General features: G+C 66.2%; 54 protein-coding genes and 1 other RNA gene (1 of these 55 cut by a window edge). 31 read left to right on the top strand and 24 right to left on the bottom strand.

Annotated elements, in window-relative coordinates; translation table 11 throughout:
• Positions 1-2,199, bottom strand: partial view of a preprotein translocase subunit SecA gene (secA, locus tag ACT53T_RS14170; RefSeq protein WP_476161693.1) — the 5' portion only. It extends 624 nt beyond the left edge of the window; the window shows 2,199 of its 2,823 coding nt (coding positions 1-2,199); its start codon is at positions 2,197-2,199; the stop codon falls past the left edge of the window.
• A gap of 279 nt (positions 2,200-2,478) precedes the next feature.
• Between secA and ACT53T_RS14165 the strand changes: the two genes are divergently transcribed.
• Complete coding sequence (locus tag ACT53T_RS14165; protein ID WP_036292330.1) at positions 2,479-2,739, top strand: type II toxin-antitoxin system ParD family antitoxin; 261 nt, start codon at positions 2,479-2,481, stop codon at positions 2,737-2,739.
• Between the two features lie 6 nt (positions 2,740-2,745).
• Positions 2,746-3,045 (top strand): type II toxin-antitoxin system RelE/ParE family toxin, encoded by a 300-nt coding sequence (locus tag ACT53T_RS14160; RefSeq protein WP_476161692.1) that lies wholly within the window; start codon positions 2,746-2,748, stop codon positions 3,043-3,045.
• A gap of 16 nt (positions 3,046-3,061) precedes the next feature.
• Here ACT53T_RS14160 and ACT53T_RS14155 read toward each other — a convergent pair whose 3' ends face one another.
• A complete protein-coding gene (locus ACT53T_RS14155; protein WP_476161691.1) occupies positions 3,062-4,039 on the bottom strand; it encodes a polysaccharide deacetylase family protein in 978 nt (325 codons plus the stop codon).
• Positions 4,040-4,109: 70 nt separating this feature from the next.
• On the opposite strand from ACT53T_RS14155, the gene ACT53T_RS14150 reads away from it, so the two are divergent.
• The 3 genes from ACT53T_RS14150 (at position 4,110) to ACT53T_RS14140 (ending at position 5,826) form a co-directional block, all read left to right on the top strand.
• Positions 4,110-4,538: a GNAT family N-acetyltransferase gene (locus ACT53T_RS14150; RefSeq protein ID WP_018266562.1), complete on the top strand. Its 429-nt coding sequence runs from the start codon at positions 4,110-4,112 to the stop codon at positions 4,536-4,538.
• Between the two features lie 5 nt (positions 4,539-4,543).
• Entirely contained in the window at positions 4,544-5,530 is a 987-nt protein-coding gene (locus ACT53T_RS14145) for a zinc-dependent alcohol dehydrogenase family protein (RefSeq protein ID WP_476161782.1), read from the top strand.
• Between the two features lie 65 nt (positions 5,531-5,595).
• Positions 5,596-5,826, top strand: a complete 231-nt coding sequence (locus tag ACT53T_RS14140) for a DUF7336 domain-containing protein (RefSeq protein WP_476161690.1) — start codon at positions 5,596-5,598, stop codon at positions 5,824-5,826.
• Here ACT53T_RS14140 and ACT53T_RS14135 read toward each other — a convergent pair.
• A complete protein-coding gene (locus tag ACT53T_RS14135) occupies positions 5,816-7,345 on the bottom strand; it encodes a bifunctional aminoglycoside phosphotransferase/ATP-binding protein (protein ID WP_476161689.1) in 1,530 nt (509 codons plus the stop codon). The genes ACT53T_RS14140 and ACT53T_RS14135 overlap by 11 nt on opposite strands.
• A gap of 188 nt (positions 7,346-7,533) precedes the next feature.
• Between ACT53T_RS14135 and ACT53T_RS14130 the strand changes: the two genes are divergently transcribed.
• Positions 7,534-7,746: a hypothetical protein gene (locus ACT53T_RS14130; protein WP_476161688.1), complete on the top strand. Its 213-nt coding sequence runs from the start codon at positions 7,534-7,536 to the stop codon at positions 7,744-7,746.
• Between the two features lie 122 nt (positions 7,747-7,868).
• On the opposite strand, the gene ACT53T_RS14125 is transcribed toward ACT53T_RS14130, so the two are convergent.
• The 3 genes from ACT53T_RS14125 to ACT53T_RS14115 all read right to left on the bottom strand — a co-directional run bounded on the left by ACT53T_RS14125 (position 7,869) and on the right by ACT53T_RS14115 (position 10,683).
• Positions 7,869-8,609 (bottom strand): class I SAM-dependent methyltransferase, encoded by a 741-nt coding sequence (locus tag ACT53T_RS14125; protein ID WP_476161687.1) that lies wholly within the window; start codon positions 8,607-8,609, stop codon positions 7,869-7,871.
• A complete protein-coding gene (gene mnmA / locus ACT53T_RS14120; RefSeq protein WP_476161686.1) occupies positions 8,609-9,829 on the bottom strand; it encodes a tRNA 2-thiouridine(34) synthase MnmA in 1,221 nt (406 codons plus the stop codon). Before mnmA ends, ACT53T_RS14125 begins: the two co-directional genes overlap by 1 nt.
• A 140-nt stretch (positions 9,830-9,969) precedes the next feature.
• The gene (locus ACT53T_RS14115; RefSeq protein ID WP_400769612.1) at positions 9,970-10,683 is read right to left on the bottom strand and encodes a GNAT family N-acetyltransferase; all 714 of its coding nucleotides are present in this window, start codon (positions 10,681-10,683) and stop codon (positions 9,970-9,972) included.
• Between the two features lie 180 nt (positions 10,684-10,863).
• Between ACT53T_RS14115 and ACT53T_RS14110 the strand changes: the two genes are divergently transcribed.
• The 3 genes from ACT53T_RS14110 (at position 10,864) to ACT53T_RS14100 (ending at position 13,678) form a co-directional block, all read left to right on the top strand.
• The gene (locus ACT53T_RS14110; protein ID WP_018266569.1) at positions 10,864-11,076 is read left to right on the top strand and encodes a hypothetical protein; all 213 of its coding nucleotides are present in this window, start codon (positions 10,864-10,866) and stop codon (positions 11,074-11,076) included.
• 91 nt (positions 11,077-11,167) lie between these two features.
• Entirely contained in the window at positions 11,168-12,109 is a 942-nt protein-coding gene (locus tag ACT53T_RS14105; RefSeq protein WP_018266570.1) for a ribose-phosphate pyrophosphokinase, read from the top strand.
• 60 nt (positions 12,110-12,169) lie between these two features.
• The gene (locus tag ACT53T_RS14100) at positions 12,170-13,678 is read left to right on the top strand and encodes an acetate--CoA ligase (protein ID WP_476161685.1); all 1,509 of its coding nucleotides are present in this window, start codon (positions 12,170-12,172) and stop codon (positions 13,676-13,678) included.
• A gap of 33 nt (positions 13,679-13,711) precedes the next feature.
• Here ACT53T_RS14100 and ACT53T_RS14095 read toward each other — a convergent pair whose 3' ends face one another.
• From ACT53T_RS14095 to hemN, 3 genes are all read right to left on the bottom strand, one after another.
• Positions 13,712-14,203: a bactofilin family protein gene (locus ACT53T_RS14095; RefSeq protein WP_018266572.1), complete on the bottom strand. Its 492-nt coding sequence runs from the start codon at positions 14,201-14,203 to the stop codon at positions 13,712-13,714.
• Between the two features lie 44 nt (positions 14,204-14,247).
• Positions 14,248-14,988: a P-loop NTPase family protein gene (locus ACT53T_RS14090; RefSeq protein WP_400769617.1), complete on the bottom strand. Its 741-nt coding sequence runs from the start codon at positions 14,986-14,988 to the stop codon at positions 14,248-14,250.
• Positions 14,989-15,257: 269 nt separating this feature from the next.
• A complete protein-coding gene (hemN, locus tag ACT53T_RS14085) occupies positions 15,258-16,604 on the bottom strand; it encodes an oxygen-independent coproporphyrinogen III oxidase (RefSeq protein ID WP_400769619.1) in 1,347 nt (448 codons plus the stop codon).
• A gap of 405 nt (positions 16,605-17,009) precedes the next feature.
• On the opposite strand from hemN, the gene ACT53T_RS14080 reads away from it, so the two are divergent.
• Positions 17,010-17,390: an AprI/Inh family metalloprotease inhibitor gene (locus ACT53T_RS14080; protein WP_400769623.1), complete on the top strand. Its 381-nt coding sequence runs from the start codon at positions 17,010-17,012 to the stop codon at positions 17,388-17,390.
• Between the two features lie 134 nt (positions 17,391-17,524).
• Here ACT53T_RS14080 and ACT53T_RS14075 read toward each other — a convergent pair whose 3' ends face one another.
• The 3 genes from ACT53T_RS14075 to ACT53T_RS14065 all read right to left on the bottom strand — a co-directional run bounded on the left by ACT53T_RS14075 (position 17,525) and on the right by ACT53T_RS14065 (position 19,349).
• On the bottom strand, positions 17,525-17,896 hold the full coding sequence (locus ACT53T_RS14075) for a hypothetical protein (protein WP_476161684.1): 372 nt from the start codon (positions 17,894-17,896) through the stop codon (positions 17,525-17,527).
• A 141-nt stretch (positions 17,897-18,037) separates the two neighbouring features.
• Positions 18,038-18,769: an arginyltransferase gene (locus tag ACT53T_RS14070; protein ID WP_476161683.1), complete on the bottom strand. Its 732-nt coding sequence runs from the start codon at positions 18,767-18,769 to the stop codon at positions 18,038-18,040.
• Between the two features lie 118 nt (positions 18,770-18,887).
• Positions 18,888-19,349: an RDD family protein gene (locus ACT53T_RS14065; RefSeq protein ID WP_476161682.1), complete on the bottom strand. Its 462-nt coding sequence runs from the start codon at positions 19,347-19,349 to the stop codon at positions 18,888-18,890.
• Positions 19,350-19,624: 275 nt separating this feature from the next.
• On the opposite strand from ACT53T_RS14065, the gene ACT53T_RS14060 reads away from it, so the two are divergent.
• Both ACT53T_RS14060 and ACT53T_RS14055 read left to right on the top strand, forming a co-directional pair.
• A complete protein-coding gene (locus ACT53T_RS14060; protein WP_018266579.1) occupies positions 19,625-19,885 on the top strand; it encodes a DUF2312 domain-containing protein in 261 nt (86 codons plus the stop codon).
• A 103-nt stretch (positions 19,886-19,988) separates the two neighbouring features.
• Entirely contained in the window at positions 19,989-21,668 is a 1,680-nt protein-coding gene (locus tag ACT53T_RS14055; RefSeq protein WP_476161681.1) for an outer membrane beta-barrel protein, read from the top strand.
• On the opposite strand, the gene ACT53T_RS14050 is transcribed toward ACT53T_RS14055, so the two are convergent.
• Entirely contained in the window at positions 21,640-22,905 is a 1,266-nt protein-coding gene (locus ACT53T_RS14050) for an O-antigen ligase family protein (RefSeq protein ID WP_476161680.1), read from the bottom strand. The two genes, ACT53T_RS14055 and ACT53T_RS14050, sit on opposite strands and share 29 nt — an antisense overlap.
• Before the next feature lie 203 nt (positions 22,906-23,108).
• Here ACT53T_RS14050 and mgtA point away from each other — a divergent pair, with 203 nt between their 5' ends.
• A complete protein-coding gene (mgtA, locus tag ACT53T_RS14045) occupies positions 23,109-25,718 on the top strand; it encodes a magnesium-translocating P-type ATPase (protein WP_476161679.1) in 2,610 nt (869 codons plus the stop codon).
• Positions 25,719-25,797: 79 nt separating this feature from the next.
• Here the strand turns inward: mgtA and ACT53T_RS14040 are convergent, their stop codons facing one another.
• Both ACT53T_RS14040 and ssrS read right to left on the bottom strand, forming a co-directional pair.
• Complete coding sequence (locus tag ACT53T_RS14040) at positions 25,798-26,388, bottom strand: 5-formyltetrahydrofolate cyclo-ligase (protein WP_476161678.1); 591 nt, start codon at positions 26,386-26,388, stop codon at positions 25,798-25,800.
• A gap of 30 nt (positions 26,389-26,418) precedes the next feature.
• Positions 26,419-26,574: non-coding RNA, 6S RNA (gene ssrS / locus ACT53T_RS14035), on the bottom strand.
• Positions 26,575-26,830: 256 nt separating this feature from the next.
• Between ssrS and ACT53T_RS14030 the strand changes: the two genes are divergently transcribed.
• Positions 26,831-29,791, top strand: coding sequence for a bifunctional [glutamine synthetase] adenylyltransferase/[glutamine synthetase]-adenylyl-L-tyrosine phosphorylase (locus ACT53T_RS14030; protein WP_476161677.1), 2,961 nt, complete (start codon positions 26,831-26,833; stop codon positions 29,789-29,791).
• A gap of 111 nt (positions 29,792-29,902) precedes the next feature.
• On the opposite strand, the gene ACT53T_RS14025 is transcribed toward ACT53T_RS14030, so the two are convergent.
• On the bottom strand, positions 29,903-31,213 hold the full coding sequence (locus ACT53T_RS14025) for an MFS transporter (protein ID WP_476161676.1): 1,311 nt from the start codon (positions 31,211-31,213) through the stop codon (positions 29,903-29,905).
• Between the two features lie 249 nt (positions 31,214-31,462).
• Here ACT53T_RS14025 and ACT53T_RS14020 point away from each other — a divergent pair, with 249 nt between their 5' ends.
• The 6 genes from ACT53T_RS14020 to mutT all read left to right on the top strand — a co-directional run bounded on the left by ACT53T_RS14020 (position 31,463) and on the right by mutT (position 36,022).
• A complete protein-coding gene (locus ACT53T_RS14020; RefSeq protein WP_476161675.1) occupies positions 31,463-32,347 on the top strand; it encodes a peptidylprolyl isomerase in 885 nt (294 codons plus the stop codon).
• A 125-nt stretch (positions 32,348-32,472) separates the two neighbouring features.
• The gene (gene argJ, locus ACT53T_RS14015; protein WP_476161674.1) at positions 32,473-33,720 is read left to right on the top strand and encodes a bifunctional glutamate N-acetyltransferase/amino-acid acetyltransferase ArgJ; all 1,248 of its coding nucleotides are present in this window, start codon (positions 32,473-32,475) and stop codon (positions 33,718-33,720) included.
• 144 nt (positions 33,721-33,864) lie between these two features.
• Complete coding sequence (locus tag ACT53T_RS14010; RefSeq protein ID WP_476161673.1) at positions 33,865-34,563, top strand: HAD family hydrolase; 699 nt, start codon at positions 33,865-33,867, stop codon at positions 34,561-34,563.
• 60 nt (positions 34,564-34,623) lie between these two features.
• A complete protein-coding gene (locus ACT53T_RS14005) occupies positions 34,624-35,025 on the top strand; it encodes a hypothetical protein (protein ID WP_476161672.1) in 402 nt (133 codons plus the stop codon).
• Positions 35,026-35,097: 72 nt separating this feature from the next.
• Positions 35,098-35,610 carry a carboxypeptidase regulatory-like domain-containing protein gene (locus ACT53T_RS14000; RefSeq protein ID WP_476161671.1) on the top strand — a complete coding sequence of 171 codons (513 nt, stop codon included), beginning with the start codon at positions 35,098-35,100 and terminating at the stop codon, positions 35,608-35,610.
• Positions 35,611-35,620: 10 nt separating this feature from the next.
• Positions 35,621-36,022: an 8-oxo-dGTP diphosphatase MutT gene (mutT, locus tag ACT53T_RS13995; RefSeq protein ID WP_400769649.1), complete on the top strand. Its 402-nt coding sequence runs from the start codon at positions 35,621-35,623 to the stop codon at positions 36,020-36,022.
• A 4-nt stretch (positions 36,023-36,026) separates the two neighbouring features.
• On the opposite strand, the gene ACT53T_RS13990 is transcribed toward mutT, so the two are convergent.
• Positions 36,027-37,325 (bottom strand): DUF1835 domain-containing protein, encoded by a 1,299-nt coding sequence (locus ACT53T_RS13990; protein ID WP_476161670.1) that lies wholly within the window; start codon positions 37,323-37,325, stop codon positions 36,027-36,029.
• 192 nt (positions 37,326-37,517) lie between these two features.
• Positions 37,518-38,456, bottom strand: a complete 939-nt coding sequence (locus ACT53T_RS13985) for a DUF1152 domain-containing protein (RefSeq protein WP_476161669.1) — start codon at positions 38,454-38,456, stop codon at positions 37,518-37,520.
• Positions 38,457-38,725: 269 nt separating this feature from the next.
• Here ACT53T_RS13985 and rimP point away from each other — a divergent pair, with 269 nt between their 5' ends.
• The 10 genes from rimP to ACT53T_RS13935 all read left to right on the top strand — a co-directional run bounded on the left by rimP (position 38,726) and on the right by ACT53T_RS13935 (position 49,467).
• Positions 38,726-39,511 (top strand): ribosome maturation factor RimP, encoded by a 786-nt coding sequence (gene rimP, locus ACT53T_RS13980; RefSeq protein WP_400769653.1) that lies wholly within the window; start codon positions 38,726-38,728, stop codon positions 39,509-39,511.
• 24 nt (positions 39,512-39,535) lie between these two features.
• Entirely contained in the window at positions 39,536-41,146 is a 1,611-nt protein-coding gene (gene nusA, locus ACT53T_RS13975; RefSeq protein ID WP_476161668.1) for a transcription termination factor NusA, read from the top strand.
• Positions 41,143-41,883, top strand: a complete 741-nt coding sequence (locus ACT53T_RS13970; protein WP_245258449.1) for an RNA-binding protein — start codon at positions 41,143-41,145, stop codon at positions 41,881-41,883. Before nusA ends, ACT53T_RS13970 begins: the two co-directional genes overlap by 4 nt.
• Positions 41,876-44,584, top strand: a complete 2,709-nt coding sequence (infB, locus tag ACT53T_RS13965) for a translation initiation factor IF-2 (protein WP_400769655.1) — start codon at positions 41,876-41,878, stop codon at positions 44,582-44,584. The genes ACT53T_RS13970 and infB overlap by 8 nt, the downstream gene beginning before the upstream one ends.
• A 117-nt stretch (positions 44,585-44,701) precedes the next feature.
• A complete protein-coding gene (gene rbfA, locus ACT53T_RS13960; RefSeq protein ID WP_476161667.1) occupies positions 44,702-45,118 on the top strand; it encodes a 30S ribosome-binding factor RbfA in 417 nt (138 codons plus the stop codon).
• Entirely contained in the window at positions 45,119-45,592 is a 474-nt protein-coding gene (locus tag ACT53T_RS13955; RefSeq protein WP_476161666.1) for a hypothetical protein, read from the top strand.
• A 2-nt stretch (positions 45,593-45,594) separates the two neighbouring features.
• The gene (gene truB, locus ACT53T_RS13950) at positions 45,595-46,494 is read left to right on the top strand and encodes a tRNA pseudouridine(55) synthase TruB (RefSeq protein WP_476161665.1); all 900 of its coding nucleotides are present in this window, start codon (positions 45,595-45,597) and stop codon (positions 46,492-46,494) included.
• A 128-nt stretch (positions 46,495-46,622) separates the two neighbouring features.
• On the top strand, positions 46,623-47,426 hold the full coding sequence (gene murI / locus ACT53T_RS13945; protein ID WP_476161664.1) for a glutamate racemase: 804 nt from the start codon (positions 46,623-46,625) through the stop codon (positions 47,424-47,426).
• Between the two features lie 126 nt (positions 47,427-47,552).
• Positions 47,553-48,986, top strand: coding sequence for a homospermidine synthase (locus ACT53T_RS13940; protein WP_476161663.1), 1,434 nt, complete (start codon positions 47,553-47,555; stop codon positions 48,984-48,986).
• Positions 48,987-49,230: 244 nt separating this feature from the next.
• Entirely contained in the window at positions 49,231-49,467 is a 237-nt protein-coding gene (locus ACT53T_RS13935; protein WP_476161662.1) for a hypothetical protein, read from the top strand.
• Between the two features lie 3 nt (positions 49,468-49,470).
• Here the strand turns inward: ACT53T_RS13935 and ACT53T_RS13930 are convergent, their stop codons facing one another.
• The 6 genes from ACT53T_RS13930 to ACT53T_RS13905 form a co-directional block, all read right to left on the bottom strand.
• The gene (locus tag ACT53T_RS13930; protein WP_476161661.1) at positions 49,471-50,832 is read right to left on the bottom strand and encodes an O-linked N-acetylglucosamine transferase, SPINDLY family protein; all 1,362 of its coding nucleotides are present in this window, start codon (positions 50,830-50,832) and stop codon (positions 49,471-49,473) included.
• Between the two features lie 137 nt (positions 50,833-50,969).
• Positions 50,970-52,043 carry a sulfate/molybdate ABC transporter ATP-binding protein gene (locus ACT53T_RS13925; protein WP_018266605.1) on the bottom strand — a complete coding sequence of 358 codons (1,074 nt, stop codon included), beginning with the start codon at positions 52,041-52,043 and terminating at the stop codon, positions 50,970-50,972.
• A 22-nt stretch (positions 52,044-52,065) separates the two neighbouring features.
• Positions 52,066-52,959 (bottom strand): sulfate ABC transporter permease subunit CysW, encoded by an 894-nt coding sequence (gene cysW / locus ACT53T_RS13920; protein WP_400769669.1) that lies wholly within the window; start codon positions 52,957-52,959, stop codon positions 52,066-52,068.
• Complete coding sequence (cysT, locus tag ACT53T_RS13915; RefSeq protein WP_161914671.1) at positions 52,952-53,818, bottom strand: sulfate ABC transporter permease subunit CysT; 867 nt, start codon at positions 53,816-53,818, stop codon at positions 52,952-52,954. The genes cysW and cysT overlap by 8 nt, the downstream gene beginning before the upstream one ends.
• Before the next feature lie 16 nt (positions 53,819-53,834).
• The gene (locus tag ACT53T_RS13910) at positions 53,835-54,818 is read right to left on the bottom strand and encodes a sulfate ABC transporter substrate-binding protein (protein ID WP_476161781.1); all 984 of its coding nucleotides are present in this window, start codon (positions 54,816-54,818) and stop codon (positions 53,835-53,837) included.
• 185 nt (positions 54,819-55,003) lie between these two features.
• Entirely contained in the window at positions 55,004-55,594 is a 591-nt protein-coding gene (locus tag ACT53T_RS13905; protein ID WP_476161660.1) for a hypothetical protein, read from the bottom strand.
• On the opposite strand from ACT53T_RS13905, the gene ACT53T_RS13900 reads away from it, so the two are divergent.
• Positions 55,593-55,780 (top strand): hypothetical protein (locus ACT53T_RS13900; protein ID WP_476161659.1); only part of this gene is annotated, 188 nt, incomplete at its 3' end. The two genes, ACT53T_RS13905 and ACT53T_RS13900, sit on opposite strands and share 2 nt — an antisense overlap.

Genomic DNA, 55,780 nt, shown 5'->3' with positions numbered 1-55,780 from the left:
ATTGAGCTGCGCGCGCGCCGCCTCGGAGAGGCCTTCGACGTCCCAGGCCTCGGCGTAGGCGTCATGCGGAATATGCTTGGCGACGAGCTCGACGACCACGTCCTCGCGCATCTCGTTCACCGTCTCCTCGACGCTCTCCTCCGCCATGATCTCGCGCCGGCGCTCGAAGATCACCTTGCGCTGGTCGTTCATGACATTGTCGAATTTGAGGATGTTCTTGCGAATGTCGAAGTTGCGCGCCTCGACCTTGTGCTGCGCCTTCTCCAGCGCCTTGTTGATCCAGGGATGGACGATCGCCTCGCCCTCCTGCAGGCCGAGCTTCACCAGCATCGACTCCATGCGCTCAGAGCCGAAGATGCGCATGAGATCGTCCTGCAGCGACAGGAAGAATTTCGAGCGGCCGGGATCGCCCTGACGGCCCGAGCGGCCGCGCAGCTGATTGTCGATGCGGCGGCTCTCGTGACGCTCGGTGCCGATGATGTAGAGGCCGCCGGCGACCAGCGCCTTCTCCTTGAAATCGGCGATCTCGGCGCGAATCTCGGCCTCCTTCGCCTCGCGGGCGGCGCCCTCGAGCCCGGCGCATTCCTGCGAGACGCGCATCTCTATATTGCCGCCGAGCTGAATGTCGGTGCCGCGGCCGGCCATATTGGTGGCGATGGTGATCGCGCCCGGCACGCCGGCCTCGGCGACGATATAGGCCTCCTGCTCGTGGAAGCGCGCATTGAGCACGGCGAACTGCCGCGACGGCTGGCCGCTGCGCGCCGCCTCATAGAGCTTGGCGAGCGCCTTCGCCGGCTCGGAGAAGTCGATCTGCTTATAGCCCTTGGAGAGCAGGAATTCGGCGAGCTGCTCGGATTTCTCGATCGACGTCGTGCCGACGAGCAGCGGCTGCATCTTGGCGTTCGCCGCCTCGATCTCGCTCGCGATGGCGTCGAGCTTCTCGCGGCCGGTGCGATAGACCTCGTCGTCCTCGTCTATGCGCTGCACCGGGCGATTGGTCGGAATCTCGACCACGTCGAGCTTGTAGATCTCTGCGAATTCGTCGGCCTCAGTGGAGGCCGTGCCGGTCATGCCGGCGAGCTTTTCATAGAGGCGGAAATAATTCTGGAAGGTGATGGAGGCGAGGGTCACGTTCTCCGGCTGGACGGTCTGGCGCTCCTTGGCCTCGAGCGCCTGATGCAGCCCTTCCGAATAGCGCCGGCCCGGCATCATGCGGCCGGTGAACTCGTCGATGATGACGACCTCGCCCTTGCGGACGATGTAGTCCTTGTCGCGCTGAAACAGCTTGTGCGCGCGCAAGCCCTGATTGACGTGGTGGACGAGCGTGACGTTCTGCGCCTCGTAGAGCGCGCCGTCGGCGAGCACGCCGGCCTCGGCCAGCAGCTCCTCCATATGCTCATTGCCGGCCTCCGTCAGATTGACCGTGCGCTGCTTCTCGTCGAGCTCGTAATCTTCCTTGTCGAGCTTGGGGATCAGCTTGTCTATGGCGTTGTAGAGATCGGATTTGTCGTCCGAATGGCCGGAGATGATGAGCGGCGTGCGCGCCTCGTCGATGAGGATCGAATCCACCTCGTCGACGATGGCGTAGACATGCGGGCGCTGCACCATCTGCGCCAGCTCATACTTCATATTGTCGCGCAGATAGTCGAAGCCGAACTCGTTATTGGTGCCATAGGTGATGTCGCTGGCGTAGGCTTCGGCGCGCTCCTCGTCCGAAATATCATGGACGATGACGCCGACGCTGAGGCCGAGGAAGCGATAGACCCGGCCCATCCATTCGGCGTCGCGGCGGGCGAGATAGTCGTTGACGGTGACGACATGAACGCCGCGGCCGGGCAGCGCGTTGAGATAGACCGCGAGCGTCGCGACCAGCGTCTTGCCCTCGCCGGTGCGCATCTCGGCGATGGCGCCCTCGTGCAGGACCATGCCGCCGATCAGCTGGACGTCGAAATGCCTCTGGCCGAGCACGCGCTTGGCCGCCTCGCGGACGGTGGCGAAGGCCGGGACCAGCAGATCGTCGAGCCGCGCGCCATTGGCGAGCTGTTCGCGGAACTCCTCGGTGCGCCCCCGCAGCGCCTCATCGGACAAAGCCGCAAGCTCGGGCTCCAAAGCGTTGATCGCCTTGACCTTCGGCTGATAGGTCTTGAGCCGGCGGTCGTTGGCCGAGCCGAAAATCTTCTTGGCGAGAGCGCCGAGCATGCGCAAACCTTTCTAGATGAGCCTCCGGCGATGAGCCGGCGGAGGCCGCCTTTTCGCACATGTTCCTTTCGATTTGCCAATTTCTTTTCGAAAGGTCGGCGGGCGCGGCCGCGCGCTCGCGCTCACGGCTGCGGCGCGACGACGGGCGAGAGATAAGAGGCGCCCGAACCCTTGTCAATGTAAGGGGAAGCGGTCCTCCACGGCGCCGGATTCGCTTGATAACAGTTATTGGAGCATGACATAACTCCTATCATCGACGCGATATCGAAGGATGATGTCATGGCCATCAGCGCTGACTTGGGAAGCCAGCTGGAGACGTTCGTCGCCGAGCTGGTGGCGTCCGGCCGCTACAATTCGAAGAGCGAGGTTCTGCGGGAAGGGGTGCGGCTCATCCAGGAACGCGAAGCTCGCCTCGCCGCGCTGGACCTCGCGATCGCCCGCGGCGTCGCCGATGCGGAGGCTGGGCGCGTCGAGCCCGCGAGCGCCGTCTTCGACCGGCTGGAGGCCAAGTTCAAGGCCATGGCCGAGCGTCGCCGCTGACGGCTGATGATCGTCGTCATTACCACACGGGCAGAGGCCGACCTCGAGCGGATCGGCGAGCGCATTGCCGAGGAGAACCCGCAGAGGGCCGTCTCATTCGTGCGGGAGCTGCGGGAAATATGTGAGGGCCTCGGCGAAATGCCGAAGCGATTTCCCCTCGCGCCGCGCTTCGAGCGCGCCGGAATCCGCCGCAGAGTTCATGGCAACTATCTGATCTTCTACCGGATCGGACGCGAGACCGTCGAAGTGGTCCATGTGCTGCACGGCGCGATGGATTACGAGCCGCTTTTGTTTCCCGAAGGGTGAAGGGATCGCGGATCCCTCACTCCGGCGCCTCCTCTATCCGCCGGAACGGCTGCGGCAGCCGGCCCTGCTCCAATAGTCTCGAGAACAGGCGCAGCCCGGCCGGCTCATTGCCATTGGGATGCACCAGCACGATGGAGCCGTCCCGCGGCGGCGGCGACAGCACCAGCCAGGCGTCCGCGCCGAGCGCGATCAGATGGCGGCGGCGCAGCTCCTCCATCAGCCGCGCATCGGCGACGAGGCCGGGAAAGCGGAAAAACACGGAAGGCGTCGCGCCGCGCTCGATCAGCAGCCGCTCCACCCGGAAAATCTCGGCGTCGAGATCGACGCCCGGCCGCAGCAGATAATTCTGTGCATCGGCGAGGCGGGGAACATAAGGGTGGCTGTAGGAATGGCCGACCCAGTCGATTCGCAGCGCCCCATTCGCCGCCTCGCCCATCAGCCAGTCGAAATCCGCGCCATGGCGCTCGATCCACAGCCCCGACACGGACAGCGCGACCGGCGCGCCGGGAGCGAGCTCGGCCAATCGGCGCAGAAATTCGCGGTCGAGCGGGCGGCGGCTCGGGCAGAGATCGCCGGTCAGAAAGGAGCCCGCCCCCGCCCCATGAGCGAGGCCGGCGCTGATCGACAGGCTTCGCCCGGCGGCGGCGAGGCGCGGCTCGTCGGGGTCGCCCGGCCGCGGCCGCAAGGCGCGCAAAAAGCGCGTGTCCTTCTGCTCCGCCTCGGTCGTCTCGAAGCAGCGCCAGACGCTCTCCCTCTCGAGGCGCGTCTCCAGCGTGGCCGAATCGACCGTCAGCACGACCGTCTCGCCGTCTAGCCGCATGCGGCGAGTGGCGAGGCGCTTCTCGCCCTCCGGCCCATGGCATTCGAGCAAGACAGGCCGATAATCCACGAGACGGCGCGCCGCCTCCCGCCCCCGAGCCGCCGGGACGATTGCGAGAATTACGGCGAGCGCCCAGAATAAAGCCGCGGCGCGCCTTTGCGGGAGATGGTCCATGATCGAAAAAGCTCCTCCCGAGAAACCGCCTGCCGAGAAACCGCCTGCCGACAAACCGCTGGCAGAAACCTTGCCCGCCGCGGAGACGCTCGCCGTCGTCTTCCACGATCTCGCCCGCGAGAGCCCGGCCGTCGCGGCGGCGCTCGGCGGCGAGATCGCCGCGAGATTCCGCCCGCGCGACGAGGCGCCCTTCTCCACCATCGCCCATGACGAGAAGGGCGCGCTAATCGGCGGGCTCAACGGCGTCTCGCATTGGCGCTGGCTCTATATAAGGCACTTATGGGTCGCGCCGGAGAGTCGCGGCATGGGGCTCGGGACCGCTCTGCTGCGCCGCGCCGAGTCCGAAGCCCGCGCGCGCGCCTGCCTCGGCCTTTATATCGATAGCTTCGATCCGCGCGCGGCGGCGCTCTATGAGCGTTTCGGCTTCACGCGCTTCGGCGAGATCGCCGACTTTCCGCCCGGCCACAGCCGCATGTTCTTCTCCAAGAGGATCGCATGACGGACATGACCGCCATGGTCCTGCGGCGGCCGGGAACGCCGCTCGCGGCCGAGCGCCGCCCCCTGCCCCGCTCCGGCTCCGGCGAATTGCTGCTCGCTGTCGAGGCCTGCGGCGTCTGCCGCACCGATCTCCATGTCGTCGACGGCGAGCTCGAACATCCGAGGCTGCCGATCGTTCCCGGCCATGAGATCGTCGGCCGCGTGTCCGCGATCGGCGCCGGCGTCGCGGGCTTTTCTGTTGGAGAACGCGTCGGCGTCCCCTGGCTCGGCCACACATGCGGCTGCTGCCCCTATTGCTCCAGCGGCCGCGAAAATCTCTGCGACGATCCGCTCTTCACCGGCTACACGCGCGACGGCGGCTACGCCACGCATACGGTCGCCGACGCCTCCTATTGCTTCCCGCTGCCGTCCGATGGCGATGCCGCGGCTCTGGCGCCGCTGCTCTGCGCCGGCCTCATCGGCTGGCGCGCGCTGAAGATGGCGGGCGAGGCGCGCGACATCGGCATTTACGGCTTCGGCGCCGCGGCGCATATCATCGCGCAAGTCGCGATCGCGCAGGGCCGGCGCATCTTCGCCTTCGTGCGCCCCGGCGATGCGGCGGCGCGCGAATTCGCGCTCTCGCTCGGCGCCGTCTGGGCCGGCGGCTCCGATGAGGCGCCGCCGGAAAAGCTCGACGCCGCCATCATCTTCGCACCCGTCGGCGCGCTGGTTCCACGTGCGCTCGCCGCGGTGCGCAAGGGCGGAACCGTCGTCTGCGGCGGCATTCACATGAGCGACATTCCCGCTTTTCCCTATGCGCTGCTGTGGGAGGAGCGTCGCCTCGTCTCCGTCGCCAATCTCACGCGCGAGGACGCGCGCGAATTTCTGGCGCTCGCGCCGCAGGTCGGAATCGACACGCATGTCGTGCGCTATCCGCTCACCGCGGCCAATGAAGCGCTCGCGGATTTGCGGGACGGGCGCCTGCAGGGCGCGGCGGTGCTGATTCCTCGGTAGCGCCGCTCATTTTGAAAACATGCTGTGCTACTTATTCGCTGCCGAATTATTCGAAAGGCAAGGCCATGGATGCCGTCTTTTTAGTCTATCACGTCTTCGAATCTAGGGATCTCGCCACCGATGATCTGGACGAACGCGCCAAGTTGATCGGCGTATATAGTTCCGAATTGAAAGCCAGCGAGGCAATCACGAGATTACGAGACAAACCTGGGTTTAAGGACCATCCAGATGGCTTCGAGGTGTGTCGATATCTGTTGAACAAAGATCATTGGACGGAGGGCTTCGTCACGGTCTGATTTCACGAAGCGCGCGGATGCGCAGGCCTATGTCGAGCGCAACTTCTTCGACATCCCGCGCAGCGTCGATGCGCGTCCATCGCATTTCGCCGAGATCATAATTGCGCTGCCGCGCCGCTATCTCCTGCGTCGCATCCGACACATCGCCCTTGCGCGCGCCGACGCGCGAAACGCGAACCGGCCCATCCGCCTCGAGCCAAAAGCCAGCGAAAGGAACGCCCGCGCGTCGCGCCGCCTCCTCGAGCGCGTCACGCTCGCTCTCGCGCGCATAAACGGCGTCGACGATGACGCACCAGCCGAAAGAGGCGACGCGCGAGGCCTCATTCTGCATCGCCTCGTAGATCTCGGCGGAGACCGCCGCCGTATAGGCCTCCTGCGGCAGAGGCGAGGTCGGCGCGACGCCGAACAGCTTCTTGCGCAGCCGATCGCTGTTGAGCGTTCGCGCGCCCGGCGCGGCGCCGACGAGCGGCGCCAAAGCCGCCGCGACGCTGGACTTGCCGGAGCCGCTGAGCCCGCCGATCGCGACGATGCGCGGCGTCGCCGGCCGCAGCAGCGCGTGCGCGAGATCGAAATAATCGCGCGTCTCCGCATTCAGCGCAGCGTGATCGGCGTCGGCGTCCAGCGCGCGCGCGGCGGCGACATCGGCGCGGATCGCGGCGCGCAGCGCCATGAAGAAGGGCAGCAGCGGCAGCCCTTCCGCCTCGTCACGATGATCGAGATAGCGATTGAGCGCGAAAGCGGCGAGCGCATCCAGCCCGCGCCGGCGCAGATCCATCAGCAGAAAAGCGAGATCGTAGAGCACATCGACCGTCGCCAGCGCGTCGGAGAATTCGATGCAGTCGAATGGCGTCGGCTCGCCGTCGACGAGGCAGATGTTACGCAAAGTGAGATCGCCATGGCAGCGTCGCACCTTGCCGGCGTCGCGCCGACGATCGAGCAGCGCGCCATGCGTCTGCGCCGCAGCGCGCAGCTCATCGGCCAGCGCGCGACGCTCCTGCGCCGAAACGACCGACGATTTGGCGAGCGAGCTCGCGTCGCCGAGATCGAGCAGCGAGGCCATCGCCGAAGCGCCGCCGCGCCCTTCGATCACTTCCGCGCCATCTTGAAATTGCGCGATGCGCACGGCGAGGCGCTCGACGAGCGGCGCAGAGAGACGGCCGGCGAGCGCGAGATTATCGAGCAGATTTTCTTCCTCGAAACGTCGCATCTCGACGATCGCGTCGATGAGCGCGCCGTCGCCGTCGAATGAGAGAGCGCCATTGTCGCCACGGGTGATGCGGCGCGCGGAGAGATAGAGCTGCGGCGCCGTGCGGCGATTGAGCGCATATTCGCGTTCGCACATTGCGAGGCGAATCTGCGGCGTATGAAAATCGAGATAGGGAAAGACAACGTCGCGCTTGAGCTTATAGACGCGATCTTTCGTCAGCACGACGATCGAGATGTGCGTGACGATGGTCTGCGCATCCTCGCCCTGCGCCATGAGAAAGCGAACCGTCTCGTCCTGCGCGCCGAATGTCATGAGATTCCCTCGATGTGACGAGCCGGACTCTCGCAAAACGCGCGCTCCTTCTCCCACTCGTGGGAGAAGGTGGCCCCGCGAAGCGGGGGCGGATGAGGGCTCACGACCCTATGCGAGTCATTTGTCATTTTCGCCGCCATTCGCAGCGCGCCCTCGTCCGACCCGGCTTCGTCGGGCCGACTTGTAACTTGATCGCCGCGAATCCGACTATAGTCGGATTCGCGGCGGCGAACGAAGGAAGAGCGTCGCTCGATAGTCTCGACGGCCAAAGCGTCGAGAAGCCGCCGGTCTGGCGCGCGAAGGAGGAGGTCACGGCCGCGGCGATCGAGGAACTGATCGCCGCGCAGCTCGCCGCCGAGATGAAGAGAAGGGAATCACCAAAACGCGGATGGCCGAGATGATGGAAGCCGCGCTCAGATCGATCGGCTGCTCGATCCGAAGAAAGACAGCGCCACGCTCGACACTCTGGCGCGTGCGGCGAAGGTCGTCGGACGGCGCTCGCGCCTCGAGCTGGCGTGACCGCTCACGCGTGCTCGACGGGCCGACGATGCTCGTCATAAGGCCGGCGGAAATGCTCGCCCCAGCGGGCGAGGCGCTCTATGCGCGTCAGCGTGAACAGGCCGAAGGGCGGCAGCACGCGGCGCTCGGTGAGGCGCATGTCGGTGCGCGAGTCGATCCAATCGCCGATGATCGACCACGGAAATTGCGGGCGCCAGCCGAGAGTGACGGAAAAGCTCTCGCCGATGAGCTGCTCCAGCGCCGACATCGGCCAATCCGGCGAGCTGACATGATTGACCAGCACGATCTCGCCGCCCGGCCGCACCACCCGCGCAAGCTCGTCCAGCGTCTCCTCTGGGTCCGGCACCACGGTCAGCAGATAAGGCGCAACCACGCAGGCGAAGCTGGCGTCGCAGAAGGCGAGGCGGCTCGCGTCCATGCGGGCGAGGCCGGCGACATTCTTCAGCCCCTCGCGGGCGACGCGGGCGGAGGCGCGCTGCAGCATGTGCTCGGAGAGATCGACGCCGACGACACGCGCTCTGTCGCGGAACATGGGCAGCTCGAGGCCGGTGCCGACCCCGACGTCCAAAATGCGCCCATCGGCGCGCGAGGCGATCGTCGCCACGGCGCGCCGGCCAGGGCCGAGCATATGGGAGAAGACGAGATCATAGACCGGCGCCCAGCGCGCGTAGGCGGCCTCTATCGCCTGGCGATCGAGGCCGTGCTCGAAAAAGCTGAACCCGGAAACGCCACGCGCATCGCTCATCACGCACTCCGATCGAGCTCGAGCGCCGGCTCCGGCGCGGGGGGCTCCGCCTCGGCATGCGCGATGAAGCCGCCGCCGAGCACGCGGCCGCGCGTGTCGTCGCGCTCATAGAAGACGCAGGCCTGGCCCGGCGAGACGCCGAACTCGCCGGTCTCGAAAACGACCTCCGCCCCGCCGCCCGGCAGCGGCCGCAGCAGCGCCGGCGTCGGCGGACGGGTGGAGCGCACGCGCGCGGAGATCGGCAGGCCCTCGGCCGGCAGAGCGGAAAAATCGCCCGCGCCGATCCAATTCACGTCGCGCAGGGCGATTCGGCGCGTCTCCAGCGCTTCGCGGGGGCCGACGACGACCTGCGCCTTGGCGGCGTCGAGCCGCACCACGAAGAGCGGCTCGGCCGCGCGGCCGGAGACGGCGGCGCCGAGGCCGAGGCCGCGCCGCTGGCCGATGGTGTAATGGATGACCCCGGCATGGCGGCCGAGCACGCGCCCATCGACATGGACGATGTCGCCGGGCACGGCGGCGCCGGGCGACAGGCGCTCGACCAGATCGGTGTAATGGCCGCTCGGAACGAAGCAAATGTCCTGGCTGTCCGGCTTTTCGGCGATGTCGAGACCGAAGCGCCGGGCCAGCTCGCGCACCTCGGATTTGGCGTATTCGCCGAGCGGAAAGCGCAGCATATCGAGCTGCGCGCGCGTCGTGGCGAAGAGAAAATAGCTCTGATCGCGCGCGGCGTCGAAGGCGCGATAGAGCGCGCGGCCGCCGGAGCCGTCCTCGCGCGAGGCGATGTAATGGCCGGTGGCGAGCGCGTCGGCGCCGAGATCCTTGGCGGTCTCGAAGAGATCGACGAATTTCACGAATTGATTGCAGGCGACACAGGGAACCGGCGTCTCGCCGCTGGCGTAGCTCTGCGCGAAAGTGTCGATGACGGTCTCGCGGAAGCGACTCTCATAGTCGAGCACGTAATGCGGAATGCCGAGCCGCGCCGCCACCTGGCGCGCGTCTTGAATGTCCTGGCCGGCGCAGCAGGCGCCCTTGCGATGCGTGGCCTCGCCATGGTCGTAGAGCTGCAGCGTGACGCCCACGACGTCATAGCCTTCCTCGCGCAGCAGAGCGGCGACGACGCTGGAGTCGACGCCGCCGGACATGGCCACGACGACGCGCGTCTCGCCCGGCGGCTTGGGCAGATCGAGGCTGTTGAGTAGGCTGGCGCCGGCCGTCGTCATTGTCTTTGGACCGTCCGAAGAGCGTTGCGCGAGAACCGCCGGCGGAAACTTCAAATCCGCGCGAACGTCTCGCAATTCATTGTAAACCATCATCCGTTCGGCGAGGCAATCCGTCCGAGCCGGGCTCGGCCGCGCCGCCGTCAGTCCCTATCTGCCGCGCGGGCCTGCCCGTTCAAGGCCGAAAGCGGCGTTTTCTGGCGGCCCGAGGCGTCGAAATTGCCGGGATCGAGAAAGGCCTCGAAGGCGGCTCGGCGCGCCGGCCATTCGCTGTCCAGCATGGAAAACCAGGCGGTGTCGCGATTGCGGCCCTTGACGATCATATGCTGGCGGAAGAGCCCCTCCGGCGAGAAACCGAGCCGCAGCGCCGCCGTCTTGGATTTCTCATTGGCGTTGTCGCATTTCCAGACATAGCGGCGGCAGCCCAGCGTCTCGAAGGCGTGGGCGGCGAACAAATATTGCGCCTCTGTCGCCGCGGCGCTGCGCTGCAGAGCCGGGGAATAGAGCACGCCGCCCACTTCGACGGCGCGATTGGCAGGCTCGATGTTCATATAGGATTGGAAGCCGACAGCGCGGCCGTCGCCGTCCAGCGCGGCGAACCAGACGGCGTCGGTCGCGGCCTCCATTCTCTCGACGGCGGCGCGGAAGGCGGCGCGGTCGGGGAAAGGGCCGATGAAGAGATAGCGCCACAGCGCCTCGCGCTCCTCGAAGCGGGGCTGCTCATGCGTCGCCGCATAGAGATCGTCGGCATGGGCCGCCGCGAGCGGGACGAGCGTCGTCAGCCTGCCGACGAGGCGTGTGCGCGTGGGGGCGACGAAGGGCGTCGAGAGCGGAACCGGAGGCTGCGGTTGTGACATTTTTGTCTCAGGGTCGCAAGTTTTTGTCTCAGAGCGGAAAGAAGGCGGCTCCGTCGCTTTTATCTCATCGCAGTGGCATGGAACATGCCCTAGCTTCATCATCGGAAAGGTTGCGGCCGGCCCCCGCGAGAGCGGGGACGGCGGGCTCGAAGATTTGACCTCGAGCGAGGGAGAAAGCCTATGCTCTATTCGGTGATGATCCTCGTCTGCTCGCTGAAGCTCTCGCCGAGCGATTGCCGCCCGGAGACGGCGATAGACGTCGTGCTGGGGCCGAAGGCGGCGAGCCAGGCGCAATGCGGCTTCCTCGGACAGGCGACGATCGCCCGCACGACCCTCGCGCCGCGCGAGGGGCAGGAGTATCTCAAGATCGTCTGCCGCCGCGGCGAGGCGTGACGAGAGCAGTGTCATATTGCTGCCGTATTGTCCGACGGCCGCATCGCTGCTAAGAGGCCGCCGTGTCACTGGTGAGGGTCGAGGCGTATCGATGGCGGCGATGAAAATTCTCGCAGGCAACTCTAATCGCGCGCTCGCCGAGACGATCGCAGCCTATGTCAACGTGCCTTTGTGCCGGGCGCAGGTGCGACGCTTCGCCGATATGGAGGTCTTCGTCGAGATTCAGGAGAATGTGCGCGGACAGGACACTTTCGTCGTCCAGTCGACCTCCGCGCCGTCGAACGATCATCTGATGGAGCTGCTCATCATGATCGACGCGCTGCGCCGCGCGTCGGCGCGCCGCATCACTGCGGTCATCCCCTATTTCGGCTATGCGCGGCAGGACCGCAAAGGCACCTCGCGCACGCCGATCTCGGCCAAGCTCGTCGCCAATCTCATCACGAGGGCGGGCGCCGACCGCGTGCTGACCGTCGATCTCCACGCCGGGCAGATTCAGGGCTTCTTCGACATTCCGACCGACAATCTCTTCGCGGCGCCGGTCATGGTGGCGGATATCAAATCGCACGCCAAAGTGCCCAACGCCATGGTCGTCTCGCCGGACACGGGCGGCGTGGTGCGCGCCCGCGCTCTCGCCAAGCGCATCGACGCGCCGCTGGCCATTGTCGACAAGCGCCGCGAGCGCGCCGGCGAATCGGAGGTGATGAACATCATCGGCGACGTCACCGGCCGCAATTGCATTCTCGTCGACGATATCGTCGATTCGGGCGGCACTCTGTGCAACGCCGCCGAGGCGCTGCTGGCGCAGGGCGCGACCTCGGTCTCCGCCTATATCACCCATGGCGTGCTCTCCGGCGCGGCTGCCGAGCGCGTCGCCGCCTCCAAGCTGAAAGAGCTGGTGCTGACCGACACGATCGCGGCGACGCCCGCCGTGCAGGGGGCGCGCAACATCCGCTTCATCCCGATCGGTCCGCTGATCGGCGAGGCCATCGCCCGCACGGCGCGCGAGGAGAGCGTGTCGAGCCTGTTCGACTGACGGGCGCGCGGGACGCGGAGGCCTCGCCGCCGCGAGCGCGCGTCGAGAGTTTGTGAGCACATGATCGAGCCTGTTCCCGCCCGCTTCAATCTCGCCCGCTATTGCATCGCCGATCACGCGCGCATTCATCCCGACAAGACGGCGATCGTCATCGTCGGCGACGAGAGCGAGACGAGCTGGACCTATGGCGCGCTCGATCGCGACGTGCGCGCGCTCGCCGCCGGCTTTCGCGATCTCGGCCTTTCGCCCGGCGCGCGGGTGATGATTCGCATGGGCAATGAGGCGGGCGCCGTCCTCTCCTATTTCGCCGCCATCGCCGCCGGCTATGTCGCGCTGCTCGCCTCCTCGCAGCTCACTTTCGAGGAGGCCTCCTTCCTGCTGGAAGATTGCGGCGCGACCGCGCTGGTGCTCGGCCGCGATTTCGAGGGCGAGGCGCATTCGCGCGCCGGCGTCTTCGTCTTGCGCGGCGAGGATCTCGCGCGGCTGACGAAAGGCGCGCCGCTGGACGATTACGCCGACACGGCGGCCGACGATCCCGCCTATCTCGTCTACACCTCCGGCACGACGAGCCGGCCCAAGGGCGTGCTGCATGCGCATCGCGCCGCCTGGGCGCGGCGGCCCATGTATTCGCATTGGCAGGGGCTCACGGCCGACGATGTGATGCTGCACGCCGGCGCGATGAATTGGACCTACACGCTCGGCGTCGGCGTGGTCGATCCGCTCGCCAATGGCGCCGCGGCGGTGCTCTACAACGGCCGTCCCGATCCGCAAGTCTGGCCGCGGCTGATCGCGCGCCATCGCGCGACCATCTTCGCCGCCGTGCCCGGCGTCTATCGCCAGATTCTCAAATATGCGGAGCTGGAGACGCATGATCTCTCGAGCCTGCGGCATGGCCTCACCGCCGGCGCCGCTCTGTCGCCGAGCCTGCTCGAGGAATGGCGCGCGCGCGCCAAGACCGAGCTCTATGAGGCCTTCGGCATGAGCGAGATTTCGACCTTCATTTCCAGCGCGCCGAGCGTTCCGGTGCGGCCGGGCTCGCCGGGCCGCCCGCAGCCGGGGCGCTTTGTCGCCGCTCTGCCGCGCGAGGAAGGGACCGAGCCGCTCGGCCGCGGCGAGACCGGCGTGCTCGCCGTGCGTCGCGACGAGCCGGGCTTGATGCTGCGCTATTGGAATCGGCTGGATGAAGAGAGAGAAGCCTTTCGCGGCGACTGGTTCGTCTCCGGCGATCTCGTCGAGTTCGACGCCGACGGCTATATGTGGCACCACGGCCGCGCCGATGAGGTGATGAACGCGCTCGGCTATCGCGTCTCGCCGGCGGAAGTGGAGAAATGCCTGCTGGCGCATCCGCTCGTCGCCGACGCCGCGGTCGCGGAGCGTCCGGGCCGCGACGATCAGACGATCATCAAAGCCTATGTGATCTTGCGCGATGGCGCGACGCTGGGCGAGGAGGATATCCTCGCCCATTGCGCGGATCATCTCGCGGCCTATAAGCGGCCGCGACAGATCGTTTTTCTGGAGGCGCTGCCGCGCAATCGCAATGGCAAGCTCTTGCGCGCAGCTTTGTCCTGAGCCGTTCCGTCCCGAGCCTCGCGGCTCCGAACGTCAGGCCTTGCGACGATCGCGCAGCGCGCGCGACGAGATGCTGGTGACGGGCGCGGCGTCGGCGTCGGCGTCATTGGAGGCGACCAGCGCGGGCTTCTCGAAGCTCTTGAAGGAGGCCTTGTCGTCCTTGGCGTTCACGGGCTTGCGCTCGGAGCGGATTTCGGTCGATTCCGCCGTGCCGAACAGCACGCCGCCCTTCTCGACCTCGATCTCGCCATAGATCCACTTGCCTTCGACGCGGCCGGTGGAGCGCACGATCAGCAGCTGCTTGATGGTGATATCCGTGCCGATGCGGCCATAAATGTCCGCGTCGGAGACGGAGATCGCGCCATTGACGACGCCCGACGGGCCGACGATCAGCTGGCTGCATGAAATCTCGCCATCGACGGCGCCGTCGACGACGATCGTGTCTTGCGCCTTGACGGAGCCGGTCAGCGTCACGCCTTCTCCGATATAGACGACATTCTTTTCTTCAGGTCGGAAGTCTTTCATCACGGTGGTCTCCTTGCGTTGCGCCGTTTACCGGCTTCTTGGAATTAGATTTTCTCGGAAACGGGAGCGACATAGCTGCGTAGCCCCGCGGCCTCGAAATTGGTCCATGATCGTTCGAGCCATGTGCGCACATAACCGCGCAGCACGAAGGAGCGCGGACGATTTTCGGCGTTGCGCGCAGGCTCGTCGAACACGAAAGAGGAAAATGGCAGCCCGGTAAGCTCCACCGCCTCATAGGCGAGCGGATCGAGACGCGGCACGACGATCTCGCGGCTCGCATCGCTCTCGCCGAGATAGCGTTCGGAGAAGTGGGCGTTCTCTTGAAAAAAGTTGGAGGCGTTGATGAAGTTCTTGACGATGCGATACTCGCATTTGCTCTTGAAGGGCTCGACCTCCTCGATCTCGGAGAGCGAGGCGACCGAAGCGCCGATGAGATGCAGCACCATCACGCGCGCCTCGCCGCGCGCGGAGGCGTCGAGCAGGCCGACATCCTCCATGAAGCGCAGCGTGCGCGTGAGCTGTCCCGCCTTTATGTCGACGATGGTGACGGCGCTGTGCTCGGTGAGGCTCTCGACGAGACGCGCCTGATGGCGCACGTCGCGAATGTCGATGATCTGCGCGATATCGGGATAGAAGCGTTTCAGCGCGCCGGTCGGCGCCTGGGTGTCATAGACACGCACCGCGCGGTTCGCCATCTGCAGAAAATCGATCAGCAGCCGCGTGACCGTCGTCTTGCCGACTCCGCCCTTGTCGGCTCCGACCAGAACGAGCGGCGATGCGAGCATTATGCTGATTCCTCGGAATGATAAACGCGACAACGCTCGCGCGGCCTCGTGACGTGCAAAGAAAGCTGGGGGAATCGCCTAGGCGATAGTACTTATTTCATATTGAGACAATTCGAGGTTACGGTCGCTTTGTCAATGCCGGCCCAGGGCCGAACGAAATTGAGCCGGGGATAAGAAACATATCAGTAATATCACACGCGATGGCGGCGAGTCGATGCGTCGCGCGCATCGCTCGCAGCCGTTTTTTCGTTCGGCGATCGGCGCGCCGCTTACACAGCGACAGAGTGCCGAGCGGCCTTCGCTTCGAGATAGGCGTCGAAGGCGGCGGCGGCGAGACGCGCGAAAGGACGGCCGCGCGGCGCGATCGTGAGACGACGTCCGTCGAGCGCGACGAGGCCTTCGTCGCGCAGCGTCGAAAGGCGCGGCACGGCGTCGTCGAACGCGTCCTCGCGAAAATCATGCGCCGCGGCGATCGCGCCGAAATCCACTGAGAAATCACACATCAGCCGCTCGATCACAGCGCCGCGGGCGATGTCTTCCGCGGTGAAGGCGAGACCGCGCGAGATGGGCAGGCGCTCCGCCTCGACGGAGCGGCGCCAATTGCCGGTGTCGCCGATATTGCCCACATAGCCCTGCGGCAGCCGGCCGATGGAGGAGACGCCGAGTCCGATGAGCGCATCGGCCGCGTCGGTCGTGTAGCCTTGGAAATTGCGATGCAATCGGCCTTCGCGCGCGGCCTGCGCCATCGTGTCCTGCGGCCGCGCGAAATGATCGAGGCCGATGGTCTCGTAGCCGGCGGCTTCCAGCGTCGCGCGCACCGCCTCCGCCTGCGCGAGGCGCTCATTGGCGCCGGCGAGCGCGGCCTGATCGATCAGCTTTTGATGGACCGCGAACCAAGGCACATGCGCATAGCCGAACACAGCGAGGCGGCTCGGCGACAGTCCCACGGCGAGCTTCGCTGTGCGGATCACATCCTCGACGCTCTGCTCCGGCAGGCCGTACATCAGATCGAAGTTGATCGCCTCGAGCCCGGCGGCGCGCAGCAGCGAGACGCAGCGCTCCACCACCTCGTAAGGCTGCTCGCGGCCGGCGGCCTTCTGCACATGCGGATTGAAATCCTGCACGCCGAGCGACACGCGATTGACGCCGGAGGCGACCAGAGCGTCGGCGAGCGCGGCGTCGACGAGACGCGGATCGAGCTCGATCGCATGCTCGACGTCGCGGGCGATGTCGAACTGCTCGCCGAGCACATGCGCCACCTCGCGAAAGCGCGAGGGGCCGAGCATGCTCGGCGTGCCGCCGCCCCAATGGATCGAGCGCACATGACGCGCCGGCGTCGAGGCCGCGACCAGCTCGATCTCGCGCAGCAGAGTCTCCTTATAGGAAGTGAGCGGCGCGTCCTGGCGCAGCGCCTTGGTGTGGCAGCCGCAATAGGTGCAGATCGCGGGACAGAAGGGAACATGCAGATAGAGCGACAGATTGGACTGCGACGGGAGCTCGGCCAGCCAGCGCGCGGCCTGATCCGGCCCGATAGCCGCAGAGAAATGCGGTGCGGTGGGATAGCTCGTGTAACGCGGCGCCGAACGTTCGGCGAGAGCGAGAGAGGCGCTGGTCATCTTGCCGGCTCCAGTGTGGAGGAAGGCCGCGAACCCCGGCCTTTTGCTCGAGATTAGTCCTTTGGGGCGCGAGTGGCAAAAGCGCAAGAGAGTCGCGCGGCGCGGCGGTCGAATTGTCGCGCCGCGACGGCCGGCCAATGGCCGAGATAGAGCAATTCGTTAACACGCCTCCGGCAAATATCGGAAGCGGCAGAACTTTTGGAAACGCGCATGAAAATTCTCGACAGATCGACCGCCGACGCTTCGGCGCGCTCCGCCTCGCGACCGGCATGTGGGGAAGAGTTCTGAGAAAAGCGTGCGGGTTCCGATAGCGTCGCGCGCGGTTTTTTTCGCCTCGAGGCTTTGTCGAAAGGCCCGCGCAGGGCAATATTCTTCCTCGATTCTCAATGCTCCTTGGAGCCTTCCATGTCGCTTTTTCATCGTTCTGCGAAGCTTCTCGCCTTTGTCGGCCTGACGTTCGCCGCCCTAGAGGCCGCGCCCGCGACAGCGGCCGCGCCCAGCGTCGCCGGCCGCTATGCGATCCTTCGCGCCGGCGACAAGGACACGGGCTGCATGCTCACGCTCGACGATCGCGCCCATGGGCCGGGCGGCTTCCGCGCCCAGCTGGCGCCTGCCTGCCGCGACCAAGGCGTCGTCATCTTCGATCCGGTGGGCTGGTCGATGGAGCGCGGCCGCCTCGCGCTCACCGCCCGCAAGGGCCATAAGGCGCATTTCGACCTCGAGGCCGACGGGCTCTGGCGCCGCGACGCCAAGGAAGGCAAGGCGCTGACGCTGCGCCGTCTGTGACGAAAAAGGCCTCCCGGAGGGGAGTCCGGGAGGCCTATACTCGCCGTCGCGCGAGAGGGGGGCGGGGAGGCGGCGGCGGGCATCGGCGCCCCTGGCTGACCGGGCGCCGAATTCAAAGAAATCTCAGGCTCGAATCAGTTGCAGACCTGCACGCGGCGATAGGCGACGACATTGCCCCAATCGTCGAGGACGGGCTGATTGGCCGGATAGCAGCCGCCATAGCCGTAGTAGCCGTAATGGGGCTGCGCGGCGGCGCCGGCGATCGCGCCGACCGCCAGAGCGCCGAGCACGCCGGCCGCGACCGGAGCGCCCCAGCCATAGCCGCGATGGCCGCCGCGCCAGCCGTAGCCGCCATAGCCCCAGCCCGGACGGCCCCAGCCGCCATGGCCCCAACCGCCGCCGTGGCCCCAGCCGTCGGCGAGAGCCGGAGTGGCGGCGCCGATGGTCGTCGCAGCGATGGCGCCGGCGACCGCGAGTGCGGCGATTTTCGTGATTTTCGCGCCCATGGACGCTCTCCTTCGCTTCCTTCGGCCGCGCCGAGCGCCAGCCGGCAATTCCCGATGACGAAGCAAAGGTTAATCGGAGGAAGCTGAACGGCGCATGGCCGCTTCGTTCATCTGGCCTTCAGGAAAGCGGCGGGAAACGAATCAGCCGACGCGCTTCCAGCCGTCCATGCCCAGCCGCTCCTGCGGCAGGAAGCGGGCCTTATAGGCCATTTTGCGGGAGCCATCGACCCAATAGCCGAGATAGAGATGTGGCAGCGCGGCGCGGCGCACCCGCTCCACATGGTCGAGAATCATGAAGGCGCCGATCGAGCGCTCGTCCATCGATGGATCGTAGAAGGAATAGACCATCGACAGGCCGTCGGCGAGATAGTCGGTCAGGCAGCAGGCGACCAGCCGGCCCGGACCGCCATTCTCGGCGGGCATGCGATATTCGATCAGCCGCGTCTCGACATGGCTGTCCTCGACCATCATCTGATAGTCGACCATGCTCATATCGGCCATGCCGCCGTCATTGTGCCGCGCGCCCACATAGGCGCGGAACAGCGCATATTGCTCGCTCGCCGCATGGGGGCGGCGGGCCTCGGCGAAGAGATCGGCGTTGCGCCGCGCCACCCGGCGCAAGCCCTTGGATTGCTGGAACTCTTCGACCTTCACGCGCACCGAGACGCAGGACCGGCAGGTCTCGCAGGCCGGCCGATAGGCGATGGTCTGCGAGCGGCGGAAGCCCGATTGCGTCAAAGTGTCGTTGAGCGCCGGCGCGCGCCGGCCGATCAAATGGGTAAAGACCTTGCGCTCGTCGCGCCCCGGGAGATAGGGGCACGGCGCCGGCGAGGTGAGATAGAATTGCGGCGCGTCGCGGGGCTCTCTCGTCACGCTGTCTGGTCCTGTCGCCGAAATCGATATACCGCACGCTCCGACGCCTTCCAGCGCGGACAGACCGGGATATTAGAATCGACGCCCGCGGCGCGCCAAGATTTTTTCGCTTCGCTCCTCAATCGGCGCGGCGCAAAACGATGACGTCGGCGAGAATGTCGTGCAGGCAACGCTTGTCCGAGGTGATGAAGGTGACGAGCAGCAGCGGCGGGAACAGCCAGCTCACGTAAAAGAGCACGCCCTGGACGGCCGCGTTGAGGAAGGGCGCCGGCGCGCCATTGGCGAGCCGCACCTCGAGGTCCATGGCGCGCATGCCCGGCGTCGCCCGCCGCCAGCCGGAGACGGTGAGGCCGTTGTAGAAGAAGGCCACCAGCGGAAACAGCGGCGGCAGCAGAAAGGCCGAGAGGCCGAAGCTCAGCACCAGCAATCCGAGCCACAGCGCCGCCGACAGCAGCGCCACGGCGAAAAAATCGAGGCAGAGGGCGAGAACGCGGCGCGTGCGCACGCCGGCCAGCGCCTCCCGCGGCGGCAGGCCCGGCGAGACGGGATAGAGGCGGCCGTCGCCGCCGGCGTCGTACATTTGCGGATCCTCTCCCCTTTTTTCGGGTTTTGCGGGCTTGATGTCGGGGGCGCGGGGGCGGGCGTCAAGCTCGGACGGGAGGAAAGCGGGGATTATTTGCGCGCGCGCTTGACGGCGACGTCCGCGGCTTGGCATGCCTCGCCTTCGTCCTGGATGGGCGCCTGGACGGACGCGGACGCTCGGAACCGAACGCCGCGCGACTTCGCCAGAGCGCCGAAGTTCCCCCGAGCCTTTAGGAGAAGATCATGGCCAGCAACAGGGTCGCCGCCCGAGAGATGGAGGCCAGCGCCGGGATCGATCCGACCGGCGAGGTGAATGGGGGGCATTTGCGCTCCTTCATCGAGCGCATAGAGCGGCTCGAGGAGGAGAAGCGCGCCATCGCCGACGATATCAAGGACGTCTATGGCGAGGCCAAAAGCACCGGCTTCGACCCCAAGATCATGCGCAAGATCGTCTCGCTGCGCCGCCAGGACAAGCATAAGCGCGCGGAAGAGGAAGAGATTCTCGAGCTCTATATGGCCGCGCTGGGCGATTGAGGCCAGGGTCTCGAGCTTCGCTGGTAAGCCTCCGTTAACCATAACTCCTTAACGCTCGTTTCCATCGCGCCCGCTTCGACCGGGCGTCCGCGCGAGGGAACGAGTGGCTTCCGCCAAGTTTCAGAGCCGCGCCGCGGCAACGACGCTGATCGCCCTGTCGCTGGCTGCGCCGGCGGCGGTGGCGCCTCTGCGTTCCGCCGAGGGCCAGACGCTCTCGCCCTCCTCGCTCGACATCACCCCGCTGCGCGATCTGCCGACCGTTCCCTCCATACCGGGGCCGGAGGCCGCGCCGCCCTCGGTCTTGCAGCCGATGACGCAGGAGCGCCGCGCCGCCCCGGATCTTCCCTCCGGCGCGCCCAATTACGGATTGCCGCGCGTGCGCGCGCGCCTGCCCAAGCCCAATCCGCCGCCGGCGCCTTTGAAGCCGCCGCCGCTCTCCCCCGCGCATCCGCTGCCGCCGCTCGAGGCCTATAAGACCTCGATCCAGGCCAAGGAGAAGATCAAGCGCCAGGCCCGGCTGCGCATGCGCGGCTTTCGCGGCGCGCTGGACTTGCCGGCCGAGCGGCCGCCGCCGCCCAATGTCGCGCTTCCCGCGCAAATTCCGGCGAAGCCGAAGCCGCTCGTCGACCCCAATCCCTATGCGCCGCTCGGCCTCGGCGTCGGCTCGCTGCGGCTCTACCCCTACGCCGAGCCGACCTATGGCTATGACACCAACCCGAATCGCCTGACCTCCGGCTACCAGGGCTCGAAATATTTCCGCATCGACGCCGGCCTGCGGTTGCGCTCGGAATGGAGCCGAGACGAGATTCAAGGGAATCTGCGGCTCGGCTATGTGGATTATTTCAGCGTCGACAACGCCGATCGCCCCGATGGCGTCGGCGATGTCTTCTATCGCTGGGATGTCGCCCGCGACACCAAGGTGAAGCTCGAGGGCAAGTTCACGCTCGATTCGCAGCGCCCGGGCGCGCCCGGCCTCGTCACCAGCCTGCCCAATGTCACCGTCGTCAATCGGCCGCTCATCGTCTCGCTGGGAACGGCGGCCGGCGTGACGCAGAGCTTCGGCCGGCTCGATGTGACGATGCGCGGAACCTTCGATCGCTGGATATTCCAGAACGCTTATTACAACGACGGCTCGACGCTCAATCTGATGAGCACGAGCTATAATGATCCGGGGATCAATCCGCGCATCTCCTATGAGCTCACGCCGTCGATGAAGCCCTATCTCGAGGCGACGCTCGACAAGCGCGTTCACGACAGCTGGCTCGATCCTTACGGCTATGCGCGCGACAGCACGGGCGTCTCCGGCCGCGCCGGCACGACATTCAAGATCACCGATCTCGTCACCGGCGAAGCCTCCGGCGGCTATGCGCAGCGCGATTACGCCGATCCGCGCCTGCCGCGCCTGCGCGGGCCGCTCATCGACGCCGCCATCATCTACACGGCGACGCCGCTCACCACGGTGACGCTGCGCGCCGGAACGACGCTCTCCGAGACGACGCTGCAAGGCGCGGCCGGCGTGCTCTCGCGCAATGTCACATTCGATGTGACGCATGCGATGTTCCGCAACTTCACCATCACCGCCACCGGCAGCTACCAGACCAACAACTACCAGGGCGCGGACACGTTCGAGCAGGTCGGCACGGCGGGCGTGAAGCTCGAATACAAGCTCACCCGCTCCATCTCGATCAAAGGCAGCTATTTCTGGCAGCGTCTCGTCAGCTCGACGGCGAATTCCAACTTCACCGCCAATGTCATCATGGGCGGGCTTCGCTTCGAGCCGTAGACGCGTTGCGCTCGGCCCATTTCACGCGGCCGACCTCGAGGCCCCAGACGGCGCCGAGATAGATGAAGAAATAGCGCCAATGGTCGATGTCGATCTGCAGCGCCTGCAGAAAGAACACGAACATCGCCGACCAGATGAGCTGCCCATGCCGCAGATAGGGCGAGCGCTTCAGCGACAGGCGGAAGCCGACGAAGGTCGTCGTCAGCACCAATCCGAGAAAGGCGAAGCCGCCGAGCCAGCCATTGGAGGCGAAGGCGTTGATGTAGCTGTTGTGCGGCTCGAGGCCGAAGGTGAGGCGAAAGCGCAGCGGACCCATGCCGTTGGGCCGTTCCACCAGCATGGGCAGCGAACGCTTCTGATTGCCGAAACGGCCGGTCGGGCCTTCGTCGTAATCCTGCGTCGCGGACGCGCGCTTGAAGAAGAACTCGCGCACCGAGGGCTCTGTGAGCGCCGCGCCGACGCCCACCACGACGACGCCGACGACGGCGAGCGCCATGAAGCCGATGCGCAGGCGCATCTTGCGCGAATCGGCGGTCATCACCGACATGATGGTCATCAGCGCGATGGAGACCACCGCCGCGCCCCAGGAGCCGCGCGAGAAGGAGGTGAACAGCGCCGCGCCCGACAGCGCGAGGCCGGCGAGCGTCACCGGCCAATAGGCCCAGCGGCCGAGCAGCAGACGCTGCACGAAATAGAGCACGCCCGGCACCATATAGGAGCCGAGCACATTGGGGTCCTTGAAAGGCGCCATGGCGCGCCCGTCGAGCGTCATCGTCGTCGGATCGCCGAAAAGGCCGGCCCAGGAGCCGACGGCGATGACGGCCGCGAGCATGCAGCTCGCGGCATAGCCGCTCATGCACAGATCGAAGCGCCGCGACGTGTTCTCCGAGAAGAACAGCATATAGAAGACGCCGGTCGTCGAGATGAACAGCGTATGCGTCATGAAGTCGACGGGATCGGGCTCGTTCCAATAGGGAATGAGCGAGATGTAGCCGCCGAGCGTCCACAGCATGAGCAGGGCGACGCCCGGCAGAACGGCGCGATGGATGCGAACGCCGCCGAGCACCCAGACGATGAGCGTCAGCAGAATGAGCCCGTCATAGGGCGAGGGCTCGATGAACACCACCGAGCCGGAAAAGGAGGTGATCCAGAACAGCGCCTCGAGCAGCCGCGGATAGTTCAATGTCCAGCGGGGCTGCTGCGCCGCCGCCGCGGCCTCGGTCATCGCTTGTCCCATATCGGAACGATCCAGGAGGTCGCGCGCCTTGGGGCGCGACGCGCGCGAGGTGAGGACGGCGCCTTGTGAATTTGCTAGCCTCGTCATGGTTAAAAAAGCGTGACCTGAGCTTGATAGCGAAGCAATGCCGCGAGCCTTCGCCGGCCCGCGATGAGACAGCCTCGCTTCTTCCGCTCCCCGCCCGACTCTGGAATTTGCAAGAGATGAACCATCGATTTTCGGCGACGCGCCTCCTGCACGAGAAGCGGCTCGACGATGCGCTGCTGCGCGCGGCCCGGCCCGACGCCGAGGCGGTTCTCGCCTCCCTGCGCAGCTCGCGCGCAGGGCTCAGCGTGCGCGAGGCGGCGCATCGGCTGCGGCGCGTCGGACTCAACCGCATCGCCCATGAGCGGCGCCCCGGCCTGCTGCGCGAGCTCGCCGGTCGCGCAAAAAATCCGCTCAACGCGCTGCTGCTCGCCCTCGCCGTCGCCTCTTACGCGCTCGGCGATCTGCGCGCTTCGGTCGTCATCGCCGCTATGGTCGTGCTGAGCGTCGGCCTCGCCTTCTTCCAGGAGCACCGCTCCAATGAGGCCGCCGCACGTCTGCAGGCGATGGTGCGCACGCACGCCTCCGTGCGCCGGCCGGGCGCGCATACGGCGGATAATTTCGTCGAGGAGCCGATCGAGCGGCTCGCGCCGGGCGATATCGTGCGCCTCTCGGCCGGCGACATGATCCCCGCCGATCTGCGCCTGCTGGAGGCCAAGGATCTCTTCGTCAATCAATCGGCGCTGACCGGCGAATCCATGCCGGTGGAGAAATTCGCGCATGCGGCGCCGACGAGCGATCCTTTCGCCGCGCAAAATCTCGCGCTGATGGGCGCCAATGTGGTCAGCGGCTATGCGACGGCTATCGTCGTCGAGACGGGGCGGCGCACATGCCTCGGCGCGCTCGCCGACAAAATGGCCGGCGCGCGCGTCGAGACGAGCTTCGACAAAGGCGTGACGCGCTTCACCCTGCTGATGGTCTTGTTCATGGCTGTGATGGCGCCGGCGGTTTTCCTCATCAATGGCGTGACGAAAGGCGATTGGCTGCAGGCGTTGCTTTTCGCGGTCTCCGTCGCCGTGGGGCTGGCGCCCGAAATGCTGCCGATGATCGTCACCGTCAATCTCGCCAAGGGTGCGATCGCCATAGCGCGCAAGAAGGTGATCGTGAAGCGGCTCGTCTCCATCCAGAATTTCGGCGCGATGGATGTGCTCTGCACCGACAAGACCGGCACGCTGACGCAGGACCGCATCATATTGAAGCGCCATCTCGACATATTCGGCGAGGATTCCGATCGCGTTCTCGAATTCGCCTTCCTCAACAGCCATTTTCAATCGGGGCTGAAAAATCTGCTCGATCGCGCCGTGCTCGAGCATCACGAATTGGCGCAGGAGCTGCGGCCCGATCATCAATTCGAGAAGATCGACGAGATCCCTTTCGATTTCGAGCGGCGTCGCCTCTCCGTCGTGGTGCGCCGCGACGACGGCCCGCATCTTCTCATTTGCAAAGGCGCGGTGGAGGAGCTCTTCGCGATCTCGTCGCGCTATGAGACGACCGCCGATTGCGGCGCGCTCGATCCCTCGCATCTCGAGGCGGCGCGGCGCGAGATGGAAGAGCTGAACGCAGACGGCTTTCGCGTCGTCGCCGTCGCCTATAAGCAGCTGCCGCAAGAGCAGGCGAGCTTTTCCATCGCCGATGAGAGCGAGCTGACGCTGCTGGGCTATATCGCCTTTCTCGATCCGCCCAAGGAGAGCGCGGCGCCGGCCATAGCCGCCCTCGCCAAAGCCGGCGTCGCGGTGAAGATATTGACCGGCGACAATGACATTGTGACGCGCAAGATCTGCAAGGATGTCGGGCTCGAGGTCGGCCGCATCGCATTGGGGTCGCAGATCGAGTCGATGGGCGACGAGGAGCTGTCGACGCTGGCGGCCGAGGCGAGCGTTTTCGCCAAGCTGTCGCCGCCGCAAAAGGCGCGCGTCATCGACGCGCTGCATCGCAAGGGCCATGTGGTCGGCTATCTCGGCGACGGCATCAATGACGGACCGGCGCTGAAGGCGGCCGATGTCGGCATTTCCGTCGACACGGCGGTCGACGTCGCCAAGGAGACGGCCGATATCATCCTGCTCGAGAAGAGCCTCGCCGTGCTCGGCGACGGCGTGATCGAGGGCCGCAAGGTCTTCGCCAACATCACCAAATATATCAAGATGGGCGCGAGCTCCAACTTCGGCAATATGTTCAGCGTGCTCGGCGCGAGCGTGTTCCTGCCCTTTTTGCCGATGACGCCGATCCAGGTCGTCACCAATAATCTGCTCTATGATTTCTCGCAGACGGCGATCCCAACCGACAATGTGGACGAGGAATATCTCGCACGGCCGCGCCGCTGGGACATAGACAATATCGCAAAATTCGTGCTCTTCATCGGGCCGATCAGCTCGATCTTCGATTATGCGACCTTCGCGCTGATGATCTACGGCTTCGGCGCCTTGGCCGATCCGGCGCTGTTTCAGAGCGGCTGGTTCGTCGAATCGCTGCTGACGCAGACGCTCATCATCCATATCATCCGCACGGCTCGAATACCCTTCATCGAGAGCCGCGCGAGCAATGCGCTGCTGCTGACGACGCTCGTCATCTGCCTCATCGGCGCGGCGCTTCCTTTTTCGCCGATCGCCGGCGTCTTCGGCTTCACGCCATTGCCGCCGCTCTATTGGCCGGCGATTTTCTCATTTCTGATCTGCTATTCGGTGCTGGCGCATTTGGTGAAGAGCTGGTTCGTGAAGAAATGGGGAATGTGACGAGCGCGAAGTCATTCGCAGAATCTCGGCGCGAGATTCCTTCGCGTCGAGATTCGGCCGCGCGCGTCGACGCCGCGCCTCACGAAAACGCGATCAGCTCCCGCTCCGTCAGCAGAAAATCCAGCTTCTGATCGTGCGGCTCGGTCGGCACGGAATCGGTCTCCTGGCAGGCGTAGGCGACGCCGACGGCGACGATGCGCTTCTTGGCGCGCAGCTGTGCGAGCGTCGCGTCATAGATGCCGCCGCCATAGCCCAGCCGATAGCCCTTGCGGTCGAAGGCGGCGAGCGGCGAGAAGACGATGTCGGGGTCGAAGGCGGGCTGTGTCTCGGCCGGCTCGGAGAGGCCGCAGGGGCCTTTCACCAGATCGTCGCCGGGCGTGAAGGCGCGGAAGATCAGCGGGCGCTTCACCGCCGTCATCACCGGCAGAGCGGTGGCGATCTTCGCCGCCGCCAGCGTCTCCAGCAGCGGGCGCGTGTTCAGCTCGCTGCGGATCGGCCAATAGACGGAGACGACGTCGCCGGTCGCTTCGGCGCGGGGCGCGAATCGGCGCACCAGCGTCAGCGCGCGCTCGGCGACGGCGAGCGAGGCGGCGTGGGCTTCCTCATGAGAGACGAGATCGCGGCGGGAGAGCGTCCGCCGGCGCAGTTCGGTCTTGGCGTCGACGGTCATTGGGGCGTTGTTTCGTCCGATTGTCGAAAGCGCGGGCCGCGTGAGCCGTGGGACATCGATCCCGGGAACCTACAACGTAGGTGGGCGCCGTAGTGACCGAGCCCACGGGCAAGGCCAGGGACAGCTCCCTTAGAGATCGATAAGGCCCCGGGGAATTAAAGTCCGTCACGCACCCCGCAGCGCCGCGAAAGCAATGTAATCCCGCGCGGGCGAGAACGCCAGAGGCGACATGAGGCGAATGGCGACGCTTGAGGAATTGTTTCTTTTTGATACGGCGTCCTATTCTTTGATCGAAGCTCTCGAGCCGATTCCCCGAAAGCTATCTTCCTCGACGCCATCATTCGGGACGGCCAGCCATGGCGATCAAAAACCGCTTGACACCAAGACAGCCGCTTCTCCCTTTGGCGGGAGAAGGAAGGGCGCGCTGGCGACGGACGAAAAAATGACGCAGACGAATTCCGCTCGCTCCCTACTCTCCCGCGCCCTCCGCATCATCGAGCCGATCGACCGCGCTCGAGCCGAGGCCGCGCTGGCGCGCGTGCTGGAGCGGGACGCTGATGGCGCGCTCGCCGCCACCCTCGCGGCGCAAGCAGGCGCGCAGCCGCTGCTCGAAGGCGTCCTCGGCTCCTCGCCTTTTCTCACCGATCTCTCCGCCCGTGATCCCGCTCGGCTCGCGCGTCTGCTCACGGACGACCCCGACGCCAGCCTCGCGCGGCTCGTTGAGGCCACACGCAACGCCGCCAAAGGCGTCGCGGACGAAGCCGAGCTGATGCGCGCATTGCGCCGCGCCAAGCAGGAGGGCGCGCTGCTGGTCGCGCTCGCCGATCTCTCCAAAGCCTGGGACACGATGCGGGCGACCGATGCGCTCACGCGCCTCGCCGACGCCGCGCTTTCTGCGGCGATCGCCTTCACGCTGCGCGAGGCTTCGGCCGCCGGCAAGCTCGAGCTCTATGACCAGCGCAGCCCCGAGCGCGGCTGCGGCTGGATATTCCTCGCCATGGGCAAGGAAGGCGCCTATGAGCTCAACTACTCTTCCGACATAGACATCATCGTGCTCTTCGACCGCGCCCGGGCGCGCGTCGCGCAGCCGAGCGAGGATGTCGATCTCTTCGTCAAAATGACGAAGCGCGTGGTGCGCATTCTCTCGGAGATCACGCCCGACGGCTATGTGTTCCGCGTCGATCTGCGCCTACGTCCCGACCCCGGCGCGACGCCCATCGCCATACCGCTCGAGGCGGCCTTCTCTTACTATGAGAGCATGGGCCAGAATTGGGAACGCGCCGCCTTCATCAAGGCGCGCGCGGCGGCCGGGGACATTCCGGCCGGCGAGGCTTTTCTGAAAGAGCTTTCGCCCTTCGTCTGGCGCAAGAATTTCGATTTCGCCGCCATCGCCGACGTGCATTCGATCAAGCGGCAGATTCACGCCTTCAAAGGCCATGGCGAGATCGCCGCGCTGGGGCATGATCTCAAGCTCGGCCGCGGCGGCATTCGCGAGATCGAGTTTTTCGCGCAGACGCAGCAGCTCATCACCGGCGGGCGCAATCCCGCTCTGCGCGGCCGCGCGACATTGGAGACGCTGGACGCGCTCCTCGCCAATGGATGGATCGAGCCGCGCGTGCGCGACGAGCTGCGCGCGGCATACGTCTTTCTGCGCGATATCGAGCATCGCATTCAAATGGTCGCCGACAAGCAGACTCATGTTCTGCCGCGCGACGAGAAAGAGGCGCTGCGCATCGCGCGCAAGGCCGGCTTCGCCACGCTCGAGGATTTCACGCAGGAGCTGGTCGCGCATCTCGAGACAGTGCAGAGCCATTATTCGCATCTCTTCGAGAGCGCGCCGCAGCTTTCGTCGCAAACAGGCAATCTCGTCTTCACCGGCGGCGAGGACGATCCCGGCACGCTCGAAACGCTGTCGCGTCTCGGCTTCGCGCATCCCAAGACAGTGACGGAGACGATACGCGGCTGGCATTTCGGCCGCTACGCCGCGACGCGCTCCACCAAGGCGCGCGAGCGCCTGACCGAGCTGACGCCGGCGCTGCTGGAGGCGCTCGCCGCGACGGAGAACGCCGATCAGGCCTTTCTCGCTTTCGACAAATTGCTCGCCGGGCTTCCGGCCGGCGTGCAATTGTTTTCCGTGCTCCTCGCCAATCCGACGCTGCTGTCTCTGCTGACGGCGATCACCGGCGCCGCGCCCAAGCTCGCCGCCACCATCTCGCGGCGCCCGCGCGTGCTCGACGCCGTGCTGGAGCCCGCCTTTTTCGAGCATTTGCCCGATGAAGCCGAGCTCGCCGCAGCGCTCACGCGCAGCCTCGCGGAAACGCGCTCATATGAGGAGGCGCTCGACGCCGCGCGCGTCTTCGGACAGGAGCAGAAATTTCTCATCGGCGTGCGCGTTCTGACCGGCGCGCTCTCTGTGGCGGAGGCCGGCCTCGCCTATGCGCGACTCGCCGAACGCCTCATCGCCGCTCTGCTGCCGCGCGTCGAGGCGGAGCTCTCGCGCGCGCATGGACGCATCGCAGGCGGCCGCGCTTGCGTCGTCGCGCTGGGCAAGCTCGGCGGACGCGAGATGACCGCCGCTTCCGATCTCGATCTCATGCTGCTCTATGACGCCGATCCGCACGCGGAATCTAATGGCGAGCGCCCGCTCGCGACGCCGGCCTATTATGCGCGGCTGACGCAGCGGCTCATTTCCGCGCTGTCTGCGCCAATGGCGCAGGGCCTGCTCTATGAGGTCGATTTTCGCCTGCGGCCGTCCGGCAGCAAGGGGCCGCTGGCGGTGAGCCTGAAGGCCTTCGAGGATTATCACGCGCATGAGGCGTGGAGCTGGGAGCATATGGCGCTGACGCGCGCGCGCGTCGTCGCCGGGCCGAGCGATTTCGCGACGATCGTCGAAGAAGCGATAAGCGCCGCGCTGACGCGTCCGCGCGACGTCGAAAAGCTGCGCCAGGATGTCGCCGATATGCGCGCCCGTCTCGAGCGCGACAAGCCGGCGAAGAGCCTTTGGGATTTGAAACAGGCGCCGGGCGGGCTGATCGATGTGGAGTTCATCGCGCAATATTTGCAGCTTCGCCATGCGAACGCGCATCCAGCTTGCCTCTCGACGATGACATCGACGGCGCTGGAGCGTCTTTCCGATTTCTCCCTATTGGACCCGAATGAAGCGGCGACATTGATCGAAGCCGCGCGCCTCTATCAGAGCCTCACGCAATTGCTGCGGCTTTCGATCGACAATGATTTCGATCCGGCGCATGCGCCGCGCGGCCTCGTCGAGCTGCTGCTGCGCGGCGGCGAGGCGGTGGATATCTCCCATCTCGAGGCGCAGATCGTGGAGACGCAGCGCGCGACGCGGGCGATTTTCGCGTCCATTCTCGGCGCTGAAAGCAAGACCGCGCCCTCACCCTGAGGAGCCGGCGAAGCCGGCGTCTCGAAGGGTCGACCGCGCCGCCTTCTGGAGCATCCTTCGAGGCTTTTTGCGTCTCGCAAAAAGCGCCTCAGGATGAGGGGGTTGTATTCATCACCGATCGACGAGACGCGATGGAATGGCGATGATGACGAGCATCGCGCTCATGGCCATGAACAGCGCCAGCGCATAGAGCCCGTAATCGGCGCGCTGCGTCTGATCCTTGATGAAGCCGACCATATAGGGGCTGGCGAAACCCGCGAGGTTTCCGACCGAATTGATGAGCGCTATGCCGCCCGCCGCGGCGACGCCGCGCAGAAAGGCGGTCGGGCAGCTCCAGAACAAGGGTAGCGCCGTCATCGTGCCGGCGCTCGCCACGGTGAGCGCGATCAGCGCCGTCGCCGTGTCGGCGGCGAAGAGCCCGCTGGCGACGAGGCCGACGGCGCCCAAGGCGCAAGGCAGAGCGAGATGCCAGCGGCGCTCGCGATATTTGTCGGCGCTGATTCCGCCCATGAGCATGGCGACGCTGGCGACGGCGTAGGGCGCAGCCGACAAGAGGCCGATGTCGAGCGGCCGGCTGACGCCCGTCGCCTGGACCAGAGTCGGCAGCCAGAAACCGACGCCATAGAGCCCCATCACAATTCCGAAATAGACGAGACATAAAATCCAGACCTTGGCGTCGCGCATCGCATCGCGGAAGGAATGGGACGCATGGGCGGCGTGATCGGCGGCGAGATTATCGGCGAGCAACCTCTTCTCGACGTCCGACAGCCAGCCGGCTTTTTCGATATTGTCCTCGAGCGCGAAAAAGACGATCGCGCCGACGAGAATGGACGGGAGCCCTTCGATGAGGAACATCCAGCGCCACCCCGAAAGCCCGTGAGCGCCGTCGAGATTTTGCAATATCCAGCCCGAGAGCGGGCCGCCGACGACGCCGGCGAGCGGCACCGCCAACATCAGCAGCGCGGTGATACGGCCACGGCGCGCGGCGGGAAACCAATAGGTGAGATAGAGGATGGCGCCGGGAAAGAAGCCGGCCTCGGCGACGCCGAGCAGAAAGCGCATGACGTAGAACATGAGCGGCATCGAGACGAGCATGGTCGCCGCCGAGGCCAGCCCCCAGGTGACGAGAATGCGCGCGATCCAGCGCCGCGCGCCGACGCGATGCAGGATCAGATTGCTCGGAATCTCGAACAGGAAATAGCCGATGAAGAAAACGCCGGCGCCGAGCCCATAGACGCTCTCGCTGAATTTCAGATCGCCGACCATCTGCAGCTTGGCGAAGCCGACATTCACGCGATCGAGATAAGCGAGGATGTAGCAGAGAAAGAGCAGCGGCAGCGCGCGCCGCGTGACCTTGGCGTAGAGGCGCTGCTCGAAGGCGGCCGACGCGGCGTCGCCGTCGAGCGGCGGAACGAGAGTCATGATGTTTCCCCCGGCTCGCGCGCAGGCGGAGATTTCCCGAGCGGAGCCGGAAGAACCTCCCGGCTACGGCGCGAGCGGCGTTGCGCGACCCTCGACCCTTGCAATATAATCTTGACCAATTCCATAGAGACGACGCCGATCCTCGTCTCCGCGCCCAAATTTCCGTGTTCCCCTTTGCGGAGTCTTGCTCTAGTGGAACGCTGTTCGCGACAGGCCTCCCCGCCTGTCGCTCTTTTGTTGGAGACCATCATGCCTCACCTCAAGACCACGCGTCTCGGCAGCCGGGGCGTCCTCGCCGCGATCGGCGTCCTCGCTCTGCTGGCGATGGGCGCGGCCCCGGCGCAGGCCAAGGTCCTCGCCAAGGTCAATGGCGTCGACATCACCGACGAAGACGTGAAAATCGCGCTCGACGATCTGGGCGCGGGTCTGCCGCGGCAGTTGGAGGGCAAGGCGCGCGAGAATTATATTCTCGATTTCCTCATCGACGAGCAGCTCGTCGTGCAGAAGGCGCAGCGCGACAAGCTCGGCGAGACGCCGGATTTCGCCAAGAAGCTCGCCTATTTGCGCGACAAGGCGCTGATGGAGGCGCTGCTCGGCAAGGTCTCCAAGGACGCCGCCACCGAGGCCGCCATCAAGAAGACCTATGACGAGGCCGCCAAGAATCAGAAGCCCGAGACCGAGATCCACGCGCATCACATTCTGGTGACGACCGAGGACGAGGCCAAGGCGGCGCAAAAGCGCGTGAAGGGCGGCGAGGATTTCGGCAAGGTCGCGACCGAGCTGTCCAAGGACACGGGCGCCCAGGGCGGCGATCTCGGCTGGTTCACCAAGGACCGCATGGTGCCGGAATTCGGCGAGGCGGCCTTCAAGCTGGAGCCGGGGCAGATCTCCGATCCGGTGAAGACGCAATTCGGCTGGCATATCATCAAGCTGGACGAGAAGCGCCCGAAAGTCTTCCCGCCGCTGGACCAGGTGCGCGACCAGGTCTCCCGCTATGTGGCGCAAAAGGCCCAGTCGGACCTCATCGTCGAGCTGCGCCAGGGCGCCAAGATCGAGCGCACCGAGCCGCCGGCGGCCGAAGCCAAGCCGAGCGACAAGCCTGCCGAGGCCAAGCCGGCCGAGAAGAAGAAATAGTCATGAGGCGGTAGTGAGCGGGGCGTAGGGAGCAGGAAGCGCGGCTCGCCGCGCCCTGCGCTCGCCGAGCCCCGCTCACCGCCCCGACTCCTCGCTCCCACTTCTTTCAGGACCCATACCGAGCCATGGCCAAGGCCGCCCCCATTTCGCCGCTCGCCCCCAAGACCTATCCCGACATTCCGCCGATCGCCGGCGTCCGCTTCGCGGTGGCGCAAGCGGGCATACGCTACGCCGGGCGCACCGACGCCATGCTCGCCCTCTTCGACGAGGGCACGCAGGTCGCCGGCGTGTTCACGCGCTCCAAATGCCCCTCGGCCCCGGTCGATTGGTGCCGGGCGCGGCTCGAGGGCGGCAAGGCGCGGGCGCTGCTCGTCAATTCCGGCAACGCCAACGCCTTTACCGGCAAGGCCGGCAAGGAGGCGACGAAGCTCTCCGCCAAGCTCGTGGCCGCAGCCGCCCGCGTGCCGGAGAAGCAGGTCTTCCTCGCCTCCACGGGCGTCATCGGCGAGCCGCTCGACGCGACGAAATTCGAGCCGGTGCTGGGCAAGCTCGTCACGGAGGCGCGCGGCGACGCTTGGCGCGAGGCGGCCTCGGCGATCATGACCACCGACACCTATCCCAAGCTCTCGACGCGCATCGCCAAGCTCGGCGACGTCGAGGTGCGCCTAGCGGGCGTCGCCAAGGGCGCGGGCATGATCGCGCCGGACATGGCGACCATGCTCTCCTTCGTCTTCACCGACGCGCCGATCGACGCCGAGGTTCTGCAGAGCCTGCTCTCGAAATCGGTGCAGAGCTCGTTCAACGCCATCACCGTGGACAGCGACACCTCCACCTCGGACACGCTGCTGCTCTTCGCCACGGGCGCGGCGGCGGAACGCGGCGCCCCGCATATCGAGAAGGCGAGCGATCGCCGCCTCGAGGATTTCCGCCGCGCGCTGGACGAGGTTCTGCTCGATCTCGCGCATCAGGTGGTGAAGGACGGCGAGGGCGCGCGCAAATTCGTCGAGGTGACGGTGATCGGCGCGGAGAGCGCCAAGGCGGCCAAGCGCATCGCCCTCTCCATCGCCAATTCGCCGCTGGTGAAGACGGCCGTCGCCGGCGAGGACGCCAATTGGGGCCGCGTGGTGATGGCGGTCGGCAAATCCGGCGAGGCCGCCGACCGCGACAAGCTGGCCATATGGTTCGGCGACATTCGCGTCGCCCATAAGGGTCTGCGCGACCCGGACTATGACGAGGCGGAAGTCTCGCAGATCATGAAGCGCGACGAGATCGCCATCCATGTCGACATCGGCCTCGGCTCCGGCGCCGCGCGCGTGTGGACCTGCGATCTGACGAAGGAATATGTCGCTATCAACGGCGATTATCGCAGCTGATCGTTTCCTTCATGAACCTTTCCTTCTCCCGCCTGCGGGAGGAGGAAGCGCGCGCGTGACATGCGCTCGTGACCTGATCGTCATCGCAGCGTTTCGAGAATCGGCTTCTACTCGCCTCGGCTCGGGCGGCGAGGAAGCGGACCTATGGTTTTCCCCCATGCTGTAGAAGCGGTTCTCTTCGACATGGACGGCACGCTGCTCGACACGGAGCGGCTCTATGTCGACGCCTGGATCGCGGCCGGCCGCGCCGTCGGCCATGAGATCACCGAGGCTTTCTGCCATCGCATGATCGGCAAGCCGATGCAGGATTGCGAGACGATGATGATCGAGCGCTTCGGCGCCGATTTTCCGCTCGACGCCTGCATCGAAGCCTGCGGCGCCTATGTCGCCCGCGCCTCGCGCTCCGGCGTGCCGCTGAAGGAGGGCGCGCGCGAGCTGGTCGATTATCTCACCGCGATGAATATTCCGCTCGCCATCGCCACCTCCTCGCGGCGGCCGACCGCGGAGCATCACCTGAGCCGCTGCGGGCTGCTCTCGCACTTCTCTGCGCTGGTGACGCGCGACGATGTTCAGCGCGGCAAGCCGCATCCCGAATCCTATCTGCGCGCCGCGCGCGCGCTCGGCAAGGAGCCGCGGCGCTGCCTCGCGCTCGAGGATTCGCCGACAGGCCTGCGCTCGGCCGCCGCCTCCGGCGCGATGACGATCATGGCGCCCGACGTTCTGCAACCCTCCGCCGAGGAGCGCGCGCTCTGCCTCGCCGTCGTCGCCAGCCTGCGCGACGTGCTCGAGATGCTGCGCGCGCATGCCCACACGCAGCGGCCCCTAGGCGCAATTGCGCGATGACGAAATTGGTTTCGGTTTTTAGCTTACATGGCGATTCGGCAAGGCGAAGAGACAAAGATCATGCCCCTGCGCCGCCCGCTTTTGGTCATTGCCGCTTTTGGCGCGTCATTGTCTCTCGCCGGATGCGCCGGCGCCTATGAGGAGGCGCGCGACTACGCCGCCGCCTCCGGCGTAGTGGTCGAGAAGAGCGTGGACGTTCCCGCCAAGAAAGCCAAAGCGAAAAAGGCCGGGAAAAAGACCGCCGGCAAGAAGAAGCCCGCCGAGAAGCCCGCGGTCGAGAAGGACGCGAAGGCTCCGCCCGCCGTCGGCGCCTGCGTCACCTATCAGTTCATGGGCGGGGCCGATTGCGAGGAGGCGATCGCCAAGCGCGATTGCTACGACAAGCGCAGCAATGTCGTCGATTGGCGCAGGGAAATGAGCTGCGCCGCCGCCTTTCTCTCGCCGCCGGAGAAGAAGCCTTAACAGATCGAGCCTTGCCTCGGCCGGACGAAGCGGCGACATTGGCCGCGCATTCGCCGCAACGAGGCCATTCCCATGCGTTCCGCCGCCTTCTGCATCGCCTTCGCGCCGCTCGCTCTCTCCGCCTGCAACAGCGCCGCGCCGGAAATGCGCTTCGATCCCGTCGAGGCCGCCTTCATCAGGCAGGAGGGCAAGGCGACGATCGAGGGCCAGGCCTTTCTGCGGGACCAGCAGGGCAAGACGAATGTGCGCTACGCCGCCGGCGAGGTGGTGCGGCTCATTCCCGCGACCGCCTATGCGCAGGCGCGCATCTCGCAATTCTACGGCAAGCGCAAATTCATCCCGGCCCTGCTCATGCCGACGCCGACGCAGGAGGCCGAATACGCCGCCTACACACGCACGACCAAGGCGGGCGCGACCGGCCGCTTCACTTTCGACAAGGTCGCGCCGGGCCGCTATTTCGTGACGACGCAGCTCACTTGGGTTCCCAAGGGCGGCTTGATCAGCGAGGGCGGCGCGATGTACGACGAGATTGTCGTCACCGGCAAGGAGACCGATCCGATCGAGGTCGTGCTCTCCGGCAATTGAGGGGAACCCCTTGTCTCTGCTTCTCGTCGTCGCCGCGGCTCTCGTCGATCCGCAAGGCCGCGTGCTGATCGCCCAGCGTCCGCAGGGCAAGCAGCTCGCGGGACTTTGGGAGTTCCCCGGCGGCAAGCTCGACCCCGGCGAGCGGCCGGAGCAGGCGCTCGTGCGCGAGCTGGCCGAGGAGCTGGGCATAGAGGCGGCGACGGACGATCTCGCGCCGCTGACCTTCGCCAGCCACGCCTATGAGGCGTTTCATCTCCTGATGCCGCTCTATCTCTGCCGACGCTGGCGCGGCGAGCCGCACGCCCGCGAGGGCCAGGCGCTCGCCTGGATGCGGCCGAGCGAGCTCGATGCGGCGCAAATGCCGCCCGCCGACGCGCCGCTGATCGCCCCGCTGGTCGCGCTGCTGGGGTGAGCGCTCACCGGAGCGCGAACTCCGAAAGGGCCTCGTTCCAGCGCCAGCGCGGCGCCGCGTCGGAGATCGAGACGCCGCCGAGCCAGCGCGACGGCGGACGAAGCGACATCCAATCCGTTTCCCTCGCCAGAACGGCGCGCCCGAGCGGCGTGATCGTGAGACGCTCGTGGGGCCAGCTGCGATCCTCGCTCTCGAACGAGCCCACGAAAACCGGCTCCGCAATGCGCTTCATGTCGTCCACAATGGAATGAATCATCAAATCCGTGAGCCAGGGAAGCGGCTCGCGCTCCATCAGCAAACGCGAAAAGGCCTCGCCGACCGTGTGGGGACGCTCCGCCAGAAGCTCGAGAATGAGACGTTGCGTCAGGCCGAGGCCGTCGTCGGACCAGGGAAATTCCTGGCAATAGCGCCGAATGGCGCGCGCGAGCTGCGGCAGAGCCGGCACGGCCGCGCGCGCGAATCCCGCGAGCGGGCTCGGGTCGGGCGCGCGCAGCATGCGCCAAGCGTCGCGGCCGGCGCGCAGACCCGCCTCGGCGATCGGCGCACGCTCCTCCCATAGCAGGCGCAAAGCCTCGGGCGGCAGCTGCCCCAGTCCGATGAAACGCATGGCGCCGGGATAGCGCTCCAACGAGATCAGCTCGAGCCGCGGCGGAGGCGTCTCGGCGAATTGCGCGAGACACCGCGCGAGAATGAGCTGGTCATAAGGATCATGCTCGAGCCAGAGCACGACGCGCACATAGCGAGACGCCGCTGACCGCAAGCCCGCCTCCCCGTCGGCCAGCTCTTCGGCGATCTGCGCTTTGCTCCGACCCACGCCGGCGCCGTAGCTCTCCGCGAGAAAAGCGGCGCGCGTGTCGAGCCAGTCCGGCCGGTCCGGGACGGGCCCCTGACAGAGCGGATCGGAATATTCGAGAAAATCGCCGATGAAGCCGGCGTCGCGCAGGCTCGCCTCTATGTCGTGGCCGCAGCGCAGATGCAGCGTCGGCATGTCGCGGTCGGGCGCCGCGTCGCCCCGCGATATGTCGCGCCAGCTGCGGTCCATCGCCTCTATATGCGCCTTGAGCTTCGGCCAGCTCGGCAGACCGAGCTCACGGGCGACGACGAGCTGCGCGTCGCTCAGCCGGACATTCTGCGACGACGGAGCCGAGGGATGGCGGAGCCGCAATCGCTCGAGGGATCGCCGGTCGCCGGCGCGCAGCGCTGCGAGCAGCTCTTTGGCGCGCTTGCGTTGCTGTTCGAGATTGAGCCGGAACGGCGAAGAAAAACGGACGGCCGCCCGCGCGGCCCGCGGTTCGCTGGACATGGAACCCCCTCCTCCGAGTCTGCGTCCGCCGATCAGACAGGAAAGGGCGAATGTCGAAGCGCCTTTCGGAGATGAGCGCGGGCGCAGCCCTTTCCGCGGACACGGGGGCTCCGATCGAGCCGTGTCGCAGTGAAACAAAAAGCCGCGGCGCAGTCAAGAATGGACGGCCGCCGCGCCATCCCCGAAACCTGCTCACAGCGGCAAATTCTTCCAATCTCGCTTTTCCGCGTGAGCGTGATGAATGCGGATCGCATTCTCTATCTCGTGGAATCTCTCGCTGCCGGCGATCGCCTCGTAAAAGCCCATGCCGCGGGCGACGGCGGCGAGATCATAGCACCAATAGAGCGCCATCAGCGCATTGATGAACAGCTCCGTCCCTCTTGTGCGCTCGGTGTCGTGCCGGTCTCCGAAGCCGCCGCGGATCGCCGAGGCGATCGAATTGGCCACGATGCTCTTGGAATTGGGCTGGCGCTCGTTGAGAAAATCGACGGCGTCGAGCAGCGCGTCGCCCTCCGGCGTTCCCGACGACACGGAGACGCAGCCGAGATATCCGCCGGAACGGATCAGCTCGGCCGTGTTCTCGAGAAAAGAATGATGGCAGACGCCGTGATAAAGATCGACGCCGAAGCCGAGGCAGACGAGAAATTTGCGCACGCCCTCGAGCTGATGAACGGCGGCGATCGAGAGAGCGTCCTCCTCTATCGTGCCGAGCGCGGCCTCGTCGCCCTTCATCAGACTGTCGGTCCCGCCGTCGACGAGAATGATCGTATCGACCTTCAATAGCGTGACCAGCGCCTCATAAGATTGCCGCAACGGTCGCACGCCGGTCTTCTCGAAGGCGAAGACCTTGGGCTCGCAGCCACGGGCCGCGAGCCAGTCGACGAGATGGCGCTCGGGAAAATAGCCCTGCATGCGGCTGTCGGAATCGACGAGCCGCCCTGCGGGACCGATCTTCTTGCGGGAGGCGAGATCGACGCGGGCGAAGGACAGATTGGCGAGAAAGACGCTCTTGCCCGCATCGCGCAGAAAGACATAGAGCGGCAGGCCGCTGACGATGTCGAAGCCGCCGCCGCAGCCGGCGATGAGAATGCGCTGCGAGTCCTCGAGCGCGCGGAAAAAAGGGATTTGCATTATTTCGTCTCGTTCCAAGGCGAGAAAGCCTATCGCTTCTCGCATGGTCTCGAAACAATTTCTCGAGCGCGACGCCCGGCGGCGCTCCCGCCGCAGGGCCGAGGCGCCGCCACGGAGCATTTTTCTTGCGCGGGCGGGCGATCCAGGTGTATAAGCCGTTCCGTTCTATCTCATAACGGTCATTCTCGGATGATCGCTGCTTGAGAGTGGGGCCCGGCCGGGACCCGCTCTTTTTTGTTTGCACCGGCCGGAAATTCTCGCAAGACAGGATGAGCCGCTTGGCAGAAACGCCCGCCGCCGGCGCCGTGGAGGCGCCCTCCCTGCTCGATGAGCCGCGCCTCTGCGGCGATACGGGCGTTGCGGCGCGCATCGCCCATATCGCCGAGCCTGTGCTGGCGCAGCTCGGCTTTCGTCTCGTGCGTGCGCGCATTCTCTCGCAGAACGGCATGGTTCTGCAGATCATGGCCGAGCGGCCCGACGGAACCATGACGATCGACGATTGCGAGGCGGCGAGCCAGGCGCTCTCGCCGGAGCTGGACGTCGAGGATGTGATTTCCGACGCCTATCGGCTGGAGCTGTCCTCCCCCGGCATAGATCGCCCGCTGGTGCGAGTCTCGGATTTTCATCGCGCGATCGGCCATGAGGCGAAGATCGAGCTGACGCAGCCGCTCGCCTCTGGCCGCAAGCGCTTTCGGGGCAATATCGTCTCCGTCGAGGGCGACGGCCGCGACGCCGTGGTGACGCTGGAGCGCAATGACGCCCCGCCGGACGAGGACAAGACCGTGCGAATGCCGCTGCGCGATCTCGACGAGGCCAAGCTGATGCTGACCGACGCGCTGATCCGCGAGGCGCTGCGCGCCGGCAAGGCGCAGCTCGAGGACGACAGCCCGAGCGAGGAGGGAGAGGCCGCGCCCCGAGAGGAGACGCGGCCCCGCCGTGGGCCGGGCCGCTTCGCCATGGCGCGCGGCGACAAGGCCAAGCCGCTGGTTCCGGCCGGCGTGCAGACGGGATTCAAGAAAAAAGGCAGCGGACCCGGCCGTCGCGGCGACGCGTAGGGCCGACGTTTTTGGGAGCAAGATATGGCCGTCAGCGCCAACAGGTTGGAAATCCTGCAGATCGCCGATGCGGTCGCGCGCGAGAAATCGATCGACCGCTCGATCGTCATCGCCTCCATGGAGGACGCGCTGCAAAAGGCCGCGCGCTCGCGCTATGGGCAGGAGACCGAAGTCCGCGCCGAGATCAATCCGAAGAGCGGCGAAGTGCGCTTCTCGCGTCTGCTGCTGGTCGTCGATCTCATCGACAATGACGCGACGCAGATTTCCATCGAGGACGCGCGCAAGCGCAATCCGGCGGCGCAGGTCGGCGATTGGATTTCCGAGACGCTGCCGCCTTTCGATTTCGGCCGCATCGCCGCGCAATCGGCCAAGCAGATCATCGTGCAGAAGGTGCGCGAGGCCGAGCGCGACCGCCAATATGAAGAGTTCAAGGACCGCATCGGCGAGATCGTCAACGGCGTCGTGAAGCGCGTCGAATATGGCAATGTGATCGTCGATCTCGGCCGCGGCGAGGCGATCATCCGCCGCGACGAGATGATCCCGCGCGAGACCTTCCGTCCCGGCGATCGCGTGCGCGCCTATGTCTATGACGTGCGCCGCGAGCAGCGCGGTCCGCAGATTTTCCTGTCGCGCACGCATCCGCAATTCATGGCCAAGCTGTTCCGCCAGGAAGTGCCGGAGATCTACGACGGCGTGATCGAGGTGAAGTCGGTCGCGCGCGATCCGGGCTCGCGCGCCAAGATCGCGGTCATCTCGCGCGATTCCTCCATCGATCCGGTCGGCGCCTGCGTCGGCATGCGCGGCTCGCGCGTGCAGGCCGTCGTCGGCGAATTGCAGGGCGAGCGCATCGACATCATTCCCTGGTCGGCGGATGCGGCGACCTTCATCGTCAATGCGCTGCAGCCGGCCGAGGTGGTGAAGGTCGTTCTCGACGAAGACTCCGCGCGCATCGAGGTGGTGGTGCCGGACGATCAGCTGTCGCTGGCCATCGGCCGCCGCGGCCAGAATGTGCGTCTCGCCTCGCAGCTCACCGGCTGGGATATCGACATTCTGACCGAGGCCGAGGAATCGGAGCGCCGTCAGCGCGAGTTCGTCGAGCGCACCAAAGTGTTCATGAACGCCATCGACGTCGATGAGGTCGTCGGCCGCCTGCTCGCTTCGGAAGGCTTTCAATCGGTCGAGGAGCTGGCCTTCGTCGATCTCGGCGAGCTGGCGACGATCGAAGGCTTCGACGAGGACACGGCCGCCGAGATTCAAAATCGCGCCCGCAATTATCTCGAGCGCGTCGAGGCGGAGAACGAGGCGCGTCGCGTCGAGCTCGGCGTGCTCGACGAGCTGAAGGAGCTCGACGGCGTCACCACGGCGATGCTGGTCAAGCTCGGCGAGAATGACGTGAAGTCGATCGAGGATCTCGCCGGCTGCGTGCCGGACGATCTCGTCGGCTGGACCGAGAAGAAGGACGGCGAGACGGTCAAGCAGACCGGCTTCCTCGACGGGATCGACATTTCTCGCGAGGAGGCGGAGGCGCTGATCATGGATGCGCGCGTGCGCGCCGGCTGGATCGAGGCGCCGGAGCCCGAGGCGGAAGCCGAGGCCGCAGAGCCGGCAGAGGCGCAGCAGACCGAGGCGCAGTGACGAAACGGGACGGCGAGCGAATGAGAGAGGCGGAGGCGAGCGAACGGACTTGCATCGTCACCCGCCGGCGCGACGCGCCGGAGGGGATGATCCGCTTCGTGCGCGCGCCGGACGGCGTTCTCACGCCGGACATCAGATCGCGCCTGCCCGGCCGCGGCGCCTGGGTGACGGCGCGCGCCGATGTCGTGGCCGAAGCATTGAAGAAGCGCGCCTTCTCGCGCCAATTGAAGGCCGAGGTCTCGGCCTCGCCCTCGCTCCCCGCGGAGGTCGATCGGCTGCTGGAGGCCGATTGCCTGCAATCGCTGGCGATGGCCAATAAGGCGGGCGCCGTGGTCGCCGGCTTCGGCAAGGTGTGCGAGGCGCTGGAGAAAGGCGCGGTCGCCGCTGTGCTGGAGGCGCGCGACGGCTCGGCGGAGGGCCGCCGCAAGCTCGCCCAGGCCGCCCGGCGCGCGGCCACGGCGCGCGGATGCGGCGAGAGGGTCACAGAGACGATCTCTCTGTTCGATTCTCTTCAATTGGATTTGGCTTTGGGCCGCACAAATGTGATACATGCAGCCCTCGCGCCGGGCGGACCGACGCAAGCCTTTTTGGCGCGCTGCCGCCGCCTCGCCGCCTATAGAGGCGAGAGCGCTTCCGGCGACGCGCAGACTCTGAACAGCGAGCGGACCGACGAGCTCGGCCCGCTGAAAGACGCAACCGAACAGGCGCAGCCCGAGGATCGGAAACTGGATGAGTGAGACCGAGACCGAGAACAGCGGCGACAAGACGCTGACCGTCACGCCGTCGAAGACGTTGCATTTGAAGCAGCGTCCGACCGAGCATGGCGGAATGGTGCGCCAGAGCTTCTCCCACGGCCGCTCCAAGGTGGTCGTGGTCGAGAAGGTGAAGCGTCGCGCCCCCGGACATGTCGAGACCAAGCCGGCGGCTCCGGCGACAGCGGCGCCCGCCGCGCCGGCGGCCCCCGCAGCCCCGCCGCCGCCTGCGCCGCCGACGGCCCCTGTCGCCGCCGCGCCGCCGCCGCCCCCGCCGCCGAGAGCCGAGACCCCGCGCCCGCAGCCTGCGCCCAAGCGCGGCGCCGGCATGGTGCTGCGCGCGCTGACCGACGATGAGCGCGAGGCCCGCGCCCGCGCCCTGGTCGACGCCCGCACCCGCGAGGAGGAAGACCGTCGCCGCGCGGTGGCGGAAGCCAAGGCCCGCGCCGAGCGCGAGGAGCGCGAGCGCGAGGAGCGCGCCGCCGCCGAAGCCCGCAAGCGCGAGGAAGAAGAGCGCCTCGCCCGCGACGCCGAATCGAAGCGCCGTTCCGAGGAAGAGGCGCGCCGTCGCCTCGCCGGAGGCGGCGCTCCCGAGCCGCATGCTCCGACCTCCGCCACCGCACGCCCGGCCCAGCCGCGTCCGGCTCCGACCGCCGGAGGAGAGGCGCCCCGCCCCGCCGCGACCGCGACGGAAGACGCCGAGAAGCGCGTCGTCCGCCGTCCCGTCGGCGTCATCGCCGTCAAGGCGCCGCCGCCGCCGCCCCGTCCGACTCCCTCGCGCGGCGGCGCGCAGAAGGACCGCGGCCGCCTCACCGTCTCCACCGCGACGTCCGAGCAGGAAGAGCGCACGCGCTCCGTCGCCTCGTTCCGCCGTCGCACGCAGCGCCTCAAATCCTTCGGCCAGGCCGAGCAGAAGGAGAAGATCGCCCGCGAGGTCATCCTCCCGGAGACGATCACCATTCAGGAGCTCGCCAACCGCATGTCGGAGCGCGGCGTCGACGTGATTCGCCTGCTGATGAAGCAGGGCGCGCTGCACAAGATCACCGACGTCATCGACGCCGATACGGCGCAGCTCGTCGCCGAGGAGCTCGGCCATGCGGTCAAGCGCGTCGCCGAATCCGATGTCGAGGAGGGACTGTTCGACGAGCCCGACGCCGAGGGCGAGCTCGAGTCGCGGCCGCCGGTCGTCACCATCATGGGCCATGTCGACCACGGCAAGACCTCGCTGCTCGACGCGATCCGCCACGCCAATGTCGTGGCCGGCGAGGCGGGCGGCATCACGCAGCATATCGGCGCCTATCAGGTGAAGGCGCCCAATGGCGCGCCGATCACCTTCATCGACACCCCCGGCCACGCGGCCTTCACCGCCATGCGCGCCCGCGGCGCCAAGGTCACCGACATTGTGATCCTGGTGGTGGCGGCGGATGACGGCGTGATGCCGCAGACGATCGAGGCGATCCACCACGCCAAGGCGGCGGAGGTTCCGATCATCGTCGCGATCAACAAGATCGACAAGCCCGACGCCAAGCCCGAGCGCGTGCGCACCGAGCTGCTGCAGCATGAGGTGCAGACGGAGACCTTCGGCGGCGACACGCTCGAGGTGGAGGTCTCCGCCAAGGAGAAGCTCAATCTCGACAAGCTGCTCGACGCCATCACGCTGCAGTCGGAAGTGCTCGACCTCAAGGCCAATCCCGAGCGCTCCGCCGAGGGCACGGTGATCGAGGCGCGGCTCGACAAGGGCCGTGGTCCGGTCGCCACTGTGCTGGTGCAGCGCGGCACGCTGCATGTCGGCGACATCATCGTCGCCGGCTCGCAATGGGGCCGCGTGCGCGCGCTGCTCGACGACAAGGGCGTCGTGGTGCAGACCGCCGGCCCGTCCTTCCCGGTCGAGATCCTCGGCTTCTCCGGCACGCCGGAAGCCGGCGACCGCGTCGCCGTCGTCGAGACGGAAGCGCGTGCGCGCGAGATCACCGAATATCGCGAGCGTCAGCGTCGCGACAAGCTGGCCGCGCGCGGCGGCGGCGCCCGCACCTCGCTCACCGATATGATGAGCCAGCTGAAGACCGCCGGCCGCAAGGAGTTCCCGCTCGTCATCAAGGGCGACGTGCAGGGCTCTGTGGAGGCGATCGTCGCAGCGCTCGACAAGCTCGGCACGGACGAAGTCGGCGCGCGCGTCGTGCATGCGGGCGTCGGCGGCATCTCCGAGTCCGACATCGCACTCGCCGAAGCGTCCAACGCCGTCGTCATCGGCTTCAACGTGCGCGCCCATAAGGAAGCGCGCGAGGCCTCCGAGCGCGGCGGCATTGAAATCCGCTACTACAACATCATCTACAATCTCGTGGACGATGTGAAGGCGGCGATGTCCGGCCTGCTCGCGCCCACCCTGCGCGAGACCATGCTGGGCAATGCGCAGATTCTCGAGGTGTTCGACATTTCCAAGGTCGGCAAGGTGGCGGGTTGCCGCGTGACCGACGGCTCGGTGGAGCGCGGCGCCAATGTGCGTCTCATCCGCGACAATGTCGTCGTCCACGAGGGCAAGCTGTCGACGCTCAAGCGCTTCAAGGACGAGGTCAAGGAAGTGCAGGCCGGACAGGAGTGCGGCATGGCTTTCGAGAACTATCAGGACATGCGCGCCGGCGACGTCATCGAGTGCTATCGCGTCGAGGAGATCAAGCGGACGCTGTGATCGCGTCTCGCTGATCTCCACCGAACTTTTAACAAGCCTTCGGCGCGCCGCCGTCCTCGACTGCAAAGCGAGTGACGGCCGCGCAACGTTGGGAGCGCGCGAACAGCGCGAACATCCATGTCCAGAGCCCATCACGCCCATGGGGCGGAGCCGTCGCAGCGCATGTTGCGCGTCGCCGAGCTCGTCCGCCATCAAATCGCTTCGATGCTTTCGCGCGGGGATATCGCTGATCCCGTGCTCGAGCAGCATGTCGTCACCGTCTCGCGGGTGACGATGAGCCCGGATTTGAAGCTCGCCACCGTCTATGTCATGCCGCTCGGCGGCAAGGACGAGCCGGAGGTGCTGCGCGCTTTCGACCGCCACAAAAAATATCTGCGCGGCGAGATCGCCCATAGCGTCAATCTCAAATTCGCCCCGGAGGTGCGTTTCCGCATCGACGATAGTTTCGACAATGTCGCGCGCATCGACGCGCTGCTGAACTCCGAGCGCGTGCAGCGCGATCTAGCAGCCCCTCTCGAAAGGGAGGACGATTGAGTGCTAAAGCTGAAACGATGGACAGAGGACGAGCTTCGAGGGCTCTCCGAAAAGGAATTGCTCGTTCTCTATTCCCGTTGTCACGAGATGGCCGGCACCGCGGAGGCCGACGACGCGCTGAACTTGATCGAAAAGATCGGCGTTCCCCAGGCGCGCGAAGGGACAAAGCTCGATTCCCCGCTCGGCAGGAAAATGCAAGCAGTCATTTTTTCGCCTGAGGGGAAAGCGGCGGCGCTCGAGGCTGCGAAAAACGGCCTCGCGCCTATGGTCGTAATAGATCCGATGCTACAGAAGGCGATCGGAACCGAATACAAGGGTGCCTACGAGGGCACGATGAACGCCGGCTATCTCGTCGCGAACCTCATGCGGCAACATCAGTGGGAAGTCGCTGGCAAGAAACGCCAGAAACTTCCAGATCACTGCATAGCCAAGACTGCTGCGCTCTTCGTGCATATCCCGTCGAAAAAGAGCTGAGCGTGAACAAAACTCGATCCAATCGCGCCGTCGTCGACGGCTGGGTGGTGCTCGACAAGCCCGTCGGCATGACCTCGACGCACGCCGTCTCGCGCTTGAAGCGCATCTATAATGGCAAGAAGGCCGGACACGCCGGCACGCTGGACCCGCTCGCCTCCGGCATTCTGCCGATCGCTTTCGGCGAGGCGACCAAGACCGTGCCTTTCGTCCAGGATGGCGAGAAAGCCTATAGCTTCACCGTGCGCTGGGGCGTCGAGACCGACACGGACGACGCCGACGGCAAATCCGTGCGCGAGAGCGAGGAGCGGCCGACGATCACGCAGATCGAGGCGCTGCTGCCGCGCTTTCTCGGCGATATTTTGCAAGTGCCGCCGCAATATTCCGCCATCAAGATCGCCGGCGAGCGCGCCTATGATCTCGCGCGCGACGGCGAGACAGTGGAGCTGAAGCCGCGCCCCGTCACCATCCATCGCCTCTCCATCGTCGATGCGACGGAGGAGGAGACCAAGCTCGTCATGGAATGCGGCAAGGGCGCCTATGTGCGCTCCATCGCGCGCGATCTCGGGCGGCTGCTCGGCTGCTTCGGCCATGTGACCGCGCTGCGCCGCACACGGGTCGGCCCCTTCCTCGAGGAGGACAGCTACACGCTGGACGAGATCGAGGGCGGCGAGGCGGCCAACGCGCTTCTCTCCGTCGAGGCGGGCCTCACCGAGCTGCCCTGCGTCGTCGTCGATCGCGACGCCGCGGCGCGGCTGCGGCGCGGCGGCTCGCTGATCCTGCGCGGCCGCGACGCGCCTGCGGGCGGCGTCGTCTATGCGGCCTGCGGCGGCGTGCCCGTCGCTTTCGGCGAGGTGGTGGAAGGCGCGCTGGAGCCCTCGCGCGTGTTCAACCTCCCGTTCTGACGCGAGGTTGATCTTCGCGGGGGAACGCGTTTCTATTCGGGGAGAGGCCCCCTCCCCATCCCTCCCCCGCTTTGCGGGAGAGGGGGCAGGTTCGGGGACGTCAGGACATTGCGAGCCGACCGCCCCTCATGACGCCCCCCGTCCCCAAAATCCTCGTCTTCGACTCCGGACTCGGCGGCCTCACCGTCTTCACCGAGGTGGCGAAGCTGCGCCCGCATGCAGCGCTGCTCTATTGCGCGGATGACGCCGGCTTCCCCTATGGCCCGCTCTCCGAGACGGCGCTGGTCGCGCGCGTCATGGAGGTGATGGAACGGCTGATCGCCGAGCTGGCGCCCGATCTCGTCGTCATCGCCTGCAACACCGCCTCCACTCTCGCGCTGCCGCATTTGCGGGCGCGCTGGCCGCAGCTTCCCTTCGTCGGCACGGTGCCGGCGATAAAGCCCGCCGCCGAGCGTTCGCGCTCGCGTCTCGTCTCCGTGCTGGCGACGCCCGGCACTGTGGCGCGCGACTACACCCGCGCGCTCATCGCCAGCTTCGCGGAAGATTGCGCCGTGACGCTGATCGGCTCGACGCGCCTCGCCCCGCTCGCCGAGGATTTTATGCGCGGCGCCGCTGTTTCAGAGGCGGAGATCGCCCGCGAGATCGCGCCCTGCTTCGTCATGCGCGACGACGCGCGGACGGATGTCGTCGCGCTCGCCTGCACGCATTATCCGCTGCTGCTGGATTTTTTCCGGCGCCTCGCGCCCTGGCCGGTCGAGTGGATCGACCCCGCCCCCGCCATAGCGCGGCAGGCCGATCGGCTGCTGGCGGAGCGCTTCGGCCCCGACCGCGCAACAATTGCGCCGGCGCCCCGCGCGCTCTTCACCAGCGGGGCGCGCCCGGAGCCGGCGCTGGCCGCGGCGCTGACGCGAATGGGTTTTTCTCCCGACTGATCCTGCGCCCTCTTTGCCGCAGAGCGGCAAAAGGAAAACGCCCCGCCCGCGTTTTTCCTTGATTATGTCGGCCGCTCTTGCTGTAACGCGCCGCACAATAGTCTCGAACTCCAAGAGGTGAGCGAAATGGCAGACTGGCCCGTCCATGCGAAGATTACCGGCCCGATCGTTCTGATCGGCTTCGGCTCCATCGGACGTGGCATCTTGCCGCTCATCGAACGCCATTTCGACTATGACAAGAGCCGTTTCACCGTCATCGATCCTGTCGATACGCATCGCGAGATGCTGGATATTCGCGGCATTGCGTTCCAGAAGACCGCGCTGACCAAGGACAATTACCGCGAGGCGCTCACCCCCCTGCTCACCAAGGGCGAGGGACAGGGCTTCGTCGTCAATCTGTCGGTCGACACCTCCTCGCTCGACATTATGAAGCTCGCCCGCGAGCTGGGCTGCCTCTATGTCGACACGGTGGTGGAGCCCTGGACCGGCTTTTATTTCGACACCAGCCTCGGCAATGAAGCGCGCACCAATTATGCGCTGCGCGAGACCGTGCTGGAGGAGCGTCGCCGCAATCCGGGCGGCCCGACCGCCGTCTCCTGCTGCGGCGCCAATCCGGGCATGGTGTCCTGGTTCGTGAAGCAGGCGCTGCTGAACATCGCCGCCGACACGGGCCTCTCGATCGACGCGCCCAAGAGCCGCGCCGAATGGGGCGCGCTGGCGCAAAAGCTCGGCGTCAAGGGCATTCACATCGCCGAGCGCGACACGCAGCGCGCTACGACCCCCAAGCCGCGCGACGTCTTCGTCAACACCTGGTCGGTGGAAGGCTTCGTCTCCGAGGGTCAGCAGCCGGCCGAGCTGGGCTGGGGCACGCATGAGAAATCGCTGCCGGACATCGCCGGCACGCATTCCTCCGGCTGCGGCGCGGCGATCTATCTGAAATCGCCGGGCGCCAATACGCGCGTGCGCAGCTGGACGCCGACGCCGGGGCCGCAATTCGGCTTCCTCGTCACCCACAACGAGTCGATCTCTATCGCCGATTTCCTCACCGTGCGCGACGATTCCGGCAAGGTGGTCTATCGGCCGACCTGCCATTACGCCTATCACCCGGCCGACGACGCCGTTCTGTCGCTGCATGAGATGTTCGGCCGCGCCGGCAAGATGCAGGCGAGCTGGAAGATTCTCGACGAGAACGAGATCGTCGACGGCATAGACGAGCTCGGCGTGCTGCTCTACGGCCACGCCAAGAACGCCTATTGGTACGGCTCCCGCCTCTCCATCGAGGAGACGCGCGAGCTGGCGCCCTATCAGAACGCCACCGGCCTGCAAGTCAGCTCGGCCGCGCTGGCCGGCATGGTGTGGGCGCTGGAAAACCCCAACGCCGGCATTGTCGAGGCCGACGAGGTGGATTTCCGCCGCTGCCTCGAGGTGCAGACGCCCTATCTCGGCCCGGTCGAGGGGGTCTACACGGATTGGACGCCGCTCGACGGCCGTCCGGGTCTCTTCCCGGAGGATATCGACGAGAGCGACCCCTGGCAGTTCAAGAATATTCTCGTTCGGTGACGAAACCCGGTCCTTCTCCCGCTCGCGGGAGAAGGCGATCGCTTTCGGGCGGAGAACTTTTCAGCGCGCCTGTCGCAGATTTGCGACAGGCGCGTCCATTTTCGGCGCCGAGCGCCACGAGCGGCCGCAATCTGCGCTGTGGCCGCTGATACAAATCGCATTGCTATGCTGCAGCCGCGCCGGCGCGAAGGAACACCTTCGAGACAGGGCCGGTCGGTCTCCAGCCTCTCCGAAGGAGACAGCGATGCTCACCTCGAAATCGACCCTCGTCCTGGCCATGGCGATCCTATGCTCGGTCGCGCAGGCGCAAACGAAACGCTCAGAAGATTTGCCGCCGCGACCAGTCGTCTCGAAGAACGCCGAGACCGGCTCGGGACCAGACCGCGAACGCCAGAAAAATAATTTCTCGGGCACGATCGGGCGGCTCGGCCTCGGCGCCGACCCCACGCGGCCAGAAGGCCCCGGCAACATCTCCAACTAGGCGTCAAGCCGTCGGAATCAGCGCCGCCGGCGGCAGGCCGGCGGAGCGGCGATTCCACATGGATCGATAGAGGCCTTCGAGATCGCGCGTATAGGCGGGAACGTCGAAGAGCGCCGCATCGGCGCGATTGCGCGCGAGCTTCGCCTTCAGCTCCACGAGATGGGCGGGATCGGCCGCCAGCCGATAGGCGAGATCGAAATAATCGTCGAGATCGGCGGCGATCAGCTCCGTCAAGCCGACGGCGCGCAGCAGGCTGCCGGCGACGCGCGAGGGAAAGGTCGAGCCGCTGCAGGTGACGATCGGCACGCCCGCCCAGAGCGCGTCGCTCGCCGTGGTGTGCGCATTGTACGGCGCCGTGTCGAGCACCAGATCGGCGAGCTGGAGTCGCGCCAGATGCTCGCCCTGCGCCATATCCGGCGCGAAGATCAGCCGGTCGCCGTTCACGCCGCGCCGCCACGCCTCATTGCGCAGATTGCCCTCCGCCATGGGCGCGCCGAGCAGCCAAAGGACGCTGCCCGGCACGGCGTCCAGCAGCCGGCACCAGACGTCGAACATCTCCGGCGTGAATTTATAGGCCTGATTGAAGCAGCAGAAGACGACGCCCTGCTCCGGCAGGCCCATGCTGGCGCGCAAGGGCATTCGCCCGATCGGTCCGGCGCGGCCATGCGGCTGATAGCTGTTCGGCATATAGGCGAAGGATTCGGAATAATCGCCGGCGGAGGCGAAGGGCGTCACATAATCGTCGGTGATGATGTAGTCGCAGATATCCTCGCCGAGCGTGCCGGGATAGCCGAGATAATTCACCTGCACGGGCGCCGGCCGCAGCATCAGAATGCCGCTGCGCGCATTGGCCGTGAAGCCTTTGAGATCGATGAGAATGTCCACCTCGTCGCGATGGATCGCGCGGGCGGCGTCGCCATCGGAGAGCGCTTCTATGTCGATGAAAGCGTCGAAAGCGCCGACGAGGCGACGACGCATGCTCTTGCCGTCGTCGGCCCCATAGGAATAGGCGTTGACGCAAAAGCGCTCGCGATCATGCGCCTCCAGCGTCTCGATCAGCAGCAGCGCGGTTGCGTGATCGTGGAAATCATTGGAGAGATAGCCGAGCCGGATTTTCCGCCCATCGGCGGGGCGGAACTGGAAATCGAGCGCGAGCCGCGCCGCGACCGCGGCGGCGCGCCGATCACGCGTCCACAGCTCCGAGCAGCGCCTTTGATCCGTCGCGCCGACGCCCGGCTGCGAGAGCAGCAGAAAGGGCGGCAAGGAGCCGGACCTCCCCGCCTCGAGAAGATCGTCGAGCGCTTTCGCATCGCCTGCGAAATCGCCCCATTCACACATGCCGCGGCTGCGTCCCGGCGCTCGCATCGCCGTCTCCCAGGTCGAAGGTCCTTCGCCTGGGCATGAGGGCGCGTGTCGCCTTCCAGATCAGACAAGCACGACAAGCAATCCATGCGCCAAAATCCTTCTCCCACATGGGAGAAGGATTCGCACAGGCTCTCGCCCTATATCCCCGCGCCGTCGCCGAGCGTCTCCTCGGCCGCCGTCGAGAAAATCCGAACATTGTTCAGCGACAGCGGCACATTGCTGCCGAGCGTCGCGCCCGCGCGATCATCCGTGTCGACCTCGACCGTCTGATCATAGCCCGGGATGGAGATGGAGGCGCGCAAGCCGGCGGCCGTGCGGCGCACCGCCTCGACCCGGCCCTCGAGCGCGCCGATCTGGCCGCCATGCAGAGCGATGTCGGCGGGGCGGAAATAGACGCGCGCCGGTCCATTGCGCAGATTTTCCGAGGAGACGTGCAGCTCCTTGCCCTGGAAGATCACCTTGCCGTCGGCGACCTGCACCGGCAGCGCCAGCGCCTCGCCGACAAAGGACAGAACGAAGGGCGAGGCCGGCCGGTCATAGAGCTCGTCCGGCGTGCCGATCTGCTCGATGCGGCCCTTGTCCAGCACCACCACGCGATCGGCGAGCTCCATCGCCTCGTCCTGGTCATGCGTCACGAAGACGGTGGTGAGGCCGGTCTGGCGATGCACGTCGCGCAGCCAGCGGCGCAGGTCCTTGCGCACGCGCGCGTCGAGGGCGCCGAAGGGCTCGTCGAGCAGCAGCACGCGCGGCTCGATGGCGAGCGCGCGCGCGAGCGCCACGCGCTGCCGCTGGCCGCCGGAGAGCTGCGCCGGATAACGTCCGCCGAGACCGTCCAGCTGCACGAATTCCAGCAGCTCGGCCGCGCGCGCGGCGATCTCGGCGCGGGACGGGCGCGAGCGGCGCGGGCGAACCTTCAGCCCATAGGCGATGTTGTCGGCGACGGTCAGATGCTTGAACAGCGCGTAATTCTGGAACACGAAGCCGACGCGCCGCTCCTGCACCGACAGAGTGGTCGCATCCTCCGAATCGAACAGAATGCGGCCGCGATCGGGATTGGAGAGGCCGGCGATGGCGCGCAGCAGCGTCGTCTTGCCGGAGCCCGACGGTCCCAGCAGCGCGACCAGCTCGCCGGGCGCGATCGTCAGATTGACGTCGCGCAAAGCGGGATAGTCGCCGAAATCCTTCTCGACGCGCTCGATCCTGATCTCCACGCCATGCGGGCGCGGCGCCTCCTCAGTGACGTCGGCGACCGGCGATTTGGCCGGCGTAGCGCCATTCGAGGAGCGTCTTGATTCCAAGAGTGACGAGAGCCAGCCCAGCCAGGAGGGAGGCGAGGGCGAACGCCGAGACGATGTTATACTCATTGTAGAGGATCTCCACCTGGAGAGGTATCGTGTTGGTCAGGCCGCGAATATGGCCGGAGACGACCGAAACCGCGCCGAACTCGCCCATGGCGCGGGCGTTTGCGAGGAGCACGCCATAGAGCAGGCCCCATTTGATGTTGGGCAATGTCACCGTGAGAAAAGTGCGAAAGCCGCTCGCCCCGAGCGTCAGCGCCGCCTCCTCCTCCACTGTCCCCTGCTCCTGCATGAGCGGGATCAGCTCGCGCGCGACGAAGGGGAAGGTGACGAAGATCGTCGCGAGAACAATGCCGGGGATGGCGAAGACGACCTGAATTCCCCAGGCCGAGAATGTGGGGCCGAGCAGTCCCTGCGAGCCGAAGACCAGCACATAGACGAGGCCCGACACCACCGGCGAGACGGAGAAGGGCAGATCGATGAGCGTGATGAGCACGCTCTTGCCGGGAAAGGAGAATTTCGAGATCGCCCAGGCCGCGCAGACGCCGAACGAAGCGTTTAGCGGCACGACGATCGCTGCGACGATGAGCGTTAGGCGGATCGCCGCGCGGGCGTCCGGCTCCTCGAAAGTCGCGAAGAAAGCCCCTGCGCCTTTGGCCAGCGCCTCGGTAAAGACGACCGCGAGCGGCAGCAGAAGGAAGAGGCCGAGAAAGGCCACGGCGACGCCGATGAGCGCATAGCGCGTGAGCGGCGTCTCCTCCGTCACGCTGCGTGGCGGCGCGAGCGCGACGGCGGGCGCGAGCGCCGCGGATGTGGTCGCCTCAGACATGCCCGAACCTCTTTTGGCTCCAGGCCTGGATCAGATTGATCGCCAGCAGCACGGAAAAGGAAATCGCGAGCATGATGGTCGCAATGCCCGTCGCGCCCGCATAGTCGAACTGCTCTAGCTTGACGATGATCAGCAATGGCGCGATTTCCGAAATATAGGCGAGATTGCCGGCGATGAAGATCACCGAGCCATATTCGCCGACGCTCCGCGCAAAAGCCAGAGCGAAACCAGTGAGCAAGGCCGGCAGGATCGGCGGCAGCAGCACGCGCCACACCGTCTGCGCGCGGCTCGCGCCGAGCGTCGCCGACGCCTCCTCGAGCTCCGAGTCGATCTCGGCGAGCAGCGGCTGCACGGTGCGCACGACGAAAGGCAGGCCGACGAACACAAGGGCGACGAGAATGCCCCAGCGCGTGAAGGCGATCTTTATGTCGTAATCGGCGAGCGGCTCGCCCAGCCAGCCATTCGGCGCATAGAGCGCGGCGAGCGCAATGCCGGCGACCGCCGTGGGAAGGGCGAAGGGCAGATCGACGATGGCGTCGAGAAAACGCCGGCCCGGAAATTCATAGCGCGTCAGCACCCAGGCGGCGATGAGGCCGAAGACGACATCGATCGCGGCGGCGGCGAAAGAGATGAAGAAGCTGGTGCGCAACGCCGCGGCGACGCGCGGCTCCACCGCTATGCCATAGAGGCCGGAAAGCCCGAGCGAGGAAGCGCGGAAAATCAGCAGCGACAGAGGAAACAGGACGACGAGGCTCAGATAGAAGATGGTGAAGCCGAAAGTCGCCCGGAATCCGGGAATGACGCTCGGAGCCGTGAAGCTCCGAGCCTTCTTGTTCGCGACGGGCGCAGCGGCGCTCATGAGAGGTCCTTGCGCCTTACTGCTTCTGAATATCGTCGAAGACGCCGCCATCGGCGAAATGCGTCTTCTGCGCATTGGTCCAGCCGCCGAAGACCTGATCGACAGTGAAGAGCTCGAGCTTGGGAAGCCGCTTCAGATCTTCCTTGGCCGCGAATTCGGGATGCGCGGGGCGATAGTAATTCTTGGCGATGATCGCCTGCGCGGCCGGCGTGTAGAGGAAATTCACATAGGCCTCGGCGGCCTTGCGCGTTCCCTTGGCGTCGACATTGCCGTCGACGACCGCGACCGGCGGCTCGGCGAGAATCGAGCTCGAAGGAACGACGATCTCGAACTTGTCCTTGCCGAATTCCTCGAAGGCGAGGAAGGCCTCGTTCTCCCAGGCGATCAGCACATCGCCGAGACCGCGCTGAGCGAAGGTGATCGTCGAGCCGCGCGCGCCCGTGTCGAGCACCGGGGCGTTCTTATAGATGGCCTTGACGAATTCCTTGGTCTTCGCCTCGTCGCCGCCGAACTTCTTGAGCGCATAGCCCCAGGCGCCGAGATAGTTCCAGCGCGCGCCGCCGGAGGTCTTCGGATTGGGCGTGACGACCGCGACGCCGGGCTTGGCGAGATCGTCCCAATTCTTGATCTTCTTCGGATTGCCTTTGCGGACCAGGAAGACGATCGTCGAAGTATAGGGCGAGGCGTTGTTCGGCAGCTTCTTCTGCCAATCGGGCGCGATCTTGCCGGTCTTGTTCACGATCGCGTCTATGTCGGCGGCGAGCGCCAGGGTCACGACATCGGCCGCGAGGCCGTCGATCACCGCGCGCGCCTGCGCGCCAGAACCGGCATGAGAGGCCTGGAGCTCGATCGTCTCGCCTGTCTTCGCCTTCCAATCGGCGGCGAAGGCGGGATTGATCGCCTTATAGAGCTCGCGGGTGGGATCATAGGAGACATTGAGCAGCGAGGTCGCCGCCAGCGCCGTCGCGTCGACGAAAATCGACAGGCTCGCGGCGAACATGACCACCGCGCCGAAGCGGCGCCGCGAGATTGAAACGCTCCTCATACCGGTCTCCTCTTATGGTCTATAACTTCAGTCATTTTATGGACTAATATATTTTGACCATGCTGTAAACCGTGTCTCCGGCGCGCAAAACGCCGAATTCATACTTTTTCAGCAGAAGATGAGCGCGCCGCCCTATTCGGTCAGCGCCGGGCGCCTGCAGGCTTCGAACGGCTGGAGACGAATAGGAAGAATGCGAGCAAGCCGGCGGCGCCGATCAGATAATAGGGGCTGATCTCGAAACGCCGCTTGCCGACGGAAAAGGGAAAGCGCGCTGTCCAATGCTCGCCGACCGCGCCGTCGATGGTGACGACGCCGACGAAATCGCCCGGCTGGGCGAAGACATGAGCAAAAGAAAATGTCCCTTTGGGATAAATTTGCGGAGGCAGCGCGGCGACGGTCGCCGATTCCGAGCTCGGCTCGTCGTCGCTGGCCTCGCTCGGCAGCAAGATGCGAAAGCCGGCCTTCATCTCGCGCAGTTCTGGAGCCGCATAGTCGAAGACGAAGATCGTTTCGCCGGATTGCGGGGCGTCCTCGCAGAATTTTTTCTGCTGCGCCGCGCCCGGCTGATAGCCCGCGAAATAGATGATCTCAGGGCCGATTTTCAGAACGCAGCTGTCCTTGTCGGGAAGAAGATCGCCGCGCGCCAGCGCCGAATGAATAACGCCCGCTGCGACCAGAACGGCCGGCAAGAGCATTTCCACGAGCGTTTGCGCGATACGACGACGCGGCATGCGCTTTTCCCCCGTGAGCGCAGAGTTTCAGACTGCACTTAATCCGCCATCGCGCGCCCCGCAAGGCTCCGCGCGAGAGGAAGAAAAAAGTCCCGACCGCAAAAAGAAACCGGCCGGGCGCGAGGCCCGGCCGGCGGAATTTTCAGCCTTCAGAGAGTTCGATCAGGGCATGTCGCCGGCGACGAA

The sequence above is a fragment of the Methylosinus sp. DMC45 genome (assembly GCF_056313885.1).
Note: the sequence above shows the minus strand (reverse complement) of the source record. Positions and strands in the feature narration are given on the sequence as shown.

What these genes read in the sequence shown, in the direction of transcription:
- ACT53T_RS13910 (WP_476161781.1), bottom strand. Translation starts at nt 54,818, where the DNA reads ATGTTCGCCGCGAGCCTGTCGATTTTCGTCGACGCGACGGCGCTGGCG.
- ACT53T_RS14040 (WP_476161678.1), bottom strand. Translation starts at nt 26,388, where the DNA reads ATGACCGTCGACGCCAAGACCGAACTGCGCCGGCGGACGCTCTCCCGC.
- ACT53T_RS14160 (WP_476161692.1), top strand. Translation starts at nt 2,746, where the DNA reads ATGATCGTCGTCATTACCACACGGGCAGAGGCCGACCTCGAGCGGATC.
- mgtA (WP_476161679.1), top strand. Translation starts at nt 23,109, where the DNA reads ATGAACCATCGATTTTCGGCGACGCGCCTCCTGCACGAGAAGCGGCTC.
- ACT53T_RS14005 (WP_476161672.1), top strand. Translation starts at nt 34,624, where the DNA reads ATGCCCCTGCGCCGCCCGCTTTTGGTCATTGCCGCTTTTGGCGCGTCA.
- ACT53T_RS14090 (WP_400769617.1), bottom strand. Translation starts at nt 14,988, where the DNA reads ATGCTCGCATCGCCGCTCGTTCTGGTCGGAGCCGACAAGGGCGGAGTC.
- ACT53T_RS14145 (WP_476161782.1), top strand. Translation starts at nt 4,544, where the DNA reads ATGACCGCCATGGTCCTGCGGCGGCCGGGAACGCCGCTCGCGGCCGAG.
- mnmA (WP_476161686.1), bottom strand. Translation starts at nt 9,829, where the DNA reads ATGACGACGGCCGGCGCCAGCCTACTCAACAGCCTCGATCTGCCCAAG.
- ACT53T_RS13935 (WP_476161662.1), top strand. Translation starts at nt 49,231, where the DNA reads ATGCTCACCTCGAAATCGACCCTCGTCCTGGCCATGGCGATCCTATGC.
- ACT53T_RS13930 (WP_476161661.1), bottom strand. Translation starts at nt 50,832, where the DNA reads ATGCGAGCGCCGGGACGCAGCCGCGGCATGTGTGAATGGGGCGATTTC.
- nusA (WP_476161668.1), top strand. Translation starts at nt 39,536, where the DNA reads ATGGCCGTCAGCGCCAACAGGTTGGAAATCCTGCAGATCGCCGATGCG.
- ACT53T_RS14080 (WP_400769623.1), top strand. Translation starts at nt 17,010, where the DNA reads ATGTCGCTTTTTCATCGTTCTGCGAAGCTTCTCGCCTTTGTCGGCCTG.
- ACT53T_RS14025 (WP_476161676.1), bottom strand. Translation starts at nt 31,213, where the DNA reads ATGACTCTCGTTCCGCCGCTCGACGGCGACGCCGCGTCGGCCGCCTTC.
- murI (WP_476161664.1), top strand. Translation starts at nt 46,623, where the DNA reads ATGACGCCCCCCGTCCCCAAAATCCTCGTCTTCGACTCCGGACTCGGC.
- infB (WP_400769655.1), top strand. Translation starts at nt 41,876, where the DNA reads ATGAGTGAGACCGAGACCGAGAACAGCGGCGACAAGACGCTGACCGTC.
- ACT53T_RS13905 (WP_476161660.1), bottom strand. Translation starts at nt 55,594, where the DNA reads ATGCCGCGTCGTCGTATCGCGCAAACGCTCGTGGAAATGCTCTTGCCG.
- argJ (WP_476161674.1), top strand. Translation starts at nt 32,473, where the DNA reads ATGGCCAAGGCCGCCCCCATTTCGCCGCTCGCCCCCAAGACCTATCCC.
- cysT (WP_161914671.1), bottom strand. Translation starts at nt 53,818, where the DNA reads ATGAGCGCCGCTGCGCCCGTCGCGAACAAGAAGGCTCGGAGCTTCACG.
- cysW (WP_400769669.1), bottom strand. Translation starts at nt 52,959, where the DNA reads ATGTCTGAGGCGACCACATCCGCGGCGCTCGCGCCCGCCGTCGCGCTC.
- ACT53T_RS14075 (WP_476161684.1), bottom strand. Translation starts at nt 17,896, where the DNA reads ATGGGCGCGAAAATCACGAAAATCGCCGCACTCGCGGTCGCCGGCGCC.
- ACT53T_RS14000 (WP_476161671.1), top strand. Translation starts at nt 35,098, where the DNA reads ATGCGTTCCGCCGCCTTCTGCATCGCCTTCGCGCCGCTCGCTCTCTCC.
- hemN (WP_400769619.1), bottom strand. Translation starts at nt 16,604, where the DNA reads ATGACCAGCGCCTCTCTCGCTCTCGCCGAACGTTCGGCGCCGCGTTAC.
- ACT53T_RS14140 (WP_476161690.1), top strand. Translation starts at nt 5,596, where the DNA reads ATGGATGCCGTCTTTTTAGTCTATCACGTCTTCGAATCTAGGGATCTC.
- ACT53T_RS14135 (WP_476161689.1), bottom strand. Translation starts at nt 7,345, where the DNA reads ATGACATTCGGCGCGCAGGACGAGACGGTTCGCTTTCTCATGGCGCAG.
- ACT53T_RS14105 (WP_018266570.1), top strand. Translation starts at nt 11,168, where the DNA reads ATGGCGGCGATGAAAATTCTCGCAGGCAACTCTAATCGCGCGCTCGCC.
- ACT53T_RS14030 (WP_476161677.1), top strand. Translation starts at nt 26,831, where the DNA reads ATGACGCAGACGAATTCCGCTCGCTCCCTACTCTCCCGCGCCCTCCGC.
- ACT53T_RS14020 (WP_476161675.1), top strand. Translation starts at nt 31,463, where the DNA reads ATGCCTCACCTCAAGACCACGCGTCTCGGCAGCCGGGGCGTCCTCGCC.
- ACT53T_RS13940 (WP_476161663.1), top strand. Translation starts at nt 47,553, where the DNA reads ATGGCAGACTGGCCCGTCCATGCGAAGATTACCGGCCCGATCGTTCTG.
- ACT53T_RS14050 (WP_476161680.1), bottom strand. Translation starts at nt 22,905, where the DNA reads ATGGGACAAGCGATGACCGAGGCCGCGGCGGCGGCGCAGCAGCCCCGC.
- ACT53T_RS14165 (WP_036292330.1), top strand. Translation starts at nt 2,479, where the DNA reads ATGGCCATCAGCGCTGACTTGGGAAGCCAGCTGGAGACGTTCGTCGCC.
- rimP (WP_400769653.1), top strand. Translation starts at nt 38,726, where the DNA reads ATGAGCCGCTTGGCAGAAACGCCCGCCGCCGGCGCCGTGGAGGCGCCC.
- ACT53T_RS14065 (WP_476161682.1), bottom strand. Translation starts at nt 19,349, where the DNA reads ATGTACGACGCCGGCGGCGACGGCCGCCTCTATCCCGTCTCGCCGGGC.
- ACT53T_RS14115 (WP_400769612.1), bottom strand. Translation starts at nt 10,683, where the DNA reads ATGTCACAACCGCAGCCTCCGGTTCCGCTCTCGACGCCCTTCGTCGCC.
- ACT53T_RS14060 (WP_018266579.1), top strand. Translation starts at nt 19,625, where the DNA reads ATGGAGGCCAGCGCCGGGATCGATCCGACCGGCGAGGTGAATGGGGGG.
- ACT53T_RS13985 (WP_476161669.1), bottom strand. Translation starts at nt 38,456, where the DNA reads ATGCAAATCCCTTTTTTCCGCGCGCTCGAGGACTCGCAGCGCATTCTC.
- ACT53T_RS13990 (WP_476161670.1), bottom strand. Translation starts at nt 37,325, where the DNA reads ATGTCCAGCGAACCGCGGGCCGCGCGGGCGGCCGTCCGTTTTTCTTCG.
- ACT53T_RS14095 (WP_018266572.1), bottom strand. Translation starts at nt 14,203, where the DNA reads ATGAAAGACTTCCGACCTGAAGAAAAGAATGTCGTCTATATCGGAGAA.
- ACT53T_RS14110 (WP_018266569.1), top strand. Translation starts at nt 10,864, where the DNA reads ATGCTCTATTCGGTGATGATCCTCGTCTGCTCGCTGAAGCTCTCGCCG.
- ACT53T_RS14100 (WP_476161685.1), top strand. Translation starts at nt 12,170, where the DNA reads ATGATCGAGCCTGTTCCCGCCCGCTTCAATCTCGCCCGCTATTGCATC.
- rbfA (WP_476161667.1), top strand. Translation starts at nt 44,702, where the DNA reads ATGTCCAGAGCCCATCACGCCCATGGGGCGGAGCCGTCGCAGCGCATG.
- ACT53T_RS14125 (WP_476161687.1), bottom strand. Translation starts at nt 8,609, where the DNA reads ATGAGCGATGCGCGTGGCGTTTCCGGGTTCAGCTTTTTCGAGCACGGC.
- ACT53T_RS14010 (WP_476161673.1), top strand. Translation starts at nt 33,865, where the DNA reads ATGGTTTTCCCCCATGCTGTAGAAGCGGTTCTCTTCGACATGGACGGC.
- ACT53T_RS14155 (WP_476161691.1), bottom strand. Translation starts at nt 4,039, where the DNA reads ATGGACCATCTCCCGCAAAGGCGCGCCGCGGCTTTATTCTGGGCGCTC.